This window comes from Streptomyces sp. NPDC017940 (assembly GCF_044328435.1).
In the GTDB taxonomy this organism is placed as follows: domain Bacteria; phylum Actinomycetota; class Actinomycetes; order Streptomycetales; family Streptomycetaceae; genus Streptomyces.
Map to the genome: position 1 here is coordinate 57,672 of NZ_JBIRHJ010000002.1, position 57,479 is coordinate 115,150.

Genomic DNA, 57,479 nt, shown 5'->3' on the forward strand with positions numbered 1-57,479 from the left:
CCCGCCGCCGTCAGCTGTCCGGCCCGGGCGCGGGCCAGGGCGGTCAGCTCGGCGTGGGTGAACTCGCGGCGCTTGCCCGCGACGTCGAGCTCGACGACGCGGGCGGTGGTGCGGTCGGTGGAGCGGTCCAAGAGGCCCGCGAGGTTCATGCTCACGTGTCGCCCGACTTCCTTTCCTGCGGGGTCGGTTGCTGGGTGGTCGGTTGCTGCGTGCCCGGTCACCGGGCGATCGGTTCCCGCGCGTCCGGTCGCGCGGCCAGTTCGGCGGTCAGCGCGGTGATCAGTGCGTCGAGCCCGGTGCCCGCGAGGAACCCGATCCGGCCGCCGAGCATGTCCTCGTACGAGCCGCTGTCGGTGTCCCAGGTGACGCGCACGTCGAGTCGGCTGCCGCCGCCGGGCGCGGCGGTGACGGTGACCCGGCGTTCGAGGGTGCGCCACAGCCAGTCCGCGTCGGCCCGTGCGCACACCCCGTCGTCGAGGAGTTCGGTCCGGTCCGCCCAGACGACGGCGTCACCGCCGAGCCGCCCGGCGAACTCCGGTTCGCGGCCCGCAGCGGCGGGGGCGCCGTTGTCGGCGGCGAAGGGGTCGAGGAGGTGGGGGCGGGCGCGCAGGACGTCGAGGACGGCGGCGGGCGGGTGCGGCAGCCGCACGGTCCGCGTCACCGGCGAGAGTTCGGCCGCGGGCGGGCCGTCGGCGGGGGCGGGGGCGGCCCGCGTGCTGTCGGCGGAGGCGCCGGAGGCGGCGTCGGCGGAGGCGGCGGTCAGGGTGCCGTCGGCTTCCGCCAGGATCCCCTCGAGCACCGTGAGCCCCTGGTCCAGGTCGGCCTCGGAGATCACCATGGGCGGCTGCACGCGCAGCACGTTCGGGTGGTAGAGCGAGTACGTGGAGGTGACGCCCTCTTCGAGGAGCCGGCCGAGGACGAACCCGGCGGTGGCGCCGTCGGTGAACTCCAGGCCGTGCATCATGCCGATCCCGCGGTGTTCGGTGACGATCGCGCGGTGGCGGCGCGCGGCGGCGCTCAGCCGCTCGTCGATCGTCCGGGCCCGCTCCTCGATCCCGGTCAGGAACGCCTCGTCGGACGCGATGGCGATGCTCTCGAGACCGACCCGGCACGACAGCGGGTTGCCGCCGAGGCTGGAGCCGAACGTGGAGGGCAGCACCCGCAGGACCTCCCACACCTCCTTGGTGCCGAGGACGGCCGACAGGGGCAGCACGCCACCGCCGAACGCCTTGCCCACGCACACCAGGTCCGGGGTGACGCCGAACTGCTCGTACGCGAAGAAGGTGCCGCAGCGGCCGAACGCCGTCTGCATCTCGTCGAGGACGAGCAGCGCGCCCGCCTCGGTGCACAGCCTGCGCACCTCCTGGAGGTAGCCGGGCGGCGGCACGATCACGCCGGCCTCGGCCTGGACGGGTTCGAGGAGGACGGCGGCGACGGTGCCGTCGAGCGCCGCGGCGAGCTGGTCGAGGTCGCCGAAGTCCACCTGCCGGAAGTGCTCCATGAACGGGCCGAGCAGCTCCCGGTGTTCGGGCCGGTCGGAGGCGCTGAGCGTGGCGAAGGTCTTGCCGTGGAAGCAGCCGCGGGCGCTGATGACGCCGGGGCGGCCGGTCGCGGCACGGGCCAGTTTGAGGGCGTTGTCGATGCTCTCGCCGCCGCCGTTGGCGAGGTAGGAGTACGGCAGGCGCTGTCCGGTGGCCTCCGCGAGGCGGGCGGAGAGCCGGATCTGCACCTCCTCGAACATGATCTTCGTGCTGTTCAGGACGCCGGTGTCGAGCTGTTCGCGTACGGCGGCGACGATGCGGGGGTGGGAGTAGCCGAAGGACTGGTTGCCGTACTGGTCGAAGAGGGCGAGGTAGGGCGTTCCCTCCTCGTCGTCGAGGACGCGGCTGCCCTCCCCCGCGCCCTGGACGCCGCAGCCCATGACGAACGCCATCTTCGCGTAGGCGGGGTGATTGTGGGCCGCTTTGGTCTCAGCGAGGAGTTGCCGCCGTGTCCGCATCCGCCACCCCCTTCGCCGCGTGGCCGTGCTTTCCCGCATAGCTGTCGTAGTCGCCGAAGAAGTACTGGAGAAGTCGGCTCTTCCTGCCTTCCGGTGTACGGGCCCTGCGTACCGCCTCGGTGACGTCGAGAGCGGCGACGAGGCTGAGCGGCGCGCCCTGGAACCGCGTGTCCTCGTACGGCTCGTGCAGGGCGAAGAAGCCGATTTCCTTGTAGAAGCCGCGCAGTCCCTCGGAGTCGTCCACGAAGAAGTCGCCGAGGATGTGCGTCATGTCGTGCTTGCGCGCACTGTGAATGACGGCTTCGCGCATCAGCGCCATGCCGATCTCGCGGTGGCGCATGGACGGCAGGGTCATCAAGTGCCCGAATTCCACGAGGCGGTTGCCGACCCGCAGCGCGGAGATGTCCACGGTGTCGTCGCAGGGCAGTCCGGCAGCGGAGTCCGGCACGACCTTGACCGTGCCCGCGGCCGTGCCGTCGACGTGTCCGAGGATGTATTCGGCGTGGGCGTCGAACCGGTCGAACGTCGCCGCCGTGTCGGCCGCGTCGGCGAGGCGGCCCTGGTCAGCGACGTAGACGGCCTCTCGAAGCCGCAGTACGTCGGCCATCTCGGCCTCGGTGCGCGCCACTGTGAAGGTCAGTTTCACCCTACTGCTCCTCTCACCGGACAGACGGTGGTCAAGCGCTCGCTCACTTGCGGAGCAGCTTTCCGAAGTACTCGAGGTAGCCGCGGTTGTAGTAGCGGATGCGGCCCCGCACCTCGCCGTGCAGATCGGGCAGCCGCTCCAGCGGGAGATTCGGCATCAGATGGTGCTCGACGTGGTAATTGTTGCCGTTCGTGAACCACGTCAGGATGCGATTGGAGCGGATCGTGCGGGTATTGGCGAACGGGTCGCGGTTCAATACCTCGCAGCCGAAGTGCTCGGGCAGTTCGATCAGGGCGTGCACGGGTCCCGCCACCACGACCAGCGGAATCAGCCATACCCACAGAACGACCGCCGAACCCAGCGCGAACGATATCGCGACGAGGGCGATCACTGCTGCCAGCGCGAGGAAGTGGTCACGCCGGATCCGCCGTGATACCCGCACGCTTTCGCCCTCGAATTCCCGGCCGAGCAGCGAGCGGCCGAGATTCTTCAGGAACAGCCCGTAGTGGTGGGCCATGGTGAAGCGCACGGTCCAGTCCACCGCCTTGCCGAACGTCGACTTCTCCCTGCCGCCGTACTGGTCCCCGTAGTCGAAGAACTCACGGTTCTCCGGAGTGCCGAGATCCCGGTGGTGGCGCATGTGCGCCGCTTTGTAGGCCGCGAAGGAAATCAGCATGGGCAGCCCGAGTACGACGCCGGTGACGGTATTCGCCCTGCGGCTGCGGTACGCGAGATTATGCAGCGTCTCGTGCTGGAGTTCCGCAGCGTGCGCGAGCATGCATCCGATGAGGACGACACCGGTGATCCGGCACCACAGGACAGGTTGCAGGACGACAGCCACACCGACCGCGGTGAGCGCCACGCAGAAGGCGAATTTGAGGGTGAACACCCATCCGCGGGGCTCCGTGCGCAGGTGTTTCAGTGACGCTCTGAGTGCGGTGGCCTCCTGTGGATTCCGTACGGCCGGGTCGACGGCATCGCCCGCGGTCAGATCCATCGTGGTTCCCTCGATTTCCCAGTAGCTTTCCCGGTGGCCGTGCGACATCGCGCGGGTGCCCGGCACGGCGGTCACTGCCCGGTCGGCCGGGCGTCGCGCGGCACGGCGCGGCATTGCGAGGGCACACGAACGGCCCGGGGGGCGCTGTGGTGTGCCGCTCGGTTCGGTTCGGGTCGGTCAGTCGGCTGCCTCGGGCGCCGGTGCGGGCGTCGGCGTGGGTTCCGGCGCGGGGAACAGGTCGCGTACGGCGGTTTCCGGACCCGCGGTCTCGATCGCGTCGAGCAGGCCGAGGATCCCGTCCAGATGCGCGTCCGTCTCCCGGGCGGTGAACAGGTCGGGGTGCACGTCGAGAATGACGTCCGTCGCGCCGTCCGCCGAGGTCTGGAAGAAGTAGACGGTCATGTCGACCGTGAGGGGGATCGACACGGTGCGCATCGTCGCGACCGATCCCGCGAAGTCCAGTTTGTAGTCGAACCTCATCACATTGACCATCGGCCCCCACAGCCGCCCGCCGCCCTCGCCGAAGACGTCCCTGGCGATCTCCGCGGTCGGACAGCGGGAGTGCAGCAGTACGTTCCTGATCTCGCGCGACACGCGCTGCGCGAAGGTGCGCAGGGGGAGGCCGGTGTCCACGGCGAGCCGCAGCGGCAGGATGTTCATGGACATGCCGGGGACGTTGCGCACCTGCGGGCTCAGGCGTCCGCCGGTGGGCAGCCCGAGCAGCAGTTCGTCCGCGCCCGTGTGCTTCCCCACGTACGCCGCGATGGTGGACACGGCCAGGTCCGACCAGGTCACGCCGAGGTCTGCGGCCGTTCGCCCCAGGCGGCCGACGCGGTCCGGGGGCAGCTCGGTGGTGCGGCGGCGGCCGATGGCGAGCCCGCCGCTCCGGCCGGCGAGACTGACCGGCTCCGGGGGCTCGGCGAGGGTGTCGCGCCAGTACGCGCGGTCGCGGGTATGGCTCTTGCTGTCCAGGTAGGCGGTCTCGGTCTCCACCAGGCGGGCGAAGGCCGGGAACGCGCCGTCGTCCGCGGGGAGTCGCCGGGCCAGTGCCGAATAGACGGCCGCGGTGCGGTTGAAGACGAGTGCCAGGCTGTAGCCGTCGACGATCGCGTGGTGCACGCGCCGGTACAGGAGGAAGTGGTCGTCGGCGATCTCCAGCAGGGCGGTGCGGCACAGCGACAGGGGGTCGACGGGCCCTTCCGCGCCGGACGCGTCCCTTTCCATCCATGCCGCGGCCGCCGCCTCGGGCGCGGATGCGCCGCTCAGGTCGACATGGGTCAGCGGCGCCGGGTCGTCCCGCACGAATTGGCGGTAGCCGCCGTCCGCCTCCTTGTCGGGAACGATGGCGAGGCGCAGGGCCTCGGCCTCGCGCTCCACCCGCGCGTGCGCCGCCCGCATGGTATCCAGGTCGATGTGGCCACGGATGTCGAGGTAGTCGCAAATACAGTAAACAGGGTTACTGAAATCTTCTGACTGGGCTTTCCAGGTGCGCAACTGCGTAGCAAGGAGTGGTAGTTCTGTTCTTTCGCGATTAAGCAACGCACACCCTCCTCAAGAGGACATCTGCTTAAATCGACGCCACATTGCACAGGCGCCACGAACACAATTTCTTGGTCGTGCGTACCCCATGGTGGTGAACAGTGACGAAGTCCGCGGACAGGTGGGGGGATTGTCGAGGGCCGGGACAACGCACGTAGCCTACCCGGCACTTGATCGAACGTCCATACCCTTCTGGGTGCACTTGCGAATGTCACTGAATGCAAGGGCCAGCCACTCCGTTACGGAAGCGGCAATCACGCAAAGCTACGAGCATTGGACTCGGCCAACTCGGCGCAAATTGGCCATACCTTGACGACCAGGGTTTACGCTGGCCTGCGACTGCCTCCACGATCTTTGGGGCGGCACTTCACACTTCCTTTGCCTACAGCCCGTCGAAACAAGAAGCAGTAGTTCCGGAACTCTCGTGTACGCACGGTGAACGTGGAGGATGGATGGCGACGGACCCGACAGCGACCCCACCCGGCGACGGGCACGTGGACACACGGCGCGGTGTGGCCGTGGTGGCCGCTCTGATGCTGGGGGCGTTCGCCTTCAACACCACCGAGAACCTCCCGATCGGCGTCCTGAAGCTCATGTCGGACGACCTGGACGTCTCGCTGTCGGCCGTCGGGCTCCTGGTGTCCGGCTACGGCCTGACCGTCGCCCTGGTGTCGGTGCCGATCGCCCAGATGACCCGCTCGGTCCCGCGCCGCTCGGTGCTGTGCGCCCTTCTGGCCGCCCTCTTCCTGGCGAGCCTGGTGTCGGCCCTCGTCTCCTCGTACTGGGTGCTGATGGCCTGCCGTCTGGTGATCGCGGTGGCGCAGGCGCTGTTCTGGGCGGTGATGGGGACGGTCGCGGTCGGCCTCTTCCCGCCGCATGTGCGCGGGCGCGTCATAGGGGCACTGTCGGTGGGCGGCTCGGCGGCGCTGGTCCTCGGGGTGCCCGGCGGCACCTGGCTCGGCCAGCACAGCAGTTGGCAGGTGCCGTTCCTGGTGGTCGGCGCGCTCGCCCTCCCGCCGCTCGTCCTCATCGCCCTCGCCCTGCCCGTGTCGCGGCCGGAGGAGAGCCACGCGGTGCGGGGCGTGACCCCCGACGCCCGCCGCTTCGCCGTCGTCCTGACCGTCACCGGCCTCACCGTCACCGGTGTCTTCGCCGGATACACGTACATCTCCACGTTCCTGGTGGACGAGAGCGGGTTCACCGAGTCCACGGTGAGCACGCTGCTGCTCGTGCTCGGTGCCACCGGCATCGTCGCCGTCGCGGGCTACGGCCGCCTCCTGGACCGCTGTCCCCGTGCCACCCTCACCGTCCCCGTGACCACGCAGGCACTCGCGCTGCTCGGGCTCTACGCGGCGGGCGGCTCCAAGCCCGTCGCCGTGGCCATGCTGGTGCTGCTCGGCGCGTCGCTCGGACCGGTGTTCATGGCCACGCAGAGCCAGGTCATGCACTTCGCGCCGGGCCGCACCGAGACGGCCATCGCGGCGAACAGCGCCGCGTACAACCTCGGGGTCGCCGCGGGCGCCCTCGCCGGCAGCCTCCTCCTTCCGGTCCTCGGCGTGCGCGGTACGTTCCTGGTGGGCGGGCTGATGACGGTGGCGGCCCTCGTCCTGCTCCTGGAGGAACAGTTCTTCCCTGTGGGACGCGACGACCCCTGGGCCGCGGCACCGGTCGAGGCGCCGTCGGGCGCCTCGGACCCGGCGGTCTCCTCGGACCGGCCGGTTCCCCCGGACCCCTCGGACCCGTCGGACCCCTCGGGTCCACCGGCCAAGGACGTCTACTCCGAGAAGTGAGGGCCCGTTCGCGGTGTTCGTGCCCGTGCGGGATCGCCCGTCACCGCCTCCATGGCCTCCTGGACGGCGGCGCCGACGGCGGGGTCGTCGATGTGGTCGCGCAGTTCGGTGTCCACGGCGCCGGGTTCGACGGTGGTCACGCGGACGTCGGCGGGGCCCAGCCGCGCGCGCAGAGGGTGGGAGAGGTGGCTGAAGGCGGCCTTGCTCGCGGCGTGTCCGGCGAAGCCGGGCAGGATCGTCCGGGCCTCCGCGGAGGAGATGTCGACGAGATCCGCGTGGCCCCGTTCGGCGGCGGCCGCCAACAGATCGGGCACGAACTCGTCTGCGACTGCGAAGGCGCCCGTGACATGAACGTCGACCAAGCGCTGCCGGGTGGCGCCCGCGGACCCGTCGAGCCGGTCGGGCAGGGCGAGCCCCGCGTTGTCGACGACGAGGTCGACGCGGCCGAACCGGGCGCGGACGCCCGCTGCCGCCGACGCGAGGGACGCGCGGCCTGTCACGTCCGCGGGGAGGACCGGCGCGGTGCCGCCCGCCTCCTCGATGCGGGCGGCGTGCTCGGCGAGGCGCTCGCCGCGGCGCGCGAGGACGGCGACGTGCGCGCCCTGCGCCGCGAGCTCCCACGCGGTCGCCTCCCCGATGCGCTGGAGGCGCCGGTGACCACGGCCACGCGGCCGGTGCGGGGGCGGCGGGTGGGGTGCGCCGGGGCGGCCTCCGGGGGCTGCGTCCGCCCGTTCGGTGGCCGCCGTCGGGTTCCCGGGCTGCGCAGGGAGGAGCCGGTGCAGCTGGCGCAGTTGGCAGGGGTGAGCGTCGACTACTACGTACGGCTCGAACAGGGCAGGGCGAGGAACGTCTCCGACAGCGTCCTCGACGCCGTCGCGCGGGCGCTGCGCCTCGACGACGCCGAGCGCGCCCACCTGGGCCATCCGACCCGGGCCCTGCACCGTCCCGCGTCCGGACCGCCCGGACCATCCCCGCACCGTCCGCACCGTCCGGACCGTCCGCACCGCAGCCGGTCAGGGCGGGCGTGCAGGTCTTGCTCACGCGCTGGACGAGGTGCCCGCGTACGTCGTCGGGCGCCGCCTCGACCTCCTCGGGTCCAACCGCCTTGCCCGCGCGGCGCTGTTCACGGACTTCGACGCCCTGCCCGCTCAGCGGCGCAACGTGGCGTGGCTGCACTTCCTAGACCAGGGCGTACGGGGTCTCTACCCGGACGCGGAAGCATGGGCGGAGACGGCGCGCGACGCCGTGGCGGCGCTGCGCGTGGACCTCGGCCCGCACCTGTGCGACGACCGGCTGTGCGATCTGCTCGGCGAACTCTCCGTACGCAGCGCGGACTTCCGGCAGGGCAGCCAGTCGCGCGCCGCCCGCGCCTCGCCGGCCGGGGCCGCCGCGCCTCAGCGCTCCGGCGTCGGGAACGCGACCGGGCTGCGCAGGCCGGAGCGGCCGACCGCGCGGACGCCGAAGAAGACGTTGTCCTTGGAGAGCGCGAGGGTGTGACGGGTGACGTCGCCGACATCGACGACCTCGGTCCAGTCGGTGGCGGTCGTCTCGCGCCACACCACCTCGTACCCGGCCGGTTCCGCGAGGCCGCTCCCGGGGCCGCGCTCCCACACGAGTTCGGTGTCGTTGGTCAGGGCCGCGGTGCGGATCCTCACGCCGCGCGGGGTGCCCGGCGCCTGGGCGAGGCTCCACAGGGTGGCGGCGTTCACGCGCGCGACCCGGGCGATGTACCGGAAGTCGCAGAACTCCGGCAGGTCCCCGTACTGCTTGCCGTCCACCACGCGCACGTCCTGGTGCTGGTGGGCGTAGTCCTCCGCGGGCTCGGTGAACCTGGCCGCCGGGTAGGCCCGTTCGAGGAACGGGATGTGGTCGCCGCCGCGCAGATAGCGGTCGCGGCGGTGGACGACGCGCACGCGCATTCCCGTCGCGTCGTTGTCGGCGACGTCGCGGACGAAGCGGGCGAGCTGACGTGCCGGTGAGTCGTTCTCACCGCCCACGGAGCGCCGTACGGCGGCCTCTTCGGGGGTTTCCGAGGAGGGCACGCCCTCGGCGAAGAGCCGGACGGTGCGCGGGTCGCGGGTGCCGTCGTCGGCGGTGGGGCTGCCGACGATGTCGTTGGTGAACATCGCCTGGACGTCCGCCTGCCGCCGCTTGTACTGCTCCGCCAGGTGGGCCGCGCCGTACAGCCCCTGCTCCTCGCCCGCGACGGCGGCGAGGACCACGGTGGCGCCGAGCCGCCGGGTCGCCATGACCCGGGCGAGTTCGAGGACGACCGCGACCCCGGAGGCGTCGTCGTCCGCTCCGGGCGCGTCGCTCGTGGCGTCCATGACGTCGCTCGCCCGGGAGTCGTAGTGCCCCGACACGACGTAGATCCGGTCGGGGGCGGCCGTGCCCCGTAGCGTGGCGACGACGTTGGTGATCCGTGTCGGCTCCGGGATGCGCGGCCCCGGTTCCTGTACGTAGGACTGGAGCTCCACGCTCATCCGGCCGCCGGACGCCCGTGCGTGGCGCCGCAGCTCGGCGAGGATCCAGTCGCGGGCCGCTCCGATGCCGCGTACGGGGTCGTCCTGCGCGGAGAGGGTGTGCCGGGTCCCGAACGCGGCGAGCCTGCGCACGGTCGCCTCGATGCGGCGGTGGTCGATCTCGCGCAGGAGCGCGCGCAGTTCGCGGGGCGGCGCCTGCGCGGTGGGGTGCGCGGCGCGGCTGCGGCGCTCGCCCGCCGCCGCGGGCCCCGCCTCCAGGCCGACAGCCCCGGCCGTGCCCGCGGCCGCGGCCGCCGCGAGAACGGTACGCCGGGAAGTGCCCGTCTGCTCCGACATGCGGCCATAGTCATGGACACCACAACGGGACGCAAGGGGGCCGCGGGGTGCGCCACGGCCGTGGGTGCGGCGGCGCATGCCCTGGGGCGGGCGGTGCGAAGCCGCGCGCGGCGGCGCGGTACGGGGCGGTGGCATGCGGGGCGGGGCACGGCTCGGCCAGGTCCGGCCCGGAGCGGAGCGGAGCGGCGGCGGCCCGCGCGACCGCAGACAGCGCCGCGGAACGCTACGACCCGCGACGCGGCCTGCCCCGCTTGGGCTGCGAGCCGCCGCTGCCGCGTCGCGGGGTGCGGCCGGACGCGGACTTGCCAGGGGCTGGCTTGCCCGACTTGCCTGCGGTGGGCTTGCCCGACTTTCCGGGGGCGGGCTTGCCCGAAGCGGACTTGCCGGAGGCGGAACCGGGCTTCCCGGAGGCGGACTTCGGTGCTCCCTTGCGGGGCGAGCCCTTGGTCGCGCCCGGCTTCTCGGTGGTCCGCGCCGCAGGACCGCGGCGGCCGCGGGTGCTGTTGACGGTCCGCCCCCGGATGATGCCGATGAACTCCTCCACCAGGTCGGTGGTGGCGTCCTCCGGCCAGGACAGCACGACGCCCGACTGCGGTACGCCGGTGAGCGGCCGGTACGTGAGGTCCCTGCGGTGGTGCAGACGCGCCAGCGACTGCGGCACGGCGAGCACACCGATGCCGGCCGCGACGAGCTCGATGGCGTCGGCGGTGGTGGCGGGACGCTCGAACGCGGGGCGGCCCGGCAGCTTCGCCCAGCCGAGGGTGTCGTCGAGGGGGTGGAGGACGACCTCGTCGGCGAGGTCCTCGGCGCTCACTTCCTCGGCCGCCGTCACGAGGTGGTCCTTGGGGACGACGACCACGGTCGTCTCCGTGTAGAGCGGGATGGCGCTCAGGACCGTCCGGTCGACGGGAAGCCGCACCAGGCCCGCGTCGGCACCACCGCCCCGCAGCAGTCCGTCCGCGTCGGCGGGCGCCACCGGGACGAGGGTCAGCGGGACGTCGGGCAGCCGCTCGTTCCAGACACGCACCCACTTCGCGGGTGTCACCCCCGGGACATAGGCCAGCCGGAACGAAGAGGTGTTTTCCGAGCCTGTCACCACGCCAGGCTACCCGGCGTGGTCGGAGGCCGCTCAGGTGCTCGATACCCTTGTGACCATGACGTCGCACCAGACCACCCAGACCATGAAGCCCGCGACCGCGGCGAAGAAGCTGGGTGTGTACCTCGAGGCCACCCCCGCCGAGTTCCGGGAGGGCGTGGTCTCCCGGGCCGAGTTCACGGCATTGCAGGCCGACCCGCCCCAGTGGCTCCAGGACCTGCGCCGCACCGGCCCGCACCCGCGCCCGGTCGTCGCGGCGAAGCTCGGCGTCTCCATCTCGGGCCTCGCCCGCGGCGGTGTCACCGAGGCGCTGACCACCGAGGAGATCGACGCCCTGAAGTCGGAGAACCCGGAGTGGTTGCAGCGGGAGCGCGCCACCCAGGCCGAGGTCCGCAAGGAGACCGTGCGCCTGAAGGAGAAGCAGCGCGAGGCCGCGGGCGACTCGGACTGAAGCATGCCGGGAGGGGTGGGGGGGGGGGGGGGGGGGGGCCCCCGCCCCCCCCCCCCCCCCCCCCCCCCCCCCCCCCCCCCCCCCCCCCCCGGCGGCCCCCTGATCCCCCCCCGGCCGGGGGGGGGGGCCCCCGGGGAGGTCCCCGGGGGGGGCCCCGGGGGGCCCCCCCCCCGGGGCCCCCCCCCCCCCCCCCGACCCGCCCCGACCCCGGCCCGCCCCGACCTCGGCTTGGCACGCCCCGGCCTGGCACGCCCCGCCCCCTCCGGGCAGCGCGTCACACGGGTGACCCCTCCGCCCCCGTCATCAGCGCGGTCTCCAGATCCTCCGTGATCTCGAACGCCGCCGTCAGGCCGCCGAGGCGCAGGATCTTGTGGAAGAACGGGTTGTCCACGACCAGGACGACGCGCGTCCCACGCGGCCGGGCCGCGTCCCTGGCCCGGCACAGGAGCGTCAGCCCACCGCAGTCCAGAAACGTCACTGCCCCGAGGTCGAGCACGAGGTCGCGGCGGCTCTCCCGGGCGAGGCGCGCGAGCGGAGCGGCGAGGACCTCGTCCGCGTAGATGTCCAGCTCTCCCCGGAACACGATGATCAGGCGTTCCTGCCGCACGTCGGCGCGGAAGCCGAACTCCGCGTGGTCCTCGAGCATCGTTCCCCCTCATGGCACCGTGAGGCGGCTCCAGGGCGAGCCTGAGCTGACACCGGCGGGGTCTGTGCGGTGAGCTGCACCACCGGGGGCAGGGGTGGCCTGTTCTTGCCCTTGGCATACCCGTCGGCGGGAGAATAATGCAACTACCCTGCATTAAACAAGACTTGGCCGAATACTAGCCCTTCGACCGTCCCCCGGGGGCTTTCCCTCCGAGCGTCATCGCGAGACACTTCGCGCCGACCCACAGGGCGTGCCCGACCAGGACGAACGTCCAGATCTTGCCGCCGTCCTCCGGCACCCGGGCGGCCCCGGGCTCCTGCCCCCCGCCGTGCAGCAGCACGTCGGCGGTGTCCCCCGTGACCAGGTCGTGCAGCCACGAGAACCCCAGGAGCAGCAGGGCGATCTGCGCCACGGCGTACGCGGCCGCGTGCAGGGCGAGGTCCCGCAGGAGCTGCCGCCGGGACTTCGGCGGCTCGTCCTCCACTACCGTGGGCTTCCCCGCAGTGGCCTTCCCCGCAGTGGGCTTCGTGACAGCGGTCTCCGACACCACCGGCTTCGACACTGCGGACTTCGACACCGGAGGCTTCGCGGGACCGGTCTTCGCAGGGACGGGCCGCACCCCGTCCTGCATCGGCTCGGGTGGCGATCCCGGCTCGGGGACCGCTCTTGGATCGGAGGCCGGTCCCCGCTCGGAGGTCGGCCCCGCCCCGGAGCCCCGGCGCGGCTCCGGCGGTGGCGGCGGCACGTCGGCGACGCCGAGGCTCCGTACGGCGCGGGGCACGATCACCGACCCCGCCAGGATCAGCGCCGCGGCGCTGAGGCAGGCCACGGTCCAGTCGGCACCGTCGTAGAGCATCCCCGCGGCGAGGGCGCCGATCAGCGCGCCGAGGAGGTTCGCCGACTCGTACACGCCCATGCCGCGCCCGGCCTGCTCACCGGACGCCTCCGCGATCACCGCCTGCTGGATCGGGATCACCGCGGCCCAGGCGAGGCCGCTGAGGATCCACAGGGCGGCGATGACGGCGGGGTGCGGCGCCCACGCGAGGCCGGCCGCGAAGGCGGCGCTGGCGAACGACGCGTACATCAGGATCCGGGTGCGGCCGAAGCGGACGACATAGGTGTGCAGGCGCTCCGCGGCGACGCTCATCGCGATCGCCCCGGGCAGGAAGACATAGGCGACCTCGACGACCTCCAGGTCGAACTCCCGCTGGAGGTGCATCAGGAGCAGCAGCGAGATCGCGGCCTCGGCCATCATGGTCACGACGACGGCGAGCAGCATGGGGCGGAGCCTGCGCCCGACGGCGCCGAGCCCGGCCACGGCCGCCGCCGGTCCCGGTCCCCGCCCGGGCGCCGTGCGCCTGCGGGGCGAGGAGAGCAGCAGTGCGGCGGCGAGGAGGCAGGCTCCGGCGCACGCCCAGAAGACCCCGTCGAAGCCGATCTCACCGATGAGGACCATGCCGGCGACGAAGGCCACCCAGGACCCCGTCTCCTGCGCGGCGAGCAGGCGCGGGAAGACCGCCGAGTCCTCCGCGAGGCGCTCGCTGACGATGGCGCGGACCGCCACCCACAGCAGGGCGCCGCCCACCCCGCCGACCCCGGCTGCGGCGTAGGCCGAGGAGGCGTTCTGCGCGAGGGCGTACCCGGCGGCGGACGCCGCGTACAGGAGTGCGCCGGTCGCGGCGACGTAGCGGCGCTCGAAGAGGTCGGCGAGCACGCCGGCGACCGGCCGCGCGATCACGGAGAGGGCCATCTCGACGGCCATCAGGATGCCGACCTCGGTGGCGCTCAGGCCGAGGGTGGCGCCCGCCCACAGGGGCAGGACGAAGTCGAAGAGCTCGTTCGGGCCGTTGGTGAACGCCGCCGCGTACAGCGCGCGCTCCTCGCGGCGGCGGGAGGGCGGCGGGCTCTCCGTGGCCGCCGCCGGAGTGTCTCCGATCATGTGTCGCCCCACTCCGAGCACTGTTCGGTTAACTCCGAACGGTATACTGAGTTACGAGCTGATCGCAAAAGGTGAGCCGCGCGTGATGGCGGCCGATCGGTTGGAGGGTGTCCCCGGTGACGGATCCACTGCCCGCGTCGGCCCCGGTGCCGTCGCCGGGCCCGCAGGAGCGTGCGCTGGCCCTGCTGTGGGGCGGGGACGCCCCTGGCACCCGCGGTCCCGCGCGCGGCCTCACCAGGGCGCGGATCGTCGAGGCCGCGATCGAGGTGGTCGAGCGCGACGGTCCCGCGGCGATGTCGCTGCGCCGTGTCGCAGCGCAGCTCGGTGTCGGCGTCGCCTCGCTCTACACCTACGTTCCTGGCCGGGCCGAGCTCGAGGCCCTGATGCTGGACGCGGTCGCGGCGGGGCCGACGCTGCCGCACGAGTGGCCCGGCGACTGGCGCGCCAAGCTCACCGCGCTCGCGCACGACGACTGGCGGCAGATCCGGCGGCACCCCTGGGTCCTCGAACTGGGCGCGGCCGAGCAGGTGCCGGGACCGAACATGCTGCGCTGGCTGGACTCCGCACTGCGCGTCTTCGACGGCACCGGGCTCCGTGAGACGGAGAAGCTCGCCGCGATCGAGGCGGTGGACGCGTATGTGCGCGGCCTCGGTCGGCTTCGCGGCGCCGGGGCGCCCGCGGCGGACGCGACCGGGCGAAAGGACGGGGCCGCGGATGCGGACACGGCCGCGGACCTGGACGCGGACGACGACCTGGATGCGGGCGATGACCTGGACACGAGGGAGCGCGACGACGCGCTGGGGCAGCTCGTGGACTTCGACCGCTATCCGGCACTGCGACGGGCCCTCGCGGCAGGGGCTACGCCGTACGCGGGCGCCCCGTTCGAGTTCGGGCTGCAACGGCTTCTGGACGGCATCGCGCAGTTGGTGATCCGCCGCTCGCCCTGAGCGTGCGACGTGCGACACCTCAGCAGTCGGTCTGCGCCAATCTGCATGAATCTGTATTGCTACGTATCGGTACGTATGGTCTGTACGGGGAGGCAGCGATGGCACGTTCGGTTCTGGTCACGGGTGGCAACCGCGGCATCGGGCTCGCGGTGGCCCGCCGGTTGGCCGCGGGCGGGGACCGGGTGGCGGTCACGTTCCGGTCCGGGGAGCCGCCCGCGGGGCTCTTCGGGGTGCGGTGCGACGTCACGGCCACGGAGCAGGTGGACCGGGCCTTCAAGGAGGTCGAGGCCGAGCAGGGCGCGGTGGAGGTCCTCGTCGCGAACGCGGGCATCGCGCGTGACCGGCTGCTCGCGACGATGTCGGAGCAGGACTTCCAGGCCGTGATCGACACCAACCTCGTCGGCGCCTTCCGGGTGGCAAGGCGGGCCGTGCGGCCCATGATGCGCGCACGCCGCGGCCGCATCGTCCTCATCTCCTCGGTCTCCGCCCTCCTCGGCACGGCGGGCCAGGCGAACTACGCGGCGTCCAAGGCGGGCCTCATCGGCTTCGGCCGCTCCCTGGCCCGCGAGCTGGCCCCGCGCGACATCACCGTGAACGTCATCGCGGCGGGCCTCGTCGACACGGACATGACCTCGTCCCTGACCGAGGCGAGGATCGCCGCCATCACCGGCTCCGTCCCCCTCGGCCGCATGGGCACGGCGGAGGAGATAGCCGCGGCGGTGGAGTTCCTCGCGGGGCCGGGGGCCGGTTACGTCACGGGGGCCGTGCTGGCGGTCGACGGGGGTCTCGGGATGGGGAATTGAGGGTGCGGGGCGCCGAGGGTGCGGGGCTCACACCCCCGGGGCGGGCCGCACCGCGATCCCGTTCCGTTCGAAAAGGGCCGCCGTCACGCCGTCACCCGCCACCAACTCCCCCGCGAACGAACCGTCGTGCACCGCGCCCCGTCCGCACGAGGGGCTGCGCGGCATCAGCAGCGCCTGCGTGCAGCCCCCGTGCCTGGCCGCCGCGAGTGCCCGGTGTGCGCCGTCCACGAACTCCGCGGTGACGTCACGTCCGGTGTCCTCGACGACGCGCGCCCTTCCGTCGAGGACGTCGTGTCCGTCGCCGCCCACCAGTTCCGCGGGCCGCCGCGGTGTCGCGAGTCCGCCCGCCACCTCCGGGCAGAAGGACACCACGTCGCGGCCCGCCACGGCCCGCTCCAGTTCCCGCGACGCCTTGTGCCGCCCGTCGAAGCGGCACGGCACGCCCCGCAGACACGCGCTGACCAGGATTGCTTCCATGCCCTCAGGCTAGTCACGTCCCCCGCAGCCGCGCCGTTCCCGCAGCGTGCTCCCGCGCGAGGGCGCCCACCGTACGCCTGAGGCCTTCGTGCAGGGGCACCCGCGGCGACCAGCCCGTGGCCTCGCCGAACGCCGTCGCGTCGACCGTGAAGCTGTGGAAGTCGGCCGGGGTCGCGTGGTCCGGGGGCTCGACGGTGACCACCGGCACGGGCTCCCGGCCGGTGCGGTCGGCGGCCAGCAGGGACACCGCACGGAAGAGGTCCCCGAGCGCGGTCGTGCGGCCCGTGCCCACCAGCCAGTGCCGCCCGGCGAGTTCATCGACGCGGTCGAGGCCGGTGACGAGGGCGTGGGCCGCGTCGTCCACATGCAGCAGGTCCCGGCCGATGGTGCCGTCCCGCCACACCGTGAGCGGCTCCCCGGCCAGGGCGCGGCGGGCCATGGCGGTCACCACGCCGCCGTCGGCCGCGGTGGGCGTGCGGCTCTCGCCGTACACGGTCGGCAGCCTGAGCGAGACCGCGCGCAGCACCCCCTCGCGGGTGGCGTCGAGCAGGGCACGTTCGGCCAGGACCTTGTGCCGGTCGTAGCGGCTCGCGGGGCGGTCGGTCTCGGTGCCGTCGATCCGGGTCCTGGCCGTGAGCCCCACCTGGCTCGCCGAGCCCGCGAACACGCACGCGGGCCGCCGCCCGCCCGGTGTGGCGCGCAGGACGTCGACGAGGGCGTGCACCATGCCGACGTTGACCCACTCCCCCAGTGGATCGTCGTCGGTGCGCCAGGCGCGGGCGCCGGACCGGTGGCACACCAGGTGGACGATCGCGTCGGCGCCGTCGACGGCGGCGGCGAGGCTCGCCGCGTCGGTGAGGTCCGCGGCGCGCACCTCCACGTCGGCCACCGCGCCGGCCGGGACGGCGCTCGGGCGGCGCGCCACCAGGCGCAGCCGGATACGCCGTCGCGCGAGCATCGCCGCGACGGCGGAGCCGAGGAATCCGGAGGCACCGAGCACGGTGACACGCGGCGCCCGCGCCCCCCGGCCACCGCGGGCACCACCCGCGAGGGCACCCACCGAGCCGGTGCCCGCGCGGGCGTCCCCGCCCGCACTCCCGCCCGCGTCGGTGCCACCGCCGGTGCCCCTGCCAGCGCCGGTGACGGCGCCCATGTCCGTGCCGGTGACGGCCCCTGCGCCCGAGTCAGTGCCAACGCCGATGTCCCCGCCCCCGTCGACGCCAACGCCAGTGTCGGTGGCCCTGCCCGCGCCGATATCGGCGCTCCCGCCCGCGCCGATGCCAACGCCAGTGTCAGTGCCCCCGCCCGCGTCAACACCGACGCCGATGTCGGCACCCCCGCCCCCGTCGCCCTCGCACCCGGTGCTGCCGGGGACCTCCGTACCGCCGGGCGGGACCCCCGTACCGCCGGGCGGGACCCCCGTACCGCCGGGCGGGACCCCCGTACCGCCGGGCGGGACCCTCGTACCGCCGCGGGACGAGCGAACCCCGGCACCCACGCCCCCGGACCGCCGCACGTCAACCATGACGCTCCCCCGCCCCCGCGTGCCGCTCCCCCGCCGCGGCCGGAGCGGCTTCGTGCAGGCGGGCGTCGAGCCGCGCGCACGTCTCGTACTCCGGCAGCAGGCCCGCGCGTTCGGCCGCCGCGAGTGTGGGCGCGACCTCGTCGCGGGGCGAGAGGAGCCGGGGCAGGTCGTCCCGCAGGGGCAGCGCGAGGGCCGGGTCGGTCACCGAGACCGCCTTCTCGTCGTCGGCCGCGTAGCCGCCGGACAGCAGGTACGCCATCACCGTGTCGTCCTCCAGTGCCTGGAAGGCGTGGCCGACGCCCACCGGCAGGTGGACCGCGCCGAAGGTCAGGGCGTCCAGGGTCAGGGAGTCCCAGCGGCCGAACGTGGGCGACCCGATGCGCAGGTCGACGACGAAGTCGAGGGCGCTGCCGTGGGCGCAGTGCACATAGGTGGCCATGCCGGGCGGGGTGAGGGTGTAGTGCACGCCGCGGACCACCCCCCGGCGGGACCGGCTGTGCCCGGTCTGCGCCACCGGGAACAGCGGTCCGCCGAGCGCGCGGGTGAACGCGGGCTGCTGGTAGGGGGCGACGAACAGCCCCCGTTCGTCGGGGAAGACGGTGGGCGTGAACGCGTACGCACCACGGACTCCCAACTCGCGTGTCTGCACGGCACTTGTCCTTTCGACGAAGGTCTTCCGGGGCCGGGGCCGGGGCCGGGCCTGCGGCGGCCCGGCCGGCTCACGGTGGGCAGGCCGGTGCCGCCAGGCAGGCCAGGAGGCTGCGCGCCTGGACGTTGACGTGCTGGCCGCGTACGACGAGGGCGTGCAGCTGAGCCGCGGTCAGCCAGCGGTAGTCGTCGGGGAGACGCTCCGCGGCGAGGGCCTCGTCCGCCTCGACGAGGCGGTACCGGGCCGCCGCCCGGTGGAAGCGGCCGCCCTCCTCGGACAGCTCGGCGTCGAACCGTACGCGCGCCGGGTCCCCGGTCAGCGCCATGCCGTCGAACGGTCCGGCCTCCTCGGCGGTCACGGGCCCGGTGTCCGCCGACCACTGGACGGTGGGGCCGACCTCGACGAGGTCGCCGAGCCCCGGTTCGGTCCTGGCCCGGACCAGGACACGGGGAGCGGAAGCGATGGAGCGGCACAGGAACGCCGCGAGGCCGGGGCGGCCGGGTGCGAGCAGGGGCTGCGCCCACTGCCGCACCTCACGGGTGCCCGCCGCCACCCGGACCCCGATGATCCGGAACGGCCTCCCGCTGTCGGCGGCGATCTCCGTGTCCGTGCGGGTCCAGCCGCGCACGTCCGCGAGCGGGACGGTCCTCGCCTGCCAGGGACAGCGCTGCTTGGCATCGATGAGCCAGCTGGTGAGGGACCGCAGCGCGGATACGGAGACCGCGCCCGGCCCGGCCACCGGGTCCACGGCGCCCACGGCGTCCACGGGGTCCACCGCGTCCGGCACCGGCCCCGTGGGCAGGCAGCCGAGCACGGAGCGCGTGTCCATGTTGACCAGGTGGTCGACGCGCAGCAGCCTCCGTACGGTCCGCAGCGCCACCCAGCGGAAGTCGGGGTGCTCGGCGACCTACCTCGCCTCGCCCGCTCCGCCGCCGCGCCACCTCACCGCCGAGACCTGTCGCGCGCTGCTGCGCGGGCCCGGGTTCGACTTCGAGCGCGACGTGTGGACCCTCGCCGTGCAGGAGCTGTGCCGGGCGTACTACCACGAGCTGTTCACCGTCCACCCCGACCGCACCCGCATGGACTGGGCGGCGTTCGCGGCGCAGTACGAGCACTTCGTGTGGCACGACGACCGCGCCGCGAAGCTCGTGCGCGCCGCCGTCCCCGACCCCGACGACCACTTCGCCCCCGACCGCCTCATGGATCCGCTCGCGGGACTCGGCCGTGTCGGCCCGCAGGTGCTGCAACAACGGGTCCGCGCGCACCTGCGTGACAGCGTCCGACGGCGACGGGAGCCGCGGCACAGCGCGCACGTGGCGGTGGTCCGCGCGCTCCGCTCGGTCGGCGGTGTCATCGGCGAGCTGTACAACGGGGGCGAACTCCCGCCCGCGGCCGCCGCCGCGGCTCTGCGTCTGTTCTCCGTCGGAGCCTTCCTGAGCAGCGGCCCGCCACCGCTGCGGATGGAGCAGCTGATCGCCCTCAGCGAGGCGGGCGTGGTCACCTTCACCGGCCCCGGCACGACCGTGACCACGGCGGCCGCCCCCTCCGCCTTCCACGCGTCGAGCCCGCACGTGCGGGTCTCGTACACGGCTCGCATCCTGCTCGACGCCCGGCTCCCGGACCCCGATCTGGCCCGTACCGCCGACCCCCTGCTGCGCAGTCTCCTCGCGGCGGGCCACATCAGCGAGGAGACCGTGCCCGACGCCTCCGGCCGCCCCCGCGCCACCGGGGCGGTACGTGTCCGTGACGGGCACCCTCTCGACGCGGCGGGCCGCGCACACCGCACCTGGTACCTCGCGGGCCCCGAGCAGTTCCCGCACGCGGGGACGGACGCGGGCTTCTTCCGCCGCAACGACGGGATCGCCCGCGCGGTTCTGCTGAACCGGAGCGGGCCGACCCGGCTAGAGTGATCCGCCAAGCGGACACAGTCGCCCCCCGGTTCGGCCGGGTGCAGTCGTGGGGCGTGTCGGGGGTTCGGTGAGGGTGGGGGTTTGCGTTGGGGGAAGCGAGGCGACCCACCGTGGTCGTGCTCACTGCCTTGCAGGTGGAGTACGAGGCGATGCTGCACCACCTGAGGGGCGTGCAGGAGGTCGAGACGCCGCAGGGCACTCTCCTCGACGTCGGCCGGGTCCCCGGTCTGGCCTGGCAGGTGGCCCTGGCCGAGACGGGACCCACCAACACCCGTGCCGCCCTCGTCGCCGAGTCGGCGATCGAGCACTTCGACGCCGAGGCGGTCTTCTTCGTCGGTGTGGCCGGTGCGCTCAAGGACCATGTGCGCCTCGGTGACGTGGTCGTCGCCAGCAAGATCTACGGCTACCACGGCGGTCGCGAGAGCCAGGACGGCTTCAACGCCCGGCCCTCCCTCGCGGACGCCTCGCACCGCGTGGACCAGTTGGTGCGCTCCGCCCGCCGCAATGCCCCCTGGGCCTATCTCACCCCGCCGCCCGACCCCTCCGCACAGCCGGATGTGCACTTCGAACCGATCGCCGCCGGCGATGTACTGATCGGTTCTCGGGACTCCGAGACGGCCCGCAGGATCCGGCGGCACTACAACGACGCCGTGGCCGTCGACATGGAGAGCCACGGTGTCGCCCAGGCGGCCAGGATGCACGCCGGGATCGAGATGCTCGCGGTCCGGGGCATCAGCGACCTCGCGGGCCCCGAGAAGGCGGCTGCCGACGCGAGGGGTTCGCAACGTACGGCGTCGCGGCACGCCGCGGCCTTCGCGCTGCGGATACTGCGCGACCTGCGGCCCGCCGGGCGGGCCCCGCGGGTGCGGCCGGAGCGGCCCACGGCCTTCCTGGTGTCGGGGCCCCGCCGGGACACCGGCACCGCGGGCTGGGAGAGCCGACCGGTCGTCAGAGCGGGCGACCAGGAGTACCTGCTGTACGAAGGTCCCGACGACCTCCTCCAGGAGTCGCGGGAGGGCGACGTCGTGCGGCGGCAGGCCGTGGCCCGCGTGACCTCGGCCTCCGACCGGAACTCGCGCGGCTCGTACGTCTGGCTGCGCCAGGTCCAGCGGAGAGGACCGCTGCCGGGAGCGGCGTGCGATCCCCTCACGATGCTCGAGCGCGAGGCCAAACTCTCCCTCAGGCATCGGGGGCCCGGTGTGGTACAGGTCGACCGCCGGGGGGACACCGCCACACTGGCCCTGGTCTGGCCCGCCGATCGGCGACTTGGCCGCCCCTACGGCACTCTGTACGACCTCCTGCCTGCGGCTCCCCGGGGAGCGGACCCGTTGCGGCTGCTGACGATCGTGAAGGGTCTTGCCGCGGTCGCGCAGTTCCTCGCCGGGCTGCACGCCGGGGAGCTGTCGCACCGCGCGCTCCGGCCGACCGCGATCGTCATGAACCAACAACGCGCATTCCTACGGGACTTCGGCCTGGCCGCCGTGCCTCCACGCCCTGGTGAGCACGTCGGCCCCTACCAGGCACCGGAACAACGGCACGGCTCCGCCGCCCGCCCGGGACCCGCCGCCGACGTCTACCAGTTGGGTGCGCTGCTGCACCACGCGCTCACCGGCCGTCCGCCTGTCCCCGGGCTGCCTCCCTCCCGGCCCCCGGGTGCCGTGCCGGACCGTCTCGTGCGGGCGGCCACCAACGCACTGCGGCAGGACCCGGCCGCCCGCCCCGGCGTCCGTGTGCTGCACCGTGAGTTGCTCGCCGGCACCCGGGACCTGCTGGCCGCCCCGCCACACCCCTGAACGGCACCGATACCCCTGAAAGGCACCGATGTCCGTCGCCACCGTCGCCCTGCCTGCCCCGCTGGTGCTCGTCCCCGGAATGTCCCTCGACGAACGGCTCCGTCAGAGGGCCGGGACGAGCGCGGGGCTGCCGGCTGACGTCCTACAGATCGTCACCGATCTGAACCGCATGGAGGGTGGGGCCCCGGCGCACATCTCTCCGGCCAGTGACCGGTTCAAGGCCTCCCTGCTGGTCCATACGCGCACCTACCGGCTGCGTCTGGAAGTGACCCGTCGCGGCACCGGCTACTTCGTCAAGACCATCGACCCCCTGCGCCTAGCCGACCATGCGCGTCTCGCCCGGTCCTGTCTTCTCCTGCGACCGCCCGCCTGGCACATGGTGCTCGACCTGACAGCGGTGCCCGAGGGCTCGGACGGACAGTGGCAGCAGATCGAGGACGCTTGGCGGGACCTCGGTCAGGTACGCGCGGAGCAGCAGGGAGTCGCTCCGCCGAGTGACGCGCAGACGGAGTTCCTCGACACGGTGGACCGGCTGATCGACGCCACCGAGGAGATCACCACCCGGGAGCAGCGCGGTGCGGCGCCCTTCCCGTATCAGCAGCGGACGGCGACCGGTGGCAGGCGCAGCACTCCACAGTCGATGTACGAGTTCCAGCTCGTCGCGAACGAGTCGCCCGCTTCCGGCGACTTCGTCCGGGTGCAGGGGGACGAAGACGCCCGCGGCCGGGTGACACGGGCCGTGGGAAAGTACGTCACCGTGCGCTTCGACCGCCCCGTGTCATGGGAGCGCTTGCCGGATCGCGGCGCCCTGGAGCGCACGCCGAACACCGTGGTCCACAACAAACAGCGGCAGGCGGTCGCAGCGTTGCGCGCCCAGGACACGAAGAACCCGGGACTGCTCCCCGCCCTGGTCGAGGGCCGCGTACGCAGCGTCCCTGACAGCCCCGCGCGGCCGCACCAGGAGCTGGATCCGGAGCAACTGGCGGCCTTCCGCAAGGCGTTGGCCACCCAGGACATACTCGTCGTCCTCGGCCCGCCAGGAACGGGCAAGACCCGGACCATCACCGAGATGGCCCACACCAGCGCCCTCACGACCGCAGCCGGTGGCGGCCGGGTCCTCATCACCTCCCACACCAATCGCGCCGTGGACAACGCCCTGGCCAGGCTGCCCCGGGATCTGGTGGTGGTACGCGTCGGGGACGAGGGCAACGTGCACGCCGATGTGAAACCTCTGCTCCTGGAGGAGCAGCGGGAGAGCCTGTCCCAGGAGATCAGGAGCGCCATGACCGCGCGGGCGCAGGCCTACCGGGAGGCGGAGGCCGCGACGCCGTGGACGGCCGAACTCGACACCCGGCTCGACCGGGCCGAGATCCTCGCCCGGCAGGAGGAGGCGGCAGCCGTGCGCCTGCGCACCGTCGTCCAGGAGGCCGGCGCACCGGCCCGGCAGACCCTGGCCGCGCTCTGCCGCGAGGAGGACGAGCAGGCGGCGGAATGGCAGCGTCTCAGCGAACGGGCCACCTGGCTCCAGGAGAAGTCGCGGTCCGACCGGCGGCGCGCCGACTCCTGGTTGCTCGGTTGGCTGTACCGCTCGCGGCTGCGCAGACAGGAGGAGGAGCGCGGTGCCCTGGATGCCCGGCTCCGGGAGCTCGCGGGCGTCCGCCCCGAACGGCGGCGGCGCATCGAGGCGGCGCGTACCGCTGTCGACCGGGCGGTCGACGAGTCCCCCGCCGTGCTCTCGGTCCGTACCGCACGGGACACGGCGGAGCGGCAGCTCAGGACGGCTGTCCAAGCTGCCTACGAGGCCGCCGACATGGCGGTGATGGCACTGTGCGCCGTGCTCTCCGAGCCGACCGTCCCCACCCGGCAGCTCGATCCGGCCGACGCGATGGCCACACTGCGGTCCCTGCACGGGCGTCTGAAGGAGTGGCTGCCGCTGGCGGCCGAACGCAGCAAGCTCACCGAGCAGTGGAACGCGGCCATCGACGAGGACCCCGGCCAGCTGGTGCCCGAACTGATCCGTTACGCCCAGGTGATCGGTGCGACCTGTATCGGTGCCGCGTCACGTGCCGAACTGGCCGGGGTCGACTTCGACCTGGGGATCATCGACGAGGCGGGCCAGATCGGCGTGGCGGACGCCCTGGTGCCGCTGACCCGGGTCAGGCGCGGTGTCCTGGTCGGCGACGACCGGCAGCTCCCGCCCTTCCTCGATTCCGAGGTGGCCGAGTGGGGCCGGGAGACGGGGGATCCCGCGCTGCTCGAGATGATGTCGCAGAGCGCCCTGGAGCGACTGCGTGCCGGGCTTCCCGCCTCCCACGTCGTCCAGCTGACCCGGCAGCGCCGCATGCCCACCGAGATCGCCGACTTCATCTCCGCCACCTTCTACCGGAACGAACTGGTCACCGAGAAGGAACACCGGCACACCGACCCGCTGTTCGCCAGTCCGATGGCCTTCGTCGACACCGCCGGTCTGCCGGTACGTGAGCGCCGGGAGACGGCCGGCCGGCGTGCCGAGGAACGCCTCGGCCACAAGGGCGCGTTCAACACCTGCGAGGCGCGCCTCCTCGCCCGGCTCGCCGCCTTCTACCACCGGCGCGGCTCCGAGTGGGTGGTGATCGTCCCCTATCGGGCGCAGCGCGCCGAGGTCATCCGTCATCTCACCCCGCTGATCGGGGACTCGCAGCTCGCGGCCTCCTCGGTCGGCAGCGTCGACTCCTACCAGGGCGGGGAGCGCGACGTCGTCCTGTACGGCTTCACACGGAGCAACGCCCAGGGGCGGGTGGGCTTCCTCGCGGAGCTGCGCCGTGTGAACGTCGCCTTCACCCGGGCCAAGAGCCTGCTGGTGATGACGGGCGACCTGGGTACCCTGCTCGGCGCCGACGACCCTGCTTTCCGTTCGCTGGCCGACGATCTCCACCGGTATCTGCGTGACCACGGCGACGTGCGGGACTATCGGGACGTCATGAGCGCCCTCGACGCCGCCGCCCCGGCACCGGAAGGAGACCGCCCGTGACCACGGCGCCGCGCCTCATACGATTCCCTCCGGAGCGTGTCCTGGAGGATGCCGCCTTCGGCCGGGGAATCATCCCCAGTCGGCTGTACGCACTGCTGCTGCCCGTGTGGGAGGTGGAGATCCGCGCCGACATCACCGAGGGCGAGGACTTCTCCCTCATCGACCGGTTCCTGGAGCGCGGACTGCGCCACGGCGGTCTGCACACCGTCGACGAACTCGCCGCGTTCTTCGCCCTCGACCGGGCCTTGGTGGCGCAGGCCGTACGCTTCCTGGCGGCGATCGGCCATGTCGAGGAGTCGGTGGGGCGGCTCTCCCTGACGCCCTTGGGGCAGCGGTCCGTGGACGACGACGTCCGCTATGTGATCACGCGTCAGGACCGGCGCAAACTGTACTTCGAAGCGCTGAGCTGCTCTCCGCTGACCCGGGCCCACTACGACCAGGACGTCGTGACGCTGCTGTCCGGCGAGAGCCTGGAGAGGGCTCTGCGAGCCGACCGGTATCCGCGCTTCACCCCGATCTACGCGACCTCCGGCTTCGACCGCGCTGCCCTGCAACGGCTGGTGGGCAGCAAGGACCGGGCCCGGTTCAATCTGCCGGTCGCCCTGGACGCGGTGGAGAGCCTCGGTGAGGAGCTCGTCTTCCTCCCGGTCTATCTGGTACGCGGCCGTGCCGGGCTGCTGGTCTACGGGCAGGCGGAAGCGGGCCTTGCGCCCGATCCGGAGCTCAGCGAACTCTGCGGTCGGACACCGGAGTTGCTCAGTGCGCTCGACCATGAGGAGGCGACCGACGACGCGGACGAGCGCGTCCTGAAAGTCGCCCGCAATTGGCTTCGTCAGCGGGGCTTCGACGGAGTCGCTCCGGAGCAGGACGACGATGGCACCTGGTCGGTTTCGCTGCCTGCCACCGCTTTCGGTGCGGACGGGCTTCCGGTGTCCCGCATCGGCACCTACCGGATGGCAGGCACCCGCTTCTTCCGTGTGGACTGCCCGGACGACACACAGCGCAAGCACGCTCTGCTGAAGCGCCTGGACCAGAACCTCGGCGCGCGGCGCCAGGTCACCCGTCAGGAGGCCGAGGAACTCGTCGCACGCCTGTCGCGGCAACTGCGTCTGGAGGCCCCCACTCTGTCCCGACTCCTCGGTGGCGCCGGGAGGACCGGCCTCAGCGGCCTGGAAGCCCAGCTCACCCGACTGGAGAAGGAGCAACGGTAGTGGACAGCGGTCAGCTCGCCCTCGCCGAGTACGAGCAGGTGAAGCAGGAACAGCGGGCCCGCATCGGCTTCCGCGACAATCTCATCTACGCGACCCTCGGCGTGATGGCCGCCGTCATCGGCTCGACGCTGCCTCGGGGCGGTCACATCGAGTTGCTTCTGCTGCTGCCTCCCCTGTCGGTCGTTCTCGGGTGGACGTACCTGGTCAACGACGAGAAGATCTCCGCCGTCGGCCGGTACGTACGCGACGAGCTGGCACCTCGGCTCGAAGAGCTCACTGCGGAGCGACACGAGGTGTTCGGCTGGGAGTCGGCACACCGCCGCGACGCGCACCGCCGCTCCCGCAAACGCATCCAACTGGCCGTCGATCTGCTCACCTTCTGCGTGGCACCGCTGGCGGCCCTCACCGTCTACTGGGTGCTCTGCCCTGCGCACTGGCCGCTCCTCCTGGTCTCCGTGGTGGAAACGGCCATGGTCGCGGGCCTCGCCACCCAGATCGTGCGCTACGCCGACATGCGGTAGGGCGGACGCCACCGGCGCACTAGCCGAGGAAGCTGAGCCGCACCTTGCGGTCCGGGTTGTCCTTGTTCGTGTCGACCAGGCACACCGACTGCCAGGTGCCGAGCTCAAGGCTTCCGCCGATCACCGGCAGGGTCGCGTGCGGGGCGATCAGGGCGGGCAGGACGTGGTCGCGGCCGTGGCCGGGGCTGCCGTGGCGGTGCTGCCAGCGGTCGTCGGCGGGCAGCAGGGTGTGCAGCGCGGCGAGGAGGTCGGAGTCGCTGCCCGCGCCGGTCTCCAGGACGGCGACGCCGGCGGTGGCGTGCGGGACGAACACATTGAGCAGACCGTCACGTCCGCGAGCCGCCTCGCGCAGGAAGCTCTCGCACTCGTGGGTGAGGTCCACGACCGTCTCCGCGGAGCCGCTCGTGACGTTCAGGATCCGGGTGGTGAAGGCGCCTGTCGTGTCGTTCATGGCTCCCATCCTGCACCAGACCCGCCCTCCGGCGACTGCGCGCAACGGGGTGTCCCGCCTCCGGCGTCGGCGTGCGACGGAGTGCACTGCCTCCGGCGTCAGCATGCGACGAGGTGTCCTTCCATTCCGTGGTACGAGATGTCCATTCCCCGAGACACCGTTGACCGTGTGCGGACGGGATCGCTACGTTTCGGCGCATGTTGCGTTCAGCCTTGCTCACTTCGCGCGGTCACATCGACCTGCTGCGGGTGGCCTCCTCCGCGTGTCGCCGCGGCTGCTGACGCGCCTTCTCCTTCCTTTTCTCCCCTGCGGGTTCCCTCTGCTTCGTGCGGGGTCTCCCCCGCCTTGCTCGGGACTCGTCGTGCTTCCGCGGCTGCTTCCGGTCGGCGTCCCGCTCGTCCACACCGCCGTCGCGCCGCGCGGCTCGTGCCGAAGCTCCCTCCGGCGCTGACGCACCGCCCCGGCGCTGAGTACGCCGAGCAGCGCTGAACCCGTTCGTCCACGTACCGCACGCACTCCGCGTACCGCACGCATCCCGCCCCGCCCTGCCCTGGAGCGACATGAGCATCAGTCATGCCCCACCACCACCCGCCGCACCCGACATATCCCTGGAAAAGGCGACTCCGCTCGCACCCGGCCTCGTCGCCCTGGTCCCCTCCTCGTCCCGCGGGACCCGCGTCCCGCGCTGGCTGCGCCGCACCACAGGACCCGTACTGCTGCTCGGACTGTGGCAACTCCTCAGTGCCACCGGGGCCCTCGCCCCCGACGTGCTCGCGGCCCCCGGGACCATCGCCCGCGTCGCCGGGGATCTGATCGAGGACGGCTCGCTGACCTCCGCCATGGGAGTGTCGTTGCAGCGCGTCGCCGTCGGGCTGCTGCTCGGCACCCTCGTCGGCACCGGGCTCGCGCTCCTCTCGGGTCTCTTCCGCGTCGGTGAGGACCTGGTCGACGCCAGCGTGCAGATGCTGCGGACGGTGCCGTTCGTGGGGCTCATCCCGCTGTTCATCCTCTGGTTCGGCATCGGCGAGACCCCCAAGATCGCCGTCATCACACTCGGTGTGTCGTTCCCGCTCTATCTGAACGTGTACGCCGGTATCCGCGGCGTCGACTCCCAGCTGATCGAGGCCGGGGAGTCCCTGGGGCTCTCCCGGTGGGGCCTCGTACGGCATGTGATCCTGCCCGGCGCGCTCCCCGGCGCCATGACCGGACTGCGGTACTCCCTCGGCATCGCCTGGCTCGCCCTCGTCTTCGCCGAACAGATCAACGCCGACTCGGGCATCGGCTTCCTGATGGTCCAGGCGCGGGACTTCCTGCGGACCGACGTCATCGTCGTCTGCCTGATCGTCTACGCCTTCCTCGGCCTGCTCGCCGACTTCGTGGTCCGCACTCTCGAAAGGCTGCTCCTGCAATGGCGACCGACGTTCACCGGCCGGTGACCGGCACCCCGGCCGTGCCCGACGGCCCCGTACACCCCCACGAGCCCGCGACCGCCGTGCGCGTCGACGGCCTCACCCGGGCCTTCGACGGCCGTCCGGTCATCGACCGGCTGCACCTCGACATCCGTGCCGGGGAGTTCGTCGCCCTGCTCGGCCGCAGCGGCTGCGGGAAGTCCACCCTGCTGCGCGTCCTCGCCGGGCTCGACCGGGACATCGAGGGCACCGTCCTCGTACCGCGCCGCAAGGCCGTCGCGTTCCAAGCGCCCCGCCTCATGCCGTGGAAGCGGGTGTGGCGCAACGTGGTCCTCGGGCTGCCCGGCAAGCCGGAGCGGGCCCGCGCGGAACGGGCCCTGGCGGAAGTGGGACTCGGCCATCGTGCGCAGGCCTGGCCCAAGACCCTCTCCGGAGGCGAGGCCCAGCGTGCCTCGCTGGCCCGTGCCCTGGTGCGCGAACCGGATCTGCTGCTCCTCGACGAGCCGTTCGGCGCCCTCGACGCGCTGACCCGGGTCACGGCACAGCGACTCGTCGACGAGTTGTGGCAGCGCCGCGGCTGCGCCGTGCTCCTCGTCACGCACGACGTGGAGGAGGCGGTGCTGCTCGCCGACCGCGTCCTCGTCATGGACGAGGGGGTCATCGCCCACGAGCAGCCCATCGACCTGCCGCGGCCGCGTGACATCGCCGACCCGCGGTTCGCCGCGCTCCGCACCGGCCTCCTCGAACGCCTCGGGGTCGAGGCGCCCGCCGCGTCGCCCGGCGTCAAGGCCGACGCGGCCTGACGCACCGCCCACCGCCCACCGCCCGCGGGCGGCCCGCGAGGACGGCCGCCTGCCACCCGCCGCACCCGACACCGGAAGACACCCCCGCACCCGACACCCCAAGACTCCCCCGCACCCGAAACCCGCAGACACCGCCGCACCCGACTCCCCAAGAACGGACCGCTGCCCATGCCACGCCGCTCACGCCGACGCCTCCTCCCCCTGCTGCTCCTCCCCCTCGCCCTGCCGCTCGCCGCCTGCGCGGGCACCTCCTCCGCCAACTCCTCCAGCGGCGGCCTCGGCGGCGGCACCACCGACGGGAAGGGGTCGCTCACGCTCAGCGTCGGTGACCAGAAGGGCGGTTCGGAGGCCGTCCTGCGGGCCGCCGGAGAGCTCGACGACCTCACGTACAAGATCAAGTGGTCCACGTTCACCTCCGGTCCTCCGCTCCTGGAGGCCGTGAACGCCAAGGCCGTCGACATCGGCGCGGTCGGCAACACGCCACCCGTGTTCGCCGCGGGCGCGGGTTCGAAGATCTCCGTGGTGGCCGCGAGCCACGGCACCGCGCACGGCGAGGTGATCGCCGTGCCCAAGGACTCCGGGCTGCGCGGCACGGCCGACCTCAAGGGCAGGTCCGTGGCGGTGGCGCAGGGCTCGTCCGCGCACTACCAGCTCATCGCCTCCCTCAAGAAGGTGGGGCTGACGCTCAAGGACGTGCAGGTCAAGTATCTGCAACCCGCGGACGCGCTCGCCGCCTTCAGCGCCGGCAAGGTGGACGCCTGGGCGGTGTGGGACCCGTACACCTCACAGGTGCTCCGCGGCGGCAAGGCGCGGGTGCTCACCGACGGCGAGGGCGTCGTCAACGGGCTCAGCTTCCAGGTCGCCGCGCCCGGCGCGCTGAAGGACAAGAAGAAGGCCGCGGCGATCGACGACTATCTGCGGCGCCTTCGCACGGCTCAGGACTGGGTCTTCAAGCACCCCGAGGCGTGGGCGAAGGTCTGGGCGAAGGAGACGGGGCTGCCGTACGAGGTGGCGCTCGACGCCGTCAAACGCACCAACGGCACCCGCGTCCCCGTCGCTCTGGACCGCGCCGCCATCGCCTCCGAGCAGCGCATCGTCGACACCTTCGCGGACCTGAAGCTCATCCCGCGCCGCGTCGACTTCGCCGAGTTCACCGACACCCGGTTCAACGGCTCGCTGCCGCCCTCCACCACCGCGCCCCGCACCTACAAGGAGTCCTGAGCATGACCGTCCACCTCCACTGGTTCCTGCCGACGGGCGGCGACGGCCGCACCCTCGTGGACCGGCACGCCTACACCGACGGCGGCATCAAGCGCTCGCGCGTCACACCGGTCAGCGGGGTGCGCGCCCCCGACATCGAGTATCTGGCCCAGATCGCCAAGGCCGCCGAGCAGTTGGGCTTCGAGGCGGTGCTCACCCCGACCGGCACCTGGTGCGAGGACGCCTGGCTGACCACCGTGGCGCTCGCGCAGCACACCGAGCGGCTGAAGTTCCTGGTGGCGTTCCGGCCCGGGGTGATCTCGCCCGTGCTCGCGGCCCAGATGGCGGCGACCTACCAGCGCATCACCCGCGGACGGCTGCTGCTCAACGTCGTCACCGGCGGCGACGCCACCGAACAGCGGCGCTTCGGCGACCACTTGGACCACGACCGCCGCTATGCCCGCACCGACGAGTTCCTGTCGGTGGTGCGCGGGGCGTGGAGCGGACGCCCCTACGACTTCGAGGGCGAGCACTACCGGATCGACGGCGGCCTGACCGCGCTGCCCCCCGACCCGCTGCCGGAGATCTTCTTCGGCGGCTCGTCGCCCGCCGCGGGCCCGGTCGCCGCACGGCACAGCGACGTCTATCTCACCTGGGGCGAGCCGCCGGAGCAGGTGCGGCAGAAGATCGACTGGATCCGGGGACTCGCCGAGGCCGAGGGCCGCACGGTGCGCTTCGGGGTCCGGCTGCACACCATCTCCCGCGACTCCGCCGCCGAGGCCTGGGCGACCGCGGACCGGCTGCTCGCGGACCTCGACCCGGCCACCGTCGCCGCCGAGAAGGAGGCGCTCGGCCGCAGCGAATCCGTCGGGCAGCAGCGCATGCTGGCGCTGCACGGCGGTTCCCGGGACAACCTGGTGATCGCGCCGAACCTGTGGGCGGGCGTCGGCCTGGTCCGCGGCGGCGCGGGCACCGCCCTGGTGGGCAGCCACGCCGAGGTCGCCGACCGGATCGAGGAGTACCACGCGCTCGGCATCGACCACTTCGTGCTCTCCGGCTATCCGCATCTGGAGGAGGCGTACTGGTTCGGCGAGGGCGTGATCCCCGACCTCGCGGCACGCGGGCTCCTGCCGCGCATCCCGGCCTCCCCGCTCGCCGGTGTCCCGGCGGCGAACGGCCGTCCGGCCTCGGCTCCGGGGGGTGCGCCGCTGCTGGTGGCCGGGGGGCGCTGAGGGCTCTCGGTGGGGGGTGGGAACATCCGGCCGACGGGCGGGAAGATCCCGCCCCCTGCCCTAGTTAGTAGAAGCGTGAACGACATCGAGGTACGAGACGCGGGTGCCACCGAGGTGGACGTGGTGGTGATCGGTGCGGGGCAGGCGGGACTGTCCAGCGCCTACCACCTGCGGCGCAGGGGGCTGGAACCGGAGCGGGACTTCGTCGTCCTCGACCACGCGCCACGGCCCGGCGGGGCGTGGCAGTTCCGGTGGCCGTCCCTGACGTACGGCAAGGTGCACGGCATGCACGCGCTGCCGGGCATGGAGCTGACGGGCGCGGACCCCGAGCGCCCCTCCTCGGAGGTCATAGGCGCCTACTTCGACGCCTACGAGCAGCGCTTCGCCCTGCGCGTACGGCGCCCCGTCGACGTGCACCGGGTCACCGAGGGCGAGGGCGGGCGGCTCCTCGTGGAGACGGACGCGGGTACCTGGTCGACGCGGGCCCTGATCAACGCGACCGGCACCTGGGACCGGCCCTTCTGGCCGCGCTACCCCGGTCAGGAGACCTTCCGCGGCCGGCAGCTGCACACCGCCGTCTACCCCGGGCCCGAGGCGTTCCGCGGACAGCGCGTGATCGTCGTGGGCGGCGGTGCGTCCGGTACCCAGCACCTGATGGAGATCGCGCCGTACGCCGCCGAGACCTGGTGGGTGACGCGGCGCCCGCCCGTCTTCGCCGAGGGCCCCTTCGACGAGGACCGCGGCCGGGCCGCCGTCGCGCTCGTCGAGGAGCGGGTGCGGCAGGGGCTGCCGCCCATGAGCGTGGTGTCGGTGACCGGCCTCGCGGTCACCGACGCGGTGCGCGAGGCGCGCGCGGACGGCGTCCTCGACCGCCTCCCGATGTTCGACCGGATCACGCCCGACGGCGTCACCTGGGCCGACGGACGCCACGTCGAGGCGGACGTCATCCTGTGGGCGACCGGCTTCCGCGCGGCGGTCGAGCACCTGGCTCCGCTGCGGCTGCGGGAGCCCGGTGGCGGCATCCGCATGGACGGCACCCGGGCGGCGGCCGACCCCCGGGTCCACCTGGTGGGGTACGGCCCTTCGGCGAGCACCATCGGCGCCAACCGGGCGGGGCGGGCGGCGGTACGGGACATCGTGCGGCTGCTCGGCGGGGTGCCGGCCGGGGTGTGACCACGCGGCGCGGGTCGCCCGGCGCCGAGGGGGCGACCGCTGGGTGCCTAAAGGCGCCGGACGCCGTGTGCGGGTCGCCGTGCACCCGTACGCCGGATGCGGGTCCTCGTATACGGGTCGCCGTAGGCCGTGTGCGGGTCCTCGTATGCAGGTCGCCGTAGGCCATGTGCGGGTCGCCGTGCGTCGCGGGACCTCACCCCGCTGCGGCGTGCGGCGCCAACCCTAGGAGCGGGCCGCGCGGCGGACAGTGAGGGGGTGGCGTGGCGCCGTCGAGCGGGGTGCCCTGGCGGCCGGGGAGGTCAGGACGCGGATGTGGTCGGTGAAGTCGGCGCAGGGCAGCGGGAGTTCGAGGTCCGGGTCCACGTAGTCGACGGCGGACGCGACGTAGTCCATGACGACGCGCACGACACCCGGCCGGGCTCCCGGGCCGACCGCCCGTTCCGTGACCTTGAGCCCGCTGAGCACCCGCAGCATGGTGGGCACGCTCCGGTCGGTGCGCACGGGCGGATGGCCGTGGGGGAAGCCCGCCTCGGGACGCCCGCCAGGATCAGGACGCCCGCCCGGCTCAGGACGCCCGCCAGGTTCGGGCACCCCGCCCGGCCCGGGCGCGTCCGGGGCGGGAACGACGGCGGCGCCCGGCTCCGCGGCGGCGCCCAACTCCGCGGCGGCACCCGGCGGCGCCGGGTCGGCGGCGGCACCCGCCAGCCCCCGGGCGCCGGGCGTCTGCCGCTGCCACCACACCGCCTCGCCCCGCTCGCCGAGGGAGAGATGGTGCAGATGGAGGCAGTACGAAGCGGCGACGTCACCGGCGCCGGCGGCGTACTGCCACCAGAAGCGGGCCGAGTCCTCCGCGCCGTTCAGCTGCATGATGCAGCCGAGCACCCGGGCCCCGGGCGGCTCGGGCAGCACCCGGGTGACGAAGTCGCGCAGCGAGGCGATGGCCCGGGCGGTCACGGCCGCCTCGCACAGGTTCCGCAGGTCGCGTGCCGCACCCCGGTGCGCGCCGTCCGCCCTGCCGACGTCCGCCGCCGCGGCGGTGCCGCCCGGTGGGGCCGGGGGGCCCAAGGGTGCCGTGGACCCCCCGGTAGCCGTGGGGAAGGTGGCGGCGATGTGGCCGTGGGCCCGGCCTGCCGACGGACGCCGCTTCGGGGCCGTGGTGGTGCCGGGCGGGGGCATCCTGACGGGGTCGCTCGGGGTGTCGGTCCCGTCCTGGAGCCGGGCGCGGGCGAGCAGTTCGTCAATCGGTGCGGTCACCGGGGTGTCCCTCCTGGAAGGCGGTGCGCAGACAGCCGTCGAGGTGACGCCGTGCGTGCCTGGCCGTGGAGCGCACCGTCGCGAGCGGCACGCCGAGCACCCCGGCGACAGCGTTCTCGTCCATGGCGCGCAGATGCAGCAGCACCATGACGTCGAGCTGCCCGGGGGGGCAGTCGTCGCAGCGCGTCGAAGAGGCGCATGGACTCCTCGATCTGCGCGACGGGGTCGGCCGCCGTGCGCAGGGCGACCGTGTCGAAGGCGGCTTCGAGGAGGGCGGGGCTGCCGTCGGGGTGGGGCGTGCGCTCCATGACGGTCTGGCGCAGGATCTGCCAGGCGAACCGCTCGGGGTTGTCACCGGCCAGGGCCTCGTCCCAGAGGAACAGGAGCAGGATGAAGACGTCGTTGACCGCGCGGCGCGCGTCGGGGCGGCGCCGCAGGAAGGTGTGCGCGTAGCCGGTGTAGGCGTCGCGGTACAGGTCCTGGAAGGCGGCGAAGTGCAGTGGAAGGCGATCGTCGGCGGACAGGCCGTCCCCTCGCAGGCAGCTGTTGATCCAGATGGTTCGCTTGTTGGCCTCGCGTGCGGCGAGTGCCCACAGGGCGCGCATGTACGCCATCGACGGGGCGGGCCAGTGGAGGGCGGTGAGCAGGCTGCGCGTGAACTCCCAGCGGGGATAGCGCCCCGCGGCGCGCAGGAGCTCCGATATCTTCGACCGGGACCAGCCCGTCTCACGCTCGAGATGGCCGATCGTCAGACCGCTGGCCAGATAGGACGCGCGCAGCGGTTCGAGCCAGGCGCGGTGGGCGGGACCGGTTCCGTCCGTGACCGGTCCGAGCTTGCGGCCCCGCTTGCTGCGCGGGGGGCCCTCGGAGAACGGCGTCGACATGGCCTTGCCGGTCACCCGGCGCCTCCCTCACCTCGCCCGGCCTGTGGCGGGGCCTCCTCGCCGCCGCGCCCGCCCCGTGGGTGTTTCCTGTCTCGCCTGTACATCAGGCTCCTCATGTGCGTCCGCGGCCGTCTACGTCCGGAGCCGGTCCCTCCGGACGCCCGTGGACGCCCTGGTTTCGGAACCGGCAGCCAAGCATGGAACCTTCGGGCGCCCTGGGCGACTGGAACTGGCGATCGGGGAACAATCAGCACCGCATGCTGACTCAAAATGAGGCATGCCAGGACCATATGCGGGCCCCCGCCAGGCCGTAGGAGCCGCTGCGGCGGCTACGAAGAGTCACTCGGGCGGGTACTACGCAGGGTCACCCGGCCGGGTACAGGGTGTAGAGCAGTTTGTCGGGGACGACCGGCCGGCCGCCGCCCTGGAGTACGCCCGCGGTCGCGTTGTCGACCAGACCCCGCTTCACCTGCGCCGGTGTGTCCCCGGGCCGTAGGCCGAGGTGCAGCGCCGCCGCGCCCGCGGCGTGCGCGGTCGCCATCGACGTACCGCTGAGCGTGGCCGTGGCGGTGTCACTGTCCTTCCAGGCCGAGGGGATGCGGTCGCCCGGCGCGAACAGCGACACGCAGGGGCCGTGGTTGGAGGAGGGCGTCACCCGGTCGGAGCGGTCGCTGGCGCCGACGGTCACCGCTTCGGGCACGCGCGAGGGGGAACTGGAGCAGGCGCCGCCGGACTGTCCTGAACTGCCCGCCGAGACGGTGTACGTGACACCCGCGGCGATGGACCCGCGTACGGCCCGGTCGACGAGGTCACTGGCCCCGCCGCCCAGGCTCATGTTGGCCACGGCGGGCCGCGCGGCGTTGGCCGTCACCCAGTCGATGCCCGCGACGACTCCGGAGACGGTGCCCGACCCCTGGCAGCCCAGGACGCGCACCGCCACCAGGCCGGCCTGTTTCGCCACCCCGTAGGTGGCACCCGCGGTGACGCCGCCGACGTGGGTGCCGTGGCCGTTGCAGTCGTTGCCGTTCTGCCCGTCACCGACGGTGTCGACACCGACCGAGGCCCGGCCGCCGAACTCCTGGTGCGAGGTGCGCAGTCCGGTGTCGATGACGTACACGCCGACGTCGGGCGCGGTGGTCCGGTACGTGTACGTCGTGGAGAGCGGCAGCCGCCGCTGGTCGACGCGGTCCAGTCCCCAGGGGGCGTTCGGCTGCGTCTCGTCGGCTTGCGGGAGACGGGCGCGCGCGGAGGGTATTCGGGCCCCGTCCCGGCCCCGGTCCCGGGCGCCGTCCGCAGCCGCCGGTCGCTCCCGTGGCGTCTCCGGGCGTACGCGGGTGTCCTGACCGGTGAGGGTCGCGCGGGTGTCCTGGCGTGCGAGGGCGACTCGGGTGTCCTCGCGTACGAGGGCCACTCGGGGGTCGGCGGCCGTGCGGGCCGCCTGCGCGCGGGTCATCCGTACGGAGAACCCGTGCAGCGCGGCCCGGTACACATGCCCGAGCCTCGCCCCTTCCGCCCGCCCGACGAGTTCGCGCGCCACGGCAGGCACATCGGCCGCGGAGGCGCCCGCGGGCTCCTTCAGGACGACGATCCAGCCGTCCGTCGCCACCGCACGGGCGCCCGCACCGGGAGCGACGCCGAGCTGGAGACCCGCGGCGGCGATCAGCACGGCGGACACTGCCGCGCCCGCGGGCCTGCGGCATGAGGACCTTCTCGTCTGCCTCATCTGCGGTGCACCTGGACCTTTCATGAACCGTGGACGGGTCGGGATCATGTGCGGTGCGTGGTGCGTCCGTTGCCGGAGATTCCGCTGCCCCGGCTTCGGCCCTGCTGCCCGGGCTTCGCTGCCCGGGCTTCGGCGGAGCGCACGCCAGGGTCTCGCGCGGGCCGTGGCGGCACAAGGCCCGACGCTCAGTGGGCGGCGGCCCGCTTCGCGTTGCGGTTGAACTCCGCCACGTTCCGCTGCTGTTCCTCGTACTGCGCTGTGAACCGCGTGTCCCCCCGCTTCACCGTCACGAAGTACAGCCAGTCCCCCGGCGTGGGGCTGGTCGCGGCCCGCATGGCGGCCTCGCCGGGATTGCCGATGGGCGTCGGCGGCAGACCCATGCGGGCATAGGTGTTGTAGGGGCTGCTGACCTTCGTATCGCGATGGGTGGTCTTCAAGGTGGAGCGCTTGAGGGCGTAGTTGATGGTGGAGTCCATCTGCAACGGCATGCCCCGGTCCAGGCGGTTGTAGATGACACGGGCGACCTTGCCCATGTCCTTCTCGCTGTCCGCCTCGGCCTCGACCATGCTGGCGATGGTGACCGTCTGGTAGATGTTCACGGCGTTCCGGTCGGCCCCGGCGGTGACATGACCACCGCTGAACTTCTTGTTCGCGGTGTTGACCATGTACGACAGGACGGAGGCGGGCGTCGACTGCGAGCCGATGGGGTAGGTCGCCGGGAAGAGATAGCCCTCGGGGTTGCCGCCCGCGTCACCCGGGAGCTTGAGGTCGGTCTTGGAGACGGTCTGCTTCGTGGTCCCGGGCCGCACCTTCAGGGCCTTGTCGACGGCCGCGTACACCTGGGCGGAGCGCCAGCCCTCCGGGACGGTCAGCGTCTTGGGCCGGGTCTCGTCGTCGGGCAGCAGCAGCGGCACCGTCACGGCGGTGACCGCCGCCGCGCTGCCGATGGCGAGCACGGCGATCCAGCCCCGGCGCGTCAGCCGGATCGTGCCCCGTTTCTTTCCCCGTGGCGGGGTCATGGTGTGCATGCGGGCACGCTAACCCGACATTCTTCATATTTCCTGTAAATCTGCCGCATATGCGTGTACAGCTCGCCCCACTGTCCTACGTCACCGGCTCCAGCTGGGCGTCCCTGCGGACCAGGGCGGCGTACCGGCCCCCACGGGCGAGGAGCTCGGTGTGGGTGCCGCGCTCGACCGTCCGGCCGGAGTCGAGGACCACGATCTGGTCGGCGTCGCGGACCGTCGACAGGCGGTGGGCGACGGTGAGCGTCGTCCGGTTGGCCGACAGGGCGTCGATGGCCTGCTGGACGGCGTGCTCGGTGCGGGTGTCGAGCGCGCTGGTCGCCTCGTCGAGGATGAGGACGGGCGGGTCGCGCAGGATCGTGCGGGCGATGGCGAGGCGCTGCTTCTCGCCGCCGGAGAAGCGGTGGCCGCGCTCGCCGACGACGGTGTCGTACCCGTCGGGCAGGGCCGCGATGTGGTCGTGGATCTGGGCCGCGCGCGCCGCCGCCCACATCTCCTCGTCCGTGGCGTCCGGCTTGGCGAAGCGCAGGTTGTCCGCGACCGAGGCGTGGAAGAGGTAGGTCTCCTGGGAGACGACGCCGACCGCGCGGGCGAGGGTGTCGAAGTCCAGGTCGCGCACGTCGACGCCGTCCAGCGTGACCCGGCCGCCGCTCACGTCGTACAGCCGGGGCACCAGGTGGCTGAGGGTGGACTTGCCGGAGCCCGTGGGCCCGACGACCGCGAGGCTGCCGCCCGCGGGCACCGTGAGGTCGATGCCGTCGAGCACGGGGGCGCCCTGCTCGTCGTAGCGGAAGACGACGTCCTCGAACCGGACCTCGCCCTTGACCGTCTCCAGCCGGACGGGTTCGTCGCGTTCGGTGATGTCGATGGGCAGGTCGAGGTACTCGAAGATGCGCTGGAACAGGGCGAGGGACGTCTGGATCTGCACACCGGTGGACAGCAGGCTCACGGTCGGCCGGAACAGGCCCTGCTGGAGCGTGACGAAGGCGACGAGCGTACCGATGGAGACGGTGGGGCCGCCGAGCTGGAAGGCGAGACCGGCGCTCCAGTAGATGACGGCGGGCATCGCCGCCATCACGATGGTGATCACGGACATGCGCCAGCGCCCGGCCATGTTGGAGCGGACCTCGAGGTCGACGAGCCGCTCGGACTCCTCCTCGAAGGACCGGGTGAGGGAGTCGGCGCGGCCCATCGTGCGGCCGAGCAGGATGCCGCTGACCGACAGGGACTCCGTGACCGTGGCCGCCATCGCGGCCATCTGCTTCTGGCGCTCGGTGGCTATCTTCTTGCGCTCGCGGCCCACGCGACGGCTGATCCACGCGAACACGGGGAGCAGCAGCAGCGAGACGACCGTCAGACGCCAGTCGAGGGCGAGCATCGCGACGACGGTGGCGATGACGCTCGTCAGGTTCGACACCAGGGACGTCGCCGTGGAGGTGACGGTCGCCTGCATGCCGCCGATGTCGTTGGCGATGCGGGACTGGACCTCGCCCGTGCGGGTGCGCGTGAAGAAGGCGAGGGACATGTGCTGGAGGCGGCCGTACACGGCGGTGCGCAGGTCGTGCATGACCTGCTGGCCGACGGTCGTCGAGATCAGGGTCTGCACGACGCCGAAGACGCTCGTGACCACCGCGCTGAGGATCATGCCGAGGGCCAGCAGGCTCAGCAGCCCCGTGCGGCCCTCGGGGATCGCGGTGTCGAGGATCTCCTTCAGGAGGAAGGGGGTGGCCACCGAGACCAGGGAGGCGGCACAGACCAGCAGGCCGACGAAGGCGAGGCGGCCGCGGTAGGGACGGAAGAGACGGAGGATGCGGCGCAGCTGGTGCGGTTCCTCGGGGACGCCCGATGCGGGGGCGGCGTCTGTGACACGGCCGCCTGTCGCGTGTTCGCCGATACGGCTGCCCGACGCGCGTTCGTCGACACGGCCGTCTGAGGTGTGCTCGCCGACGCGGCTGTCCGAGGTGTGTTTGTCGTAGCGCATGGGCTCCTACGGGATACGACGCGGGCCGGACGCGAAGGACCGGCGATGACCACAAGAGGATAGCTCATTGTTACCTATGCTCACAATGTACGAGGTCCTGATACCGTTCCCCCATGAGCACACCGGACACCGACGGACTCCTCGCCGAGCAGCTGCTGCGGCTCACCCGTCGGCTGCACCGCATCCAGAAGCGCCACCTGGAGCCCATCGGGGTCACACCGGCGCAGTCCCGCCTGCTGCGCACCCTGTCGTCCTACGACACCCCGCCGCGCATGGCCGACCTCGCGCAGCGCCTGGAGGTCGTCCCGCGTGCCGTGACCAGCCTGGTCGACGGCCTGGAGGGGGCGGGCCTGGTGCGCCGCGCCCCCGACCCCACCAACCGCCGCGTCATCCGCATAGAGCTCACGGAGGGCGGGCGCGAGGCCCTCGGACGGCTGCACGGCGCGCGCCGGGCCGCTGCGGAGGACATCCTGGCTCCGTTGGACACCGCGCAGCGCGCGCAGCTGGGCGGCCTGCTCGACGCCCTGTTCGACGCGCCGGATCAGCCACACTGCTGAGGGGGCGTCGGGGAGCCGCCCTCGGGCAGCCCCGACCCGCCGCCTGCCCCGCGACCCCGCCGACCCCGCCGAGGAGAGGCCATGCCCCTGCTGGAGCCCGATCCCGACGCACTGCGCCCCGCCACGGACGGCCGGGACCCGTCCTGCGACCGGGTCCCTGACGGCCGGGCCGGCGGCACGCCGGGACCGCTGCGCGACGAACTGACCGCGATCCTCGGCCCCGGCAAGGTCCTGAGCAAGGTGTCCGACCTGGTCCGGTACGCGTCGGACGCGAGTCCGTACCGCTTCGTGCCCCAGGTCGTGGTCGTCGCCGAGGACATCGACGACGTGTCGGCCGTCCTGTCGTACGCGCACGGCAGGGGCCGCGAGGTCGTCTTCCGCGCCGCGGGAACCTCGCTGAACGGCCAGGCGCAGGGCGAGGACATCCTTGTCGACGTACGCAAGCACTGGGCGGGCATCGAGGTGCTCGACGGGCCCCGCCGGAAGGCCGAGGGCACAGCGGACACGGCGGACACAGCGGGCCCAGCGCACGCACTGGGCTCCGTGCGGGCGCGGATCCGGCCCGGCACGACGATCGTGCGCGCCAACGCCACCCTCGCCCGGCACGGCCGCGTCCTCGGCCCCGACCCGGCCAGCGCGATCGCCTGCACCGTCGGGGGCGTCGTGGCGAACAACGCCTCCGGCATGACGGCGGGCACCACCCGCAACTCCTACCGCACGGTCGCGTCCCTGACCTTCGTGCTGCCCTCCGGCACGGTCGTGGACACGGCGGACCCGGACGCCGACGACCTGCTCGCGCACGCCGAACCCGCCCTGTGCGCCGGCCTCCTGGAGATCAAGCGCGAGATCGAGGCGGACCCGGAGCTCACCGCCCGTATCCGCGCGAAGTACGAGATCAAGAACACCAACGGCTACCGCCTGGACGCGTTCCTCGACGGCGCGACGCCGGTGCGGATCCTGCGCGGCCTCATGGTCGGCTCCGAGGGCACGTTCGGCTTCATCTCCGAAGTCGTCTTCGACACCCTCCCGCTGGACCGGCGGGTCTCCACCGCCCTGCTGTTCTTCCCCTCCCTGCCCGCCGCCGCGGCCGCCGTGCCGCGGTTCACCGAGGCGGGCGCGCTCGCGGTGGAGCTGATGGACGGCAACACCCTGCGCGCGTCGGTCGGCGTCCGGGGCGTCCCGGCCGACTGGGCGGGGCTGCCGAAGGACACTGCGGCGCTCCTGGTGGAGTTCCGCGCACCGGACGAGGCCCGTCAGACGGCCTACGAGGCGGCGGCCGCCGAGGTGCTCGACGGCCTCTCCCTCGTGGCACCCGTGGCCTCGGTGACCAACGAGTTCACCCGCGACCCGAAGACGATCACGGGCTACTGGACGGCCCGCAAGGCGTTCGTGGCGGCCGTCGGCGGCTCACGCCCCGCGGGGACGACGCTGATCACCGAGGACTTCGCCGTACCCCCGGCGCGCCTCGCGGAGGCCTGCGAGGCGCTCCTCGAACTCCAGACGCGGCACGGCTTCGACGCCGCCGTGGCCGGGCACGCGGCGCACGGAAACCTGCACTTCCTGCTGGCCTTCGACGCGGGCCTGCGCACCGACGTGGACCGGTACGCCGCGTTCATGGACGAGTTCTGCCGCCTCACCGTCGAGCGGTTCGACGGTTCGCTGAAGGCGGAGCACGCGACGGGCCGCAACATCGCGCCGTTCCTCGAACTCGAATGGGGACCGAAGGCGACGGAGCTGATGTGGCGCACCAAGCAGGTCATCGACCCGGACGGCGTGCTCGCGCCGCGCATCGTCCTCAACCGTGATCCGCGGGCCCATCTGCGCGGCCTCAAGACGATCCCCAAGGTCGAGCCGATCGCGGACCCGTGCATCGAGTGCGGCTTCTGCGAGCCGACGTGCCCGAGCGAGGACCTGACGACCACACCGCGCCAACGCATCGTGCTGCGCCGCGAGATGATGCGCCAGGCGTCCGGTTCGCCGGTCGAGGACGGTCTCGTCGAGGCGTACGGGTACGACGCCGTGGACACCTGCGCGGGCGACTCCACCTGCAAGCTCGCCTGCCCCGTCGGCATCGACACCGGCGCCCTGATGAAGGACTTCCGGCAGGCCAGGCACTCCCGGCGGGAGGAGCGCGTGGCCGCCCTGACCGCCCGGCACTTCGGCGCGGTCGAGGCTTGCGTGCGGCTCGCGGTGGCTGCGGCGGACAAGTTGGGCGGCCTTCTCGGCGGAGGCCGGGGTTCACGGGGTGGGCGTGGCGGCCTCGGGGACAGAGGGTCCCGTAGCGGCCTCGGGGAGGGCGGTGCGCGTGGCGGCTTCGGGGACGGCGGGTCCCGTGACGGTCTCAGGGACGGCGAGGGCCGTGGCGGCCTCGGGGACGACGGAGGTCCTGGCGAACGTGCCGGGCGTGACGCCCGTGGCAACCGCGGGGACCGCGTCCTGCGCGCCGTCACCCGTGCCGCCCGCAGGGCCGTGCGTCCCGACCTGGTCCCGGAGTGGCTGCCGGAGATCCCGGGACCCGCCTCCGCCAGGCTCCCGCACACCGCTCGCGTCGGCGCGTGCGCCGTCTACTACCCGGCGTGCGTCAACCGCATCTTCGCGAGCCCCGGCGACGTCTCCCTCGCCCAGGCCGTCGTCGCGGTCTCGGCCCGCGCCGGGAAGCCGGTGTGGATCCCGGGCGACGTCGCGGGCACGTGCTGCGCCACGATCTGGCACTCCAAGGGGTACGGGACCGGCAATGAACTGATGGCGAACCGTATCGTCGAGGCCGCCTGGGGCTGGACAGCGGGCGGCGCCCTGCCCCTGGTCGTGGACGCCTCGTCCTGCACGCTCGGCATCGCCCAGGAGGTCGTGCCGTACCTCACCGCCGACAACCGCAGACTGCACCAGGAGCTGACGGTCGTCGACTCGGTCGTGTGGGCCGCCGAGGAACTGCTGCCCCACCTCACACCGCACCGCCGCGTCGGCTCCGCGGTCCTCCACCCCACGTGCTCCATGAGCCACTTGGGCGACGAGGCACACCTGCTCACCGTCGCCGAGGCCTGCGCGGACGAGGTCGTGGTGCCCGACGACACCGGCTGCTGCGCGTTCGCCGGCGACCGCGGGATGCTGCACGAGGAACTCACCCGGTCCGCGACCCGCAAGGAGGCCGCGGAGGTGACGTCCCGTACATACGACGCGTACCTGTCGGCGAACCGGATGTGCGAGGTGGGGATGGACCACGCGACGGGCCGAACCTATCGGTCCGTGCTGATGGAGTTGGAACGGGCCACGCGGCCCGAGGGCGCAGGGGGCCTAGGGGGCCCAGGGGGCCCAGCAGGTGGCCCGGGGGGCCCAGTGAGCACAGGGGACACAGAAGACACAGGGCCTGCCGGGGGTACCCGGCGGAAGTGAGCCCGGGCGCCCCGCACCCGGCACCGTCACGCCGTCGCCCCCCTGCCGCGTCGCACATGCGGACGCCACCACGCACCCGACGAAAAGTCCAACCCCCCGGCCACTTCGACCCCTTGCGCCCCGCTCGCACCGCCATCAGGGTGTCTTCCGCCCACAGGTAGGCACCGCGATGACGGAGGTCCGATGCACGACGAGAACGCGACACCGGCGCCCGAAGAGTCCACCGACGAGTCCACCGACGGTCACTCACGGCGTACGGTCCTCCGCACGGCCGGACTTGCCGGGGCGGGCCTCGGCCTGGGCGCCCTGGGCTCCGGCACCGCCCACGCGGACGCCCCCGCCGAAGCCCCGGCGGGAGTGGCGGCGACCGCGGCCGAGGCCCCGGCAGCCAAGGGCAGGACGATGATCGGCGTACCGTTCCAGGCCCGCTCCACGGTGCGCGTCGGCATCGTCGGCCTCGGCAACCGCGGTGGCGGCATGATCGACCTGTTCCTCGCGCAGCCGGGCGTACGCGTCGTCGCGCTGTGCGACCCGGTCAAGGACAAGGTGGCGAAGGCCTCGAAGAAGGTCGTCGCCGCAGGACAGCCCGCCCCCGCGGCGTACACCAACGGCGATCACGACTACGAGAAGCTGTGCCGCCGCGGGGACATCGACTTCGTGTACGTGGCGACGCCCTGGGACACCCACTTCGCCATGGCGAGGACGGCCATGCTGAACGGCAAGCACGTCGGTGTGGAGTGCCCCATAGCCATGCGCCTGGACGAGCTGTGGCAGCTCGTCGACCTGTCCGAGCGCACCCGCCGACACTGTATGCAGCTGGAGAACTGCTGTTACGGCAAGAACGAGATGCGGGTCCTGCGGATGGCGCACGCGGGCAAGTTCGGTGACCTGCTGCACGGCGCGGGCGCCTACAACCACGACCTGCGCGGCCTGATGTTCCACCCGACGTACTACGAGGGTCCGTGGCGGCGGCTGTGGCACACGCGGCTGCGCGGTGACCTCTACCCGAACCACGGCTTCGGTCCCGTCGCCAACTACATGGACGTCAACCGCGGCGACCGCGTCACCCACATCTCCAGCTTCGGCACCCCCTCACTCGGCCTCGCCGAGTACCGCAAGGAGCACATGCCTCCCGGCGACCCGAGCTGGAAGGAGACGTACATCGAGAGCGACCGCACCATCAGCCTCGTACAGACCGCCAAGGGCCGCGTGATCCGTCTGGAGCACGACGTCTCCACACCGCACCCCTACAGCCGCATCAACAGCCTCGGCGGCACCAGGGGTGTGTTCGAGGACTACCCGGAGCGCATCTACCTCGAGCCCGACCACACGGACGACGAGTGGGGCGACTTCGGCGAGTACGCCGCCGAGTTCGACCACTGGCTGTGGAAGGAACACGCCAACCCGCCCGGCGGGCACGGCGGCATGGACTACCTCATGGTGTACCGCCTGATGCAGTGCATGCGGCTCGGGCTCGTACCGGACTTCGACGTGTACGACGCGGCCACCTGGACGGCGCCCGTGCCGCTCAGCCACGCCTCGATCAAGGCCAAGGGCGCGCCGCAGGCGATCCCGGACTTCACCCGCGGTCTGTGGAAGAAGGCACGGCCCGGCATGGACTCGGAGAAGCCGAAGGAGTCCTGAGCGCACGGGGGTGGGCCACGGGGCGGGCTGCGGGGGCGGTCCGCGCGGAGCGCGCCCCGGCCACCGGGGTCCACCCTCGGCTCAGTCCCGCAGTGCCGCCTTGTCGCCCATCACCACGACCGGGTGCTGCTTCGGGTCCAGCGTGCGCAGCAGATACCGCATGCCGGACTTCGACAGGCTCACGCACCCGGACGTGCCGCTGCCGTGGTCCATGTGCAGCCAGATGCTGCCGCCCTTCGCCTGCCCCCGCGGGCGCGTGGGGTCGTTGGGCGGGGTGCCCTTGACGCGGTTGTAGTCGATGGCGATGACGTGGTCGAAGTCGTGCCAGTGCGTCTTCGGCCAGTAGCGCGGGGCCTGGAACGCCGCGGACTCGGTGTACGGGAGGCCGGAGCCGCGGGAGGGGTCGGGGTCGGCGAGGACACCACCCGCGTCGCTGAGCGTGAACACGCCCACCGGGCTGCGCTTGTCGTTCTCACGGTGGTCGAGCGTCCAGCCCTTCTTGCCGTTGTGGGCGGGCCAGCTGCGCTCCTTCTTCCAGGTGGCGTCTCCCCCTCCCGCTCCCGCGGCAGCTCTCGTGTAGAGAACGACCGTCGCGTCTGCCAAGTTCCTGCTCCGGCCGTAGACGGCCACCACCTGGCGGGAGTCGCGGGGAATCCGCGAGTGCAGCCGGTCGCCCACGTCCGGGATGCGCCGGAGATCGGTGGTGCGCCCGTCCGTGATCCCGTGCGCGCCCCTCTTGCCGCCCTTGCGTCCGTCACCCGTGTCGCTCGTGCCGCAGGAGGTCAGGGAGGTCAGCAGGACGGAGCAGACCGCTGCCGCGGCCGCCGTTCGCGCCACACCGGCTATACGCATGCGCCCCATGGTCGCACCGGGCCACGGCTGCGACGGACCGTGGGCCGCGCCCCGCCCCCGGGAATGGCCGACTCTTTGCCAGGTACCGGAAATTCGTTTGCTTCGAGCCACCTCGCGAGGCGAACCTTGCACAGTTTGTTGTCTCCACCCGTTCCTTCCGCTCCGTCCGCTGGGACATCATGCACATTCGCGATCTTCCGTACGCCGACCCGGGCGAGCCCGACACCCGCTCAGGACCCCGTTTCCTGTTCTGGCTGGGCCGCAACCAGCTCGGCGGCCAGCTCAAGGCCCTCGGCTGGGGGCTGCTGCACTTCCTCGGCATCGCGGCACTCCCGTACACCGTGGGGCTCGCGGTGCAGGCCGTCGTCGACGGTTCCGGCACCCGCCTCGCCGTCTCCGGCGGTGTGATCCTGCTGACCGGTGTCGCCGTCGCGCTCGGCGACACCATGCTGCACCGCACCGCGATCACCAACTGGATCACCGCGGCCGCCCGCACCCAGCAACTGCTCGCCCGCAAGACCGCGGTCCTCGGCGCCGCGCTCACCCGGCGGGTCGCCGCCGGCGAGGTGGTGGCCGTGTCCACCGGCGACGTCGAGAAGATCGGCTGGTTCGTGGAGGCGCTGTCCCGGTTCGCGGCGGCGGCCCTCACCTTGCTCGCGGTCTGCGTCGGTCTCCTGGTGTACCAGCCCGCGCTCGGCGCGGTCGTCGCCATCGGCATCCCGGTCCTGGCCCTCGCCGTCCTGCCGCTCCTTCCCCGCGCCACCCGCCGCGCCGACGTCCAGCGCGAGAAGGCCGGGCGCGCCACCGAGCTGGCCTCGGACACCGTCGCCGGGCTGCGGGTGCTGCGCGGCATCGGCGGCGAGGACCTGTTCCTCGACCGCTACCGGCGTGCCTCGCAGGAGGTACGGACGGCCGCGGTGCGCAGCGCCCGCATGTGGGCGGTCATTTCGGCCACACAAGTACTCCTTCCGGGGCTGCTGTTGGTCGCGCTCGTCTGGTACGGGGTGCACCTCGCCCGCGAGGGCCGGATCACGGTGGGTGAACTGGTCACCGTCTACAGCGCCGTGATGCTCCTCAACTACCCCCTGCGGCACTTCGAGGAGATCGCGATGGCGTACTCCTTCTCACGCCCCTCGGCGAAGCGCGCGGCACGAGTGCTTTCACTGGAACGGACGCGGCCGACGACACCGGATCGGGTGACGGCAACGGCATCGGAGCGGGTGCGGGAACCGGCATGGGAGCAGGTGCCGGAACCGGCGTCGGCGCGGGTGCCGGAACCGGCGTCGGCGCCGATGTCCGAGCAGGCGCTCGCGCGGGTCGGCAGCCCCTCCTCGGGCGGTGCGCAGGACGAACCCGCCGTGCCTGCCGGTGACCTCCAGGACCCGGCCACAGGTCTGCTCGCCCCGGCCGGAAGCCTCACCGCCGTGGTGTGCGGCGACCCGGACGCGGCCGGCCGTCTCGCCGAACGTCTCGGCGGGCACCCCGCGTCCGAGGAGGCGGCGGGCCTGCCGTCCGTCCGTCTCGGCGGAGTACCGCTCGACGACCTGCCGCTCGACGTCGCGCGTACCGCCGTCCTCGTCCAGGACAAGGACCCGGTCCTGCTGTCCGGAACCCTGCGCGCCCTGCTCGACGTACCGGCGTCCGGAGCCGTGAGTCCGCGGCGTGCCCTGGCCGCCGCGCAGTGCGGCGACGTGCTCGACGCCCTCGTCCAGGGGTCGGTCGGGGACGACCCCATGGACGCACGCCTCACCGAGCGCGGGCGTTCCCTCTCCGGCGGCCAGCGCCAGCGCCTCGCGCTCGCCCGGTCCCTCGTCACCGACCCCGAGGCCCTGGTGCTCGACGAGCCGACGTCCGCCGTCGACTCCCACACCGAGGCACGGATCGCCGACGGTCTGCGCGGGCTGCGCGCCGGCCGCACCACCGTGGTCCTCACCTCGTCGCCGCTGCTCCTGGACCGCGCCGACCGCGTCGTGTTCCTCCACGACGGCGAGGTCGGCGCCGTCGGCGAACACCGCGAACTGATCATCACCGATCCTCGGTACCGGGCCGTCGTGACGCGCGAGACGGACCACGAGGCGGCGGCGCCCGCCAAGGTCTCGGCAGCCGCGGTGGTCGCAGGACCGCGTGCCCAGGCGGCGAGACCGTCCGAGCACGACGACAGCCTGCGCAGGGTATGCGTACCGGACATCACGAACGACACAGGCACCGACACCGAGGAGCCCGCATGATCGGCCTGGCGCCACCGGCGTACGACCCGGCCGCCCCGACCACCGCGGAGACGCTGCCCGTCGCGGGACCCGCCACCGTACGCTCCTACGTGCGCGAGCTGTTCCGACGTCACCGCCGTGCCTTCCTGCTGCTCATCGGCGTGAACACGCTCGCCGTGACCGCGTCGATGGTGGGCCCCTACCTCCTCGGCGACGTGGTCGAGAGCGTCTCCGACGGATCTCGCGAACTCCACCTGGAACGCACCGTCGCCCTGTTCGCCCTGGCGCTCGTCGTGCAGGCCCTGTTCGTGCACCAGGTGCGGCTGCGCGGGGCGATCCTCGGGGAGCGCATGCTGGCGGACCTGCGGGAGGACTTCCTGGTCAGGTCGGTCGGGCTGCCGCCGGGCGTCCTGGAGCGCGCGGGCACCGGCGACCTGCTGTCCCGGATCACCACGGACATCGACCGGCTCGCCAACGCGATGCGCGAGGCCGTGCCGCAGCTGGCCATCGGCGTGGTGTGGGCGGGCCTGCTGGTCGGTGGGCTCGCCGTGACCGCGCCGCCGCTCGCACCGGCGCTGCTGCTCGCCGTGCCGCTCCTCGTCGTCGGCTGCCGCTGGTACTTCAAGCGGGCGCCGTCCGCGTACCGCTCGGAGGCCGCCGGGTACGCCGCCGTGGCCGCCGCGCTCGCCGAGACCGTCGACGCGGGCCGGACCGTGGAGGCCCACCGTCTCGGGGCGCGCCGCGTCGAACAGTCGGAGCGGCGCATCAAGGAATGGACCGCCTGGGAGCGCTACACGCTCTACCTGCGTTCGGTTCTCTTCCCCGTCATCAACGCCACCCACATCATCGTGCTCTGCTCGGTCCTGATGATCGGCGGCGTCTTCGTCCTGCGGGGCTGGATCGGCGTCGGCCAGCTCACCACGGGTGCGCTGATCGCCCAGATGCTCGTCGACCCGCTGAACATCATCCTGCGCTGGTACGACGAGATGCAGGTCGCGCACGTGTCCCTGGCGCGCCTGGTGGGTGTGCGGGACATCGAGCCCGAAGCGGGCGACGACTCCGTGCGGCCCGAGGGGCGGGACGTGCTGGCGGACGACGTGCACTTCGGCTACCGCGAAGGCGTCGACGTGCTGCGCGAGGTGTCCCTCTCCGTCCGGCCCGGTTCGCGGGTCGCGCTCGTCGGTCCGTCCGGGGCGGGCAAGTCCACCCTCGGCCGGTTGCTCGCGGGCATCTACGGGCCGCGCACCGGCCGGGTCACCCTGGGTGGTGCCGAGCTGGCGCGGATGCCAGCGGAGGACGTCCGCGCACACGTGGCGCTCGTCAACCAGGAGCACCACGTCTTCGTGGGTTCCCTCCGCGACAACCTGCTGCTCGCGCGGAACGGCGCGGACGACGCCGAGCTGTGGGCGGCCCTCGGCGCGGTCGACGCCGATGACTGGGCGCGCGGCCTGGATGACGAGCTCGACACCGAGGTCGGCTCGGGCGGTGTGGGTCTCACCCCCGCGCAGGCCCAGCAGATCGCCCTGGCACGGCTGGTACTCGCCGACCCGCACACCCTCGTCCTCGACGAGGCGACCTCGCTCCTCGACCCGCGTGCGGCACGCCACCTGGAGCGCTCCCTGGCCCGCGTCCTGGACGGCCGCACGGTGATCGCCATCGCCCACCGCCTGCACACCGCCCACGACGCCGACGTCATCGCCGTCGTCGAGAACGGCCGCATCAGCGAGCTCGGCAGCCACGACGACCTGGTGCGGGCCGACGGGGCGTACGCGGCGCTGTGGAGGTCGTGGCACGGGTGAGGCCGCGGGCGGGGGTGGGGGTGCGGCGGCGCGACCGGGCGGTGGTGAGGTCGGGCGCCCGGTCCCCGGCGCCTCGTGGGCAGGATGGCCGTCATGGACATCCGGCAGCTGGAGTACTTCCTCGCGATCGTCGATCACGGTGGCTTCAACCGGGCGGCGACCGCGCTCTACCTCTCCCAGCCCGCGCTCTCCCAGGCCGTGCGGGCCCTGGAGCGGGACCTGGGCGGCAGCCTGTTCCACCGGATCGGCCGCCGGGCGGTTCTCACCGAGGCCGGGACGGCGCTGATCGAACCGGCCCGGGCCGCCGTACGCAGCCTGGCGACCGCCCGGTCCTGCGTGGCGGCCGTCCACGAGCTGCGCGAGGGGAGGCTCGACGTCGCCGCCATGCCCTCCCAGGCGGTCGAGCCGCTGACCACGATGATCCGTGCGTTCAGCGGCCGCCACCCCGGAGTGTCGGTGAGCGTCCGGGCCGCCTTCACCTCCCGTGACGTCGTCGACATGGTGCGCACCGGCGCCGCCGAACTCGGCCTGCTCGCCACCTCGGGGCCGCTCCCCGACAAGGAGGTGGCCTCCCATGCCGCGGGGGAGCAGCGCTTCGTCCTGGTCACCCCGCCCGACGGGCCGTTTCCCGGGACCCGGTCGATCGCCTGCGAGGAGCTTGCCGGGCACCGGCTGATCGTCGGGCAGCGGGGCACCGGCATGCGCGCGTACGTCGACGGGCTGCGCGAGCGAGGGATCGACATCACCGTCGCTGCGGAGACCGAGCACCGGGTGGCGATCCTGCCCCTGGTCCTCGCCAGGGTCGGCCTTGCCGTGGTCACCGAGTCCTGGCGCACCATGGCCGAACAGGCGGGGGCTCTGGTCGTGGACATCGAGCCGAGGACGACCTTGCGGATTGCGCTGGTCAGCCGTCGTACGGGGCTTTCCCCTGCCGCCCGCACCTTCGTGGGCTGCGCGCTGGACGCCGTCGAGAGCCGAGCGGAGGAAGCCCGGCAGGTGGGCGGCAGATAGGCCGGGCCTATAAGGCAGATCGGCACAGCGACTTGGACGGTGAAGCGGCCTGCTTGCTGCAATCGGCGCATGACCCGCCACCACATCGCACTCATCCCCGGCGACGATATCGGCACGGAGGTCCTGCCGCCCGCCCAGCAGGTCCTGGACACCGTCGGCGCCCGCCACGGCGTCGGCTTCACCTACACCTCCTACGACTGGTCCTGCGAGCGCTACCTCCGCGAGGGCGCGATGATGCCCCCGGACGGCCTCGATCAGCTGCGCGAGAAGGACGCGATCCTGCTGGGCGCCGTCGGCTGCCCGGGCGTGCCGGACCACGTCTCCCTGTGGGGGCTGCTGATCCCGATCCGGCGCGGCTTCCGCCAGTACGTCAACATGCGGCCGATCAGGGTCTTCGAGGGAGTCGACAGCCCGCTGCGCGGCGCCGCCGCTGGTGACGTGGAGTTCGTCGTCGTACGGGAGAACGTCGAGGGCGAGTACAGCGAGATCGGCGGGCGGCTGAACCGCGGTACGCCCGAGGAGATCGCCGTCCAGGAAGCGGTCTTCACCCGCGCGGGAGTGACCCGTGTCCTCGACTTCGCCTTCGATCTCGCGGGACGGCGCGGCGGGGTGCTCACCTCGGCCACCAAGTCCAACGGCATCGTGCACACCATGCCGTTCTGGGACGAACTCGTCGCCGAACGCGCCGCCGTCCATCCACGGGTCTCCTGGGACCAGGAGCACATCGACGCGCTCGCGGCGAAGTTCGTCCTTGACCCCGCCCGCTTCGACGTGGTCGTCGCCTCGAACCTGTTCGGCGACATCCTCAGCGACCTCGCCGCCGCCGTCGCCGGGTCCGTCGGGATCGCACCGGCCGCCAACCTCAACCCGGAGCGCGCCCACCCCTCGATGTTCGAGCCGGTGCACGGCTCCGCCCCCGACATCGCGGGCCGCGGCATCGCCAATCCGCTCGGCACCATCTGGTCCGCGGCCCTGATGCTCGAGCACCTCGGCCACCCCGGGGCGGCCAAGGACGTCACCGACGCGATCGCCGCGGTCCTTGCCAAGACCGACGTCCGCACACCCGACCTCGGCGGCACCGCGACCACCGCCGAGTTCACCGACACACTCCTCGAACTGCTCTGACCGTTCCCACGCCCCGGCTGCGTCCACCTGGCTCTCGGCCTGATCGCCGTGAACGTCTTCCAGCCGGGCGCCGGCGTCCACGCCCACCCCGGGGAACTGCGCCTCTCCGGCGATGCCGCCCGGTACGTCAAGGACGGCGAGGGCCAGAGCTGGTGGCACTTCCTCACCGACGTGGTGCCCTCCAGCGCCGTGGGCGCCTTCGCCGAGGGCGACATCCTTCAGGTGATCTTCTTCTCGGTGCTCTTCGGTGTCGCGCTCAAGGCCGTGGGCCCGGCCGGAGCCCCGATCGTCGAAGGCGTGAACCGGCTGAGCACCGTCGTGTTCAAGATCCTCCACTACATCATGCTGGCCGCGCCCGTCGGAGCCTTCGGCGCGATGGCCTTCACCGTCGGCAAGTACGGCATCTCCACCCTGACCAGCCTCGGCCGTCTCATCGGCCTGTCCTACGGCACCTCGCTCTTCTTCGTCGTCGTGGTCCTCGGCGGCGCCCTGGCACTCCTGCGGATCAGCATCTTCCGACTCCTGAACCACCTGCGCGAGGAGTTCCTCGTCGTCCTCGGCACGTCCTCCTCCGAGAGCGTGCTGCCCCGCCTCATGACCAAGCTCGCGGCCCTCGGTGTACGTCGCGACATCGTCGGCCTGACCGTGCCGACCGGCTACTCCTTCAACCTCGACGGCAGCTCCCTCTACCGGTCCTTGGCCACCGTCTACATCGCCCAGGCCACCGACACACCGCTCTCCCCCGGCCAGCAGCTCGGCCTGCTCGCCGTCATGATCCTCACGTCCAAGGGCTCGGGCGGTGTCACCGGCGCCGGATTCATCGCCCTGGCCGCCACGCTCTCCAGCGTCGGCACCGTGCCCGCCGCCGGCATCATGCTGATCTTCGGCATCGACAAGTTCATGTCCGAGTGCCGCGCCCTGACCAACCTCGCAGGCAACAGCGTCGCCACCCTCCTCGTGGCCCGCTGGGAAGGCGCACTCGACACCGCCCGCGTCAACCGCGTCCTGCGCACCGGCACACCCGAACCGGCTGCGGACCCCGAACCGGAGTCCACCCCACCACCGGGCCACGACGGCCACGACACGGGATCCGCTCCGACCCTGGCCAAAACCTGGCACCAAGGCCCCGCCAGGCCGACCCGGGACTCCCCCGGACGGGCCCCGCCGCCTCAGATGAAATTGAGGGCGGCCGCGCCTCCCACGCCTCCGAGCAGCATGAACACCGGCATCAGGACCTTCAGCTCGATCCAGCTCCCGGCCCGGAACCGCATCATGCGCGGCGGCCCGATCGGGTACCAGCGCCTGCGTCCGATCGGGATGGGCCACAGGATCGGGCAGCCGGAGACGGTCAGCGCGTCCCCGATGTCGTGCACCAGCGCGCCAAGGACGATCGGCAGCCCCAGCCACAGGTACTCCTGGCCAGGCGCCGTGAACAGCCAGTCCGACCCGTTGCCCGGCTTGTCCAGGACACCCGCCATGATCCACGCGCTGGTCGCGGCGAGGAGCCAGACAAGGACATCGCTGCTCGACCCGCGCGCGGCCCGCCACAGCAGCCCTTCGATGGCGAGCACCATGTGTACGAAGAGCAGCGTCAGCACCGCCCAGCGGCCACCGGCCACCGCGAGCACCGACGCGCCCGCACCGATCAGCACCGCCCACACCCAGGTGTGCGTCAGCGTACGGTGACCGCCCGAGCGGCGCGGGTCCCCCGCTTTGCGAGTCGACCGGTACACGGCGTACGAGAGCTTGTCGACGATCTCGCACAGGCCGCGTGAGACCGGTCCGAAGGCGCGCGAGATGGTCGCCGACTTGTGGTCGAGGTCGGGCGCGAGCGCCGCTCCGGCGCAGATGAGCGCCCCCACAAGGAGCACCGGCCAGGGCATCGAGTGCCCCGCGGCAGCCGCGGCGGCGCCGACCCCCAGCCACGCCGCTGCCCCCGACAGAGAGTGTGCCGGTCCCATCATTGCTGCCGCCCGCCCCATTTCCGTTGTCCCCGAGCCCCGTTGGCGGACCAGCGTATCGTTCGTGATCTTCGTGCGGCCCTCCGGTTCCCTGATCGGGTCGGAAGAGGGGCAAGATGGGGGTGTGACCCTTATCGATCAGCTGCCGCCGGATGCCGACCCCGATGCCCTCTTCGAAGCCTTCTCGTCGTGGGCCGAGGAACAGGGCATCACTCTCTACCCGGCCCAGGAGGAGGCGCTGATCGAGGTGGTCTCCGGGGCGAACGTGATCTTGTCGACACCCACCGGGTCGGGAAAGAGCCTGGTAGCCGCCGGAGCGCACTTCTCCGCGCTCGCCGCCGACAAGGTCACCTTCTACACCGCGCCGATCAAGGCGCTGGTGTCGGAGAAGTTCTTCGACCTGTGCAAGCTCTTCGGGACCGAGAACGTCGGCATGCTCACCGGCGACGCCTCCGTGAACGCCGACGCACCCGTGATCTGCTGCACCGCCGAGGTCCTCGCCTCCATCGCGCTGCGTGACGGCAAGGACGCCGACATCGGCCAGGTCGTGATGGACGAGTTCCACTTCTACGCGGAACCGGACCGCGGCTGGGCCTGGCAGATCCCGCTGCTCGAGCTGCCGCAGGCACAGTTCATTCTGATGTCGGCGACGCTCGGCGACGTCTCCATGTTCGAGAAGGACCTCACCCGGCGTACCGGCCGCCCCACCTCCGTGGTCCGCTCCGCCACCCGCCCGGTCCCCCTTTCGTACGAATACCGCCTCACCCCCATCACCGAGACCCTGACCGAACTGCTCGAGACCAAGCAGGCGCCGGTCTACATCGTGCACTTCACGCAGGCACAGGCCGTTGAGCGCGCCCAGTCGCTGATGAGCATCAACATGTGCACGCGCGCCGAGAAGGACCAGATCGCCGAGCTGATCGGCAGTTTCCGCTTCACCACCAAGTTCGGCCGCAACCTCTCGCGCTACGTCCGGCACGGCATCGGCGTGCACCACGCCGGCATGCTGCCCAAGTACCGCCGTCTCGTGGAGAAGCTCGCGCAGGCCGGCCTGCTGAAGGTCATCTGCGGCACGGACACCCTCGGCGTCGGCGTGAACGTGCCCATCCGCACGGTGCTCTTCACGGCACTCACCAAGTACGACGGCAGCCGTGTGCGCACCCTGCGCGCGCGTGAGTTCCACCAGATCGCCGGACGCGCCGGGCGTGCGGGCTTCGACACGGCAGGCTTCGTCGTCGCGCAGGCGCCCGAACACGTCATCGAGAACGAGAAGGCGCTGGCCAAGGCCGGCGACGATGCGAAGAAGCGCCGCAAGGTGGTGCGCAAGAAGGCTCCCGAGGGCTTCGTGGGCTGGACGGAGAACACCTTCGAGAAGCTCATCACCTCCGATCCCGAGCCGCTCACGTCCCGTTTCCGCGTCACGCACACCATGCTGCTCTCGGTGATCGCCAGGCCCGGCAACGCCTTCGAGGCGATGCGCCGCCTTCTCGAGGACAACTACGAGCCGCGCAAGCAGCAGCTGCGCCACATCCGTCGCGCCATCGCCATCTACCGCTCCCTGCTCGACGGGGGCGTCGTCGAGAAGCTCGACGAGCCGGACGCCACCGGCCGCGTCGTGCGCCTGACCGTGGACCTCCAGCAGGACTTCGCGCTGAACCAGCCGCTGTCGACCTTCGCCCTCGCCGCCTTCGAACTGCTCGACCCCGAGTCGCCCTCGTACGCCCTCGACATGGTCTCCGTCGTGGAGTCCACCCTCGACGACCCGCGCCAGATCCTCGCGGCCCAGCAGAACAAGGCACGCGGCGAGGCCGTGGCACTGATGAAGGCCGACGGCGTCGAGTACGAGGACCGGATGGAGCGCCTTCAGGACATCACGTACCCGAAGCCGCTGGAAGAGATCCTCTTCCACGCCTACAACACCTACCGCACCAGCCACCCGTGGGTCGGCGACCACCCGCTGTCCCCGAAGTCCGTGATCAGGGACATGTACGAACGGGCGCTGTCCTTCACGGAGTTCACGTCGTTCTACGAGCTTGCCCGGACCGAGGGCATCGTCCTGCGTTACCTCGCGAGCGCGTACAAGGCGCTGGAGCACACCATCCCTGACGACCTGAAGTCCGAGGACCTGGTGGACCTCATCGCCTGGCTCGGCGAGATGGTCCGGCAGGTCGACTCCAGCCTCCTGGACGAGTGGGAGCAGCTCGCCAACCCCGAGGTCATGACGGCCGAGGAGGCGCAGGAGAGGGCCGACCAGGTCAAGCCGGTCACGGCCAACGCCCGCGCCTTCCGCGTCCTGGTCCGCAACGCGCTCTTCCGCCGCGTGGAGCTCGCCGCCCTGGACCACGTCGAGGAGCTCGGCGAGCTGGACGCGGAGTCCGGCTGGGACGCGGACGCCTGGGGTGCCGCCATGGACAAGTACTGGGACGAGTACGAGGATCTGGGCACCGGGCCCGACGCGCGCGGCCCCAAGCTGTTGCGCATCGAGGAGGACGCGGAGCACGGTCTGTGGCGCGTCCGGCAGACTTTCGCCGACCCGAACAGCGACCATGACTGGGGCATCAGCGCCGAGGTCGACCTCGCGGCTTCGGACGAGGAGGGCCGCGCCGTCGTCCGGGTCACGGACGTCGGGCAGCTCTGACCTTCCCGATCCCCTGGACAGGAGTCGAAGGACCGCCATGAACAACCCCGCCGATCGCCTGGTCGACCTGCTGGACCTGGAACAGATCGAGGTCAACATCTTCCGCGGCCGCAGCCCGCAGGAGTCCCTCCAGCGTGTCTTCGGCGGGCAGGTCGCCGGGCAGGCACTGGTCGCCGCCGGACGCACCACGGAAGGGAACCGACCGGTCCACTCGCTGCACGCGTACTTCCTGCGGCCCGGACGGCCGGGCGTACCCATCGTGTACCAGGTGGAGCGGGTGCGCGACGGCCGTTCCTTCACCACACGCCGCGTCACGGCGGTCCAGCAGGGTCGCACCATCTTCAACCTCACCGCTTCCTTCCATCAGCCCGAGGAGGGCGCCTTCGAACACC

Annotated in this window: 47 protein-coding genes and 1 pseudogene (2 of these 48 cut by a window edge); 26 read left to right on the plus strand and 22 right to left on the minus strand. The window is 72.5% G+C overall.

Features of this window, described 5'->3' with window-relative positions; translation table 11 throughout:
- The 5 genes from ACH4DX_RS06370 to ACH4DX_RS06390 all read right to left on the minus strand — a co-directional run.
- Nucleotides 1-149, minus strand: the 5' portion of a protein-coding gene (locus tag ACH4DX_RS06370) for an AMP-binding protein (RefSeq protein ID WP_398154738.1). It extends 1,423 nt beyond the left edge of the window; the window shows 149 of its 1,572 coding nt (coding positions 1-149); it begins with the start codon at nt 147-149; its stop codon lies off the left edge, out of view.
- A gap of 68 nt (nt 150-217) precedes the next feature.
- The gene (locus ACH4DX_RS06375; protein WP_398154221.1) at nt 218-1,999 is read right to left on the minus strand and encodes an aspartate aminotransferase family protein; all 1,782 of its coding nucleotides are present in this window, start codon (nt 1,997-1,999) and stop codon (nt 218-220) included.
- The gene (locus tag ACH4DX_RS06380) at nt 1,971-2,645 is read right to left on the minus strand and encodes a GNAT family N-acetyltransferase (RefSeq protein ID WP_398123232.1); all 675 of its coding nucleotides are present in this window, start codon (nt 2,643-2,645) and stop codon (nt 1,971-1,973) included. Before ACH4DX_RS06380 ends, ACH4DX_RS06375 begins: the two co-directional genes overlap by 29 nt.
- A gap of 43 nt (nt 2,646-2,688) precedes the next feature.
- Nucleotides 2,689-3,717 carry a fatty acid desaturase family protein gene (locus ACH4DX_RS06385; protein WP_398154222.1) on the minus strand — a complete coding sequence of 343 codons (1,029 nt, stop codon included), beginning with the start codon at nt 3,715-3,717 and terminating at the stop codon, nt 2,689-2,691.
- 102 nt (nt 3,718-3,819) lie between these two features.
- A complete protein-coding gene (locus ACH4DX_RS06390; RefSeq protein WP_398154223.1) occupies nt 3,820-5,181 on the minus strand; it encodes a condensation domain-containing protein in 1,362 nt (453 codons plus the stop codon).
- A 452-nt stretch (nt 5,182-5,633) separates the two neighbouring features.
- Here ACH4DX_RS06390 and ACH4DX_RS06395 point away from each other — a divergent pair, with 452 nt between their 5' ends.
- A complete protein-coding gene (locus ACH4DX_RS06395) occupies nt 5,634-6,971 on the plus strand; it encodes an MFS transporter (RefSeq protein ID WP_398154224.1) in 1,338 nt (445 codons plus the stop codon).
- Here the strand turns inward: ACH4DX_RS06395 and ACH4DX_RS06400 are convergent.
- Complete coding sequence (locus ACH4DX_RS06400) at nt 6,956-7,894, minus strand: SDR family oxidoreductase (protein ID WP_398154225.1); 939 nt, start codon at nt 7,892-7,894, stop codon at nt 6,956-6,958. The genes ACH4DX_RS06395 and ACH4DX_RS06400 overlap by 16 nt on opposite strands.
- A 130-nt stretch (nt 7,895-8,024) precedes the next feature.
- Between ACH4DX_RS06400 and ACH4DX_RS06405 the strand changes: the two genes are divergently transcribed.
- Nucleotides 8,025-8,468: a hypothetical protein gene (locus ACH4DX_RS06405; RefSeq protein ID WP_398154226.1), complete on the plus strand. Its 444-nt coding sequence runs from the start codon at nt 8,025-8,027 to the stop codon at nt 8,466-8,468.
- Here the strand turns inward: ACH4DX_RS06405 and ACH4DX_RS06410 are convergent.
- Nucleotides 8,366-9,790, minus strand: a complete 1,425-nt coding sequence (locus ACH4DX_RS06410; RefSeq protein ID WP_398154227.1) for a M28 family metallopeptidase — start codon at nt 9,788-9,790, stop codon at nt 8,366-8,368. The genes ACH4DX_RS06405 and ACH4DX_RS06410 overlap by 103 nt on opposite strands.
- Before the next feature lie 223 nt (nt 9,791-10,013).
- Complete coding sequence (locus tag ACH4DX_RS06415; protein WP_398154228.1) at nt 10,014-10,886, minus strand: LysR substrate-binding domain-containing protein; 873 nt, start codon at nt 10,884-10,886, stop codon at nt 10,014-10,016.
- A gap of 58 nt (nt 10,887-10,944) precedes the next feature.
- Between ACH4DX_RS06415 and ACH4DX_RS06420 the strand changes: the two genes are divergently transcribed.
- Complete coding sequence (locus ACH4DX_RS06420) at nt 10,945-11,337, plus strand: DUF5997 family protein (RefSeq protein WP_398154229.1); 393 nt, start codon at nt 10,945-10,947, stop codon at nt 11,335-11,337.
- Nucleotides 11,338-11,611: 274 nt separating this feature from the next.
- On the opposite strand, the gene ACH4DX_RS06425 is transcribed toward ACH4DX_RS06420, so the two are convergent.
- Both ACH4DX_RS06425 and ACH4DX_RS06430 read right to left on the minus strand, forming a co-directional pair.
- Nucleotides 11,612-11,983: an STAS domain-containing protein gene (locus ACH4DX_RS06425; RefSeq protein WP_398154230.1), complete on the minus strand. Its 372-nt coding sequence runs from the start codon at nt 11,981-11,983 to the stop codon at nt 11,612-11,614.
- A gap of 175 nt (nt 11,984-12,158) precedes the next feature.
- Entirely contained in the window at nt 12,159-13,922 is a 1,764-nt protein-coding gene (locus ACH4DX_RS06430) for an MFS transporter (RefSeq protein ID WP_398154231.1), read from the minus strand.
- A gap of 116 nt (nt 13,923-14,038) precedes the next feature.
- Here ACH4DX_RS06430 and ACH4DX_RS06435 point away from each other — a divergent pair, with 116 nt between their 5' ends.
- Together ACH4DX_RS06435 and fabG are read left to right on the plus strand one after the other, a co-directional pair.
- On the plus strand, nt 14,039-14,869 hold the full coding sequence (locus ACH4DX_RS06435) for a TetR/AcrR family transcriptional regulator (RefSeq protein WP_398154232.1): 831 nt from the start codon (nt 14,039-14,041) through the stop codon (nt 14,867-14,869).
- Nucleotides 14,870-14,967: 98 nt separating this feature from the next.
- Entirely contained in the window at nt 14,968-15,672 is a 705-nt protein-coding gene (gene fabG / locus ACH4DX_RS06440) for a 3-oxoacyl-ACP reductase FabG (RefSeq protein WP_398154233.1), read from the plus strand.
- A 27-nt stretch (nt 15,673-15,699) separates the two neighbouring features.
- On the opposite strand, the gene ACH4DX_RS06445 is transcribed toward fabG, so the two are convergent.
- The 4 genes from ACH4DX_RS06445 to ACH4DX_RS06460 all read right to left on the minus strand — a co-directional run bounded on the left by ACH4DX_RS06445 (nt 15,700) and on the right by ACH4DX_RS06460 (nt 19,203).
- Nucleotides 15,700-16,149 (minus strand): DUF523 domain-containing protein, encoded by a 450-nt coding sequence (locus ACH4DX_RS06445; protein WP_398154234.1) that lies wholly within the window; start codon nt 16,147-16,149, stop codon nt 15,700-15,702.
- A gap of 13 nt (nt 16,150-16,162) precedes the next feature.
- Nucleotides 16,163-17,302 (minus strand): NAD-dependent epimerase/dehydratase family protein, encoded by a 1,140-nt coding sequence (locus tag ACH4DX_RS06450; RefSeq protein ID WP_398154235.1) that lies wholly within the window; start codon nt 17,300-17,302, stop codon nt 16,163-16,165.
- A gap of 364 nt (nt 17,303-17,666) precedes the next feature.
- On the minus strand, nt 17,667-18,323 hold the full coding sequence (locus tag ACH4DX_RS06455; RefSeq protein WP_398154236.1) for a dTDP-4-dehydrorhamnose 3,5-epimerase family protein: 657 nt from the start codon (nt 18,321-18,323) through the stop codon (nt 17,667-17,669).
- 70 nt (nt 18,324-18,393) lie between these two features.
- Nucleotides 18,394-19,203 carry an NDP-hexose 2,3-dehydratase family protein gene (locus tag ACH4DX_RS06460; protein WP_398154237.1) on the minus strand — a complete coding sequence of 270 codons (810 nt, stop codon included), beginning with the start codon at nt 19,201-19,203 and terminating at the stop codon, nt 18,394-18,396.
- On the opposite strand from ACH4DX_RS06460, the gene ACH4DX_RS06465 reads away from it, so the two are divergent.
- The 5 genes from ACH4DX_RS06465 (at nt 19,151) to ACH4DX_RS06485 (ending at nt 26,768) form a co-directional block, all read left to right on the plus strand.
- Nucleotides 19,151-20,233: a hypothetical protein gene (locus ACH4DX_RS06465; RefSeq protein ID WP_398154238.1), complete on the plus strand. Its 1,083-nt coding sequence runs from the start codon at nt 19,151-19,153 to the stop codon at nt 20,231-20,233. The two genes, ACH4DX_RS06460 and ACH4DX_RS06465, sit on opposite strands and share 53 nt — an antisense overlap.
- A 110-nt stretch (nt 20,234-20,343) precedes the next feature.
- A complete protein-coding gene (locus ACH4DX_RS06470) occupies nt 20,344-22,026 on the plus strand; it encodes a hypothetical protein (RefSeq protein ID WP_398154239.1) in 1,683 nt (560 codons plus the stop codon).
- A gap of 28 nt (nt 22,027-22,054) precedes the next feature.
- Complete coding sequence (locus tag ACH4DX_RS06475) at nt 22,055-25,036, plus strand: DEAD/DEAH box helicase (protein ID WP_398154240.1); 2,982 nt, start codon at nt 22,055-22,057, stop codon at nt 25,034-25,036.
- Complete coding sequence (locus ACH4DX_RS06480) at nt 25,033-26,247, plus strand: hypothetical protein (RefSeq protein ID WP_398154241.1); 1,215 nt, start codon at nt 25,033-25,035, stop codon at nt 26,245-26,247. Before ACH4DX_RS06475 ends, ACH4DX_RS06480 begins: the two co-directional genes overlap by 4 nt.
- On the plus strand, nt 26,247-26,768 hold the full coding sequence (locus tag ACH4DX_RS06485; protein ID WP_398154242.1) for a hypothetical protein: 522 nt from the start codon (nt 26,247-26,249) through the stop codon (nt 26,766-26,768). Before ACH4DX_RS06480 ends, ACH4DX_RS06485 begins: the two co-directional genes overlap by 1 nt.
- Nucleotides 26,769-26,787: 19 nt before the next feature.
- On the opposite strand, the gene ACH4DX_RS06490 is transcribed toward ACH4DX_RS06485, so the two are convergent.
- A complete protein-coding gene (locus ACH4DX_RS06490; RefSeq protein WP_398113990.1) occupies nt 26,788-27,219 on the minus strand; it encodes a YjbQ family protein in 432 nt (143 codons plus the stop codon).
- A 197-nt stretch (nt 27,220-27,416) separates the two neighbouring features.
- Here ACH4DX_RS06490 and ACH4DX_RS06495 point away from each other — a divergent pair, with 197 nt between their 5' ends.
- The 6 genes from ACH4DX_RS06495 to ACH4DX_RS06520 all read left to right on the plus strand — a co-directional run bounded on the left by ACH4DX_RS06495 (nt 27,417) and on the right by ACH4DX_RS06520 (nt 33,036).
- Complete coding sequence (locus ACH4DX_RS06495) at nt 27,417-27,500, plus strand: putative leader peptide (RefSeq protein ID WP_350892797.1); 84 nt, start codon at nt 27,417-27,419, stop codon at nt 27,498-27,500.
- Nucleotides 27,501-27,779: 279 nt separating this feature from the next.
- Complete coding sequence (locus ACH4DX_RS06500; protein ID WP_398154243.1) at nt 27,780-28,655, plus strand: ABC transporter permease; 876 nt, start codon at nt 27,780-27,782, stop codon at nt 28,653-28,655.
- A complete protein-coding gene (locus tag ACH4DX_RS06505) occupies nt 28,628-29,431 on the plus strand; it encodes an ABC transporter ATP-binding protein (RefSeq protein ID WP_398154244.1) in 804 nt (267 codons plus the stop codon). Before ACH4DX_RS06500 ends, ACH4DX_RS06505 begins: the two co-directional genes overlap by 28 nt.
- Nucleotides 29,432-29,599: 168 nt before the next feature.
- Nucleotides 29,600-30,652: an ABC transporter substrate-binding protein gene (locus ACH4DX_RS06510; protein WP_398154245.1), complete on the plus strand. Its 1,053-nt coding sequence runs from the start codon at nt 29,600-29,602 to the stop codon at nt 30,650-30,652.
- Between the two features lie 2 nt (nt 30,653-30,654).
- On the plus strand, nt 30,655-31,863 hold the full coding sequence (locus tag ACH4DX_RS06515) for an LLM class flavin-dependent oxidoreductase (RefSeq protein ID WP_398154246.1): 1,209 nt from the start codon (nt 30,655-30,657) through the stop codon (nt 31,861-31,863).
- 75 nt (nt 31,864-31,938) lie between these two features.
- On the plus strand, nt 31,939-33,036 hold the full coding sequence (locus ACH4DX_RS06520) for an FAD-dependent oxidoreductase (protein ID WP_398154247.1): 1,098 nt from the start codon (nt 31,939-31,941) through the stop codon (nt 33,034-33,036).
- 222 nt (nt 33,037-33,258) lie between these two features.
- Here the strand turns inward: ACH4DX_RS06520 and ACH4DX_RS06525 are convergent, their stop codons facing one another.
- From ACH4DX_RS06525 to ACH4DX_RS06545, 5 genes are all read right to left on the minus strand, one after another.
- Nucleotides 33,259-34,290, minus strand: a complete 1,032-nt coding sequence (locus tag ACH4DX_RS06525) for a hypothetical protein (RefSeq protein ID WP_398113999.1) — start codon at nt 34,288-34,290, stop codon at nt 33,259-33,261.
- On the minus strand, nt 34,287-35,189 hold the full coding sequence (locus tag ACH4DX_RS06530; protein WP_398154248.1) for a helix-turn-helix domain-containing protein: 903 nt from the start codon (nt 35,187-35,189) through the stop codon (nt 34,287-34,289). Before ACH4DX_RS06530 ends, ACH4DX_RS06525 begins: the two co-directional genes overlap by 4 nt.
- Nucleotides 35,190-35,538: 349 nt before the next feature.
- Nucleotides 35,539-36,897: a S8 family serine peptidase gene (locus ACH4DX_RS06535; protein ID WP_398114003.1), complete on the minus strand. Its 1,359-nt coding sequence runs from the start codon at nt 36,895-36,897 to the stop codon at nt 35,539-35,541.
- 185 nt (nt 36,898-37,082) lie between these two features.
- Nucleotides 37,083-37,925: an endolytic transglycosylase MltG gene (gene mltG, locus ACH4DX_RS06540; protein ID WP_398114005.1), complete on the minus strand. Its 843-nt coding sequence runs from the start codon at nt 37,923-37,925 to the stop codon at nt 37,083-37,085.
- 76 nt (nt 37,926-38,001) lie between these two features.
- A complete protein-coding gene (locus ACH4DX_RS06545; RefSeq protein ID WP_398114007.1) occupies nt 38,002-39,903 on the minus strand; it encodes an ABC transporter ATP-binding protein in 1,902 nt (633 codons plus the stop codon).
- A 113-nt stretch (nt 39,904-40,016) separates the two neighbouring features.
- Between ACH4DX_RS06545 and ACH4DX_RS06550 the strand changes: the two genes are divergently transcribed.
- The 3 genes from ACH4DX_RS06550 to ACH4DX_RS06560 all read left to right on the plus strand — a co-directional run bounded on the left by ACH4DX_RS06550 (nt 40,017) and on the right by ACH4DX_RS06560 (nt 45,494).
- On the plus strand, nt 40,017-40,460 hold the full coding sequence (locus ACH4DX_RS06550) for a MarR family winged helix-turn-helix transcriptional regulator (protein ID WP_398114009.1): 444 nt from the start codon (nt 40,017-40,019) through the stop codon (nt 40,458-40,460).
- Nucleotides 40,461-40,541: 81 nt separating this feature from the next.
- Nucleotides 40,542-43,850, plus strand: a complete 3,309-nt coding sequence (locus tag ACH4DX_RS06555; protein WP_398154249.1) for an FAD-binding and (Fe-S)-binding domain-containing protein — start codon at nt 40,542-40,544, stop codon at nt 43,848-43,850.
- A 183-nt stretch (nt 43,851-44,033) separates the two neighbouring features.
- Complete coding sequence (locus tag ACH4DX_RS06560; RefSeq protein ID WP_398154250.1) at nt 44,034-45,494, plus strand: Gfo/Idh/MocA family protein; 1,461 nt, start codon at nt 44,034-44,036, stop codon at nt 45,492-45,494.
- An 81-nt stretch (nt 45,495-45,575) separates the two neighbouring features.
- Here the strand turns inward: ACH4DX_RS06560 and ACH4DX_RS06565 are convergent, their stop codons facing one another.
- Complete coding sequence (locus ACH4DX_RS06565) at nt 45,576-46,346, minus strand: L,D-transpeptidase family protein (protein WP_398114014.1); 771 nt, start codon at nt 46,344-46,346, stop codon at nt 45,576-45,578.
- A gap of 179 nt (nt 46,347-46,525) precedes the next feature.
- On the opposite strand from ACH4DX_RS06565, the gene ACH4DX_RS06570 reads away from it, so the two are divergent.
- The 5 genes and pseudogenes from ACH4DX_RS06570 to ACH4DX_RS06590 form a co-directional block, all read left to right on the plus strand.
- Nucleotides 46,526-48,574 carry an ABC transporter transmembrane domain-containing protein gene (locus ACH4DX_RS06570; protein ID WP_398154251.1) on the plus strand — a complete coding sequence of 683 codons (2,049 nt, stop codon included), beginning with the start codon at nt 46,526-46,528 and terminating at the stop codon, nt 48,572-48,574.
- Nucleotides 48,571-50,352 carry an ABC transporter ATP-binding protein gene (locus ACH4DX_RS06575; RefSeq protein ID WP_398154252.1) on the plus strand — a complete coding sequence of 594 codons (1,782 nt, stop codon included), beginning with the start codon at nt 48,571-48,573 and terminating at the stop codon, nt 50,350-50,352. Before ACH4DX_RS06570 ends, ACH4DX_RS06575 begins: the two co-directional genes overlap by 4 nt.
- Nucleotides 50,353-50,445: 93 nt before the next feature.
- Nucleotides 50,446-51,363, plus strand: coding sequence for a LysR family transcriptional regulator (locus tag ACH4DX_RS06580; RefSeq protein WP_398154253.1), 918 nt, complete (start codon nt 50,446-50,448; stop codon nt 51,361-51,363).
- 69 nt (nt 51,364-51,432) lie between these two features.
- Complete coding sequence (locus ACH4DX_RS06585; RefSeq protein ID WP_398154254.1) at nt 51,433-52,488, plus strand: tartrate dehydrogenase; 1,056 nt, start codon at nt 51,433-51,435, stop codon at nt 52,486-52,488.
- A 39-nt stretch (nt 52,489-52,527) separates the two neighbouring features.
- Nucleotides 52,528-53,445 (plus strand): annotated as a pseudogene (locus tag ACH4DX_RS06590) (cation:dicarboxylate symporter family transporter); the annotation flags it as partial.
- 212 nt (nt 53,446-53,657) lie between these two features.
- Here ACH4DX_RS06590 and ACH4DX_RS06595 read toward each other — a convergent pair.
- Nucleotides 53,658-54,452 (minus strand): metal-dependent hydrolase, encoded by a 795-nt coding sequence (locus tag ACH4DX_RS06595; protein ID WP_398154255.1) that lies wholly within the window; start codon nt 54,450-54,452, stop codon nt 53,658-53,660.
- A gap of 121 nt (nt 54,453-54,573) precedes the next feature.
- Here ACH4DX_RS06595 and ACH4DX_RS06600 point away from each other — a divergent pair, with 121 nt between their 5' ends.
- On the plus strand, nt 54,574-57,087 hold the full coding sequence (locus ACH4DX_RS06600) for a DEAD/DEAH box helicase (protein ID WP_398154256.1): 2,514 nt from the start codon (nt 54,574-54,576) through the stop codon (nt 57,085-57,087).
- Nucleotides 57,088-57,124: 37 nt separating this feature from the next.
- Nucleotides 57,125-57,479, plus strand: the 5' end (the start) of a protein-coding gene (locus ACH4DX_RS06605; RefSeq protein WP_398154257.1) for an acyl-CoA thioesterase. Its footprint extends 524 nt past the window's final position; the window shows 355 of its 879 coding nt (coding positions 1-355); its start codon is at nt 57,125-57,127; its stop codon lies off the right edge, out of view.

What these genes read in the sequence shown, in the direction of transcription:
- ACH4DX_RS06375 (WP_398154221.1), bottom strand. Translation starts at nt 1,999, where the DNA reads ATGCGGACACGGCGGCAACTCCTCGCTGAGACCAAAGCGGCCCACAAT.
- ACH4DX_RS06395 (WP_398154224.1), top strand. Translation starts at nt 5,634, where the DNA reads ATGGCGACGGACCCGACAGCGACCCCACCCGGCGACGGGCACGTGGAC.
- ACH4DX_RS06400 (WP_398154225.1), bottom strand. Translation starts at nt 7,894, where the DNA reads ATGGCCCAGGTGGGCGCGCTCGGCGTCGTCGAGGCGCAGCGCCCGCGC.
- ACH4DX_RS06410 (WP_398154227.1), bottom strand. Translation starts at nt 9,790, where the DNA reads ATGTCGGAGCAGACGGGCACTTCCCGGCGTACCGTTCTCGCGGCGGCC.
- ACH4DX_RS06420 (WP_398154229.1), top strand. Translation starts at nt 10,945, where the DNA reads ATGACGTCGCACCAGACCACCCAGACCATGAAGCCCGCGACCGCGGCG.
- ACH4DX_RS06425 (WP_398154230.1), bottom strand. Translation starts at nt 11,983, where the DNA reads ATGCTCGAGGACCACGCGGAGTTCGGCTTCCGCGCCGACGTGCGGCAG.
- ACH4DX_RS06430 (WP_398154231.1), bottom strand. Translation starts at nt 13,922, where the DNA reads ATGATCGGAGACACTCCGGCGGCGGCCACGGAGAGCCCGCCGCCCTCC.
- fabG (WP_398154233.1), top strand. Translation starts at nt 14,968, where the DNA reads ATGGCACGTTCGGTTCTGGTCACGGGTGGCAACCGCGGCATCGGGCTC.
- ACH4DX_RS06445 (WP_398154234.1), bottom strand. Translation starts at nt 16,149, where the DNA reads ATGGAAGCAATCCTGGTCAGCGCGTGTCTGCGGGGCGTGCCGTGCCGC.
- ACH4DX_RS06450 (WP_398154235.1), bottom strand. Translation starts at nt 17,302, where the DNA reads ATGGGCGCCGTCACCGGCGCTGGCAGGGGCACCGGCGGTGGCACCGAC.
- ACH4DX_RS06465 (WP_398154238.1), top strand. Translation starts at nt 19,151, where the DNA reads ATGTTGACCAGGTGGTCGACGCGCAGCAGCCTCCGTACGGTCCGCAGC.
- ACH4DX_RS06475 (WP_398154240.1), top strand. Translation starts at nt 22,055, where the DNA reads ATGTCCGTCGCCACCGTCGCCCTGCCTGCCCCGCTGGTGCTCGTCCCC.
- ACH4DX_RS06490 (WP_398113990.1), bottom strand. Translation starts at nt 27,219, where the DNA reads ATGAACGACACGACAGGCGCCTTCACCACCCGGATCCTGAACGTCACG.
- ACH4DX_RS06495 (WP_350892797.1), top strand. Translation starts at nt 27,417, where the DNA reads ATGTTGCGTTCAGCCTTGCTCACTTCGCGCGGTCACATCGACCTGCTG.
- ACH4DX_RS06500 (WP_398154243.1), top strand. Translation starts at nt 27,780, where the DNA reads ATGAGCATCAGTCATGCCCCACCACCACCCGCCGCACCCGACATATCC.
- ACH4DX_RS06505 (WP_398154244.1), top strand. Translation starts at nt 28,628, where the DNA reads ATGGCGACCGACGTTCACCGGCCGGTGACCGGCACCCCGGCCGTGCCC.
- ACH4DX_RS06510 (WP_398154245.1), top strand. Translation starts at nt 29,600, where the DNA reads ATGCCACGCCGCTCACGCCGACGCCTCCTCCCCCTGCTGCTCCTCCCC.
- ACH4DX_RS06515 (WP_398154246.1), top strand. Translation starts at nt 30,655, where the DNA reads ATGACCGTCCACCTCCACTGGTTCCTGCCGACGGGCGGCGACGGCCGC.
- ACH4DX_RS06535 (WP_398114003.1), bottom strand. Translation starts at nt 36,897, where the DNA reads ATGAGGCAGACGAGAAGGTCCTCATGCCGCAGGCCCGCGGGCGCGGCA.
- mltG (WP_398114005.1), bottom strand. Translation starts at nt 37,925, where the DNA reads ATGCACACCATGACCCCGCCACGGGGAAAGAAACGGGGCACGATCCGG.
- ACH4DX_RS06545 (WP_398114007.1), bottom strand. Translation starts at nt 39,903, where the DNA reads ATGCGCTACGACAAACACACCTCGGACAGCCGCGTCGGCGAGCACACC.
- ACH4DX_RS06550 (WP_398114009.1), top strand. Translation starts at nt 40,017, where the DNA reads ATGAGCACACCGGACACCGACGGACTCCTCGCCGAGCAGCTGCTGCGG.
- ACH4DX_RS06555 (WP_398154249.1), top strand. Translation starts at nt 40,542, where the DNA reads ATGCCCCTGCTGGAGCCCGATCCCGACGCACTGCGCCCCGCCACGGAC.
- ACH4DX_RS06560 (WP_398154250.1), top strand. Translation starts at nt 44,034, where the DNA reads ATGCACGACGAGAACGCGACACCGGCGCCCGAAGAGTCCACCGACGAG.
- ACH4DX_RS06565 (WP_398114014.1), bottom strand. Translation starts at nt 46,346, where the DNA reads ATGCGTATAGCCGGTGTGGCGCGAACGGCGGCCGCGGCAGCGGTCTGC.
- ACH4DX_RS06570 (WP_398154251.1), top strand. Translation starts at nt 46,526, where the DNA reads ATGCACATTCGCGATCTTCCGTACGCCGACCCGGGCGAGCCCGACACC.
- ACH4DX_RS06575 (WP_398154252.1), top strand. Translation starts at nt 48,571, where the DNA reads ATGATCGGCCTGGCGCCACCGGCGTACGACCCGGCCGCCCCGACCACC.
- ACH4DX_RS06580 (WP_398154253.1), top strand. Translation starts at nt 50,446, where the DNA reads ATGGACATCCGGCAGCTGGAGTACTTCCTCGCGATCGTCGATCACGGT.
- ACH4DX_RS06585 (WP_398154254.1), top strand. Translation starts at nt 51,433, where the DNA reads ATGACCCGCCACCACATCGCACTCATCCCCGGCGACGATATCGGCACG.
- ACH4DX_RS06595 (WP_398154255.1), bottom strand. Translation starts at nt 54,452, where the DNA reads ATGATGGGACCGGCACACTCTCTGTCGGGGGCAGCGGCGTGGCTGGGG.